The sequence below is a fragment of the Vibrio sp. 10N.237.312.B06 genome, assembly GCF_041464685.1.
Taxonomy (GTDB): Bacteria; Pseudomonadota; Gammaproteobacteria; order Enterobacterales; family Vibrionaceae; genus Vibrio; species Vibrio tasmaniensis_A.
On record NZ_JBFSPI010000026.1, the window covers coordinates 14,014 to 58,460 of the forward strand.

Sequence of the window (44,447 nt, forward strand, 5' to 3'; positions counted from 1 at the left end):
GCTAGAAGCTAGAAGCTAGAAGCTAGAAGCTAGAAGCTAGAAGCTAGAAGCTAGAAGCTAGAATGGAACGCTTAAGAGTTCGCTTTAATGGCGAAGAGACAAAGTGATGAAGTGAACTCTGTTGGTCGAATAGCTGCCAGAAGGCTGAAATAGTCCTGAGTCCGCACTGATTTCACCATGGCCTAAATCTTGGTATTGGTAGCTCAACCCTAGATGTAAGTCATTGGATATCTTCTTCTCAGCGCCGAATCCGATACGCCACTGTTTATCGAGCGGGAGTAACACATCTCTGTTTTGACTGCTTACAGGGCTCGTGTCACCGTTCAGCCCGCTGTACAGCAACCAATCCTCATATGCGTATTCCACACCAACCCCAAGAGAGTAGGTGGTTGAGTATTTGTCATCATAATCTTGCCAAGTCTCCATGTTGGAGCTGAGTAGAAGGTTTAAGTCTTCATTTAATGAATGCTTCAACCCTAAGTTTAAGCTTCGAACCCACGTCAGTTCAGAGCTAATTCCAAAAGCGTTGGCGTTATCAAGGGAAAGGTCGTGATCAAATTGGCCCTGATAACTAACACCCAATTGTGTGTTGTCACTGATGTGGTGATTGAGACTCAGACCGAACCCTAGATCAAGGCTATCTCCTTGTAGCTCTCGACCATTCAATGCTTGAGTTTCAAGCGCAGCGTGCTGCAATATCAAAGAACCACCAAGGGACAGTTGTTCATTGACCTGATACGACAATGACGACGTTAAGTTGAGCGCCGAAATGCTATTTTCTTTGATCAATAAAGTAGGGTGCGCGCCCACGCCGTGTGAGTATTCAACGCCAGTGCCGCCAGCTGCGTGCAATGCTGCGCCAACGACCCATTGGTCATTTAACCTTGATGCGTAAGACAGGTGAGGGAGAACATCCGCGCTGCTTCCTGTGGTCGAAGCCGAGTTATCGTCACGAACAAAAGTGGTTTCAACATCGAGGTATTGAACGCCGAGAATCCAAGCGCTTTCTTCAATAGCCGATAACCCCGCAGCATTGGTGATCACGGCGGATGCATCGTTCGCGGTTACGTTTCCCGTGCCGGCTGTGCCAACGCTTTTAGTGGTCGCAATCTGAGATAGATTTAACCCTCCCGCGTGAGCGAGAGAGCTGACTATCCCTGTTACTAACAGAGACAGTGTGATGAAAGGTGTTTTCAAGAATAGAACCTCATTTTCAGTGTATGAGCTATGTTGCTAGCAGTTTGAGCCATGTGTTTAGGGATGGAACGAATTGCCACGAGCGAACATTAAGAATGCTGTGGCAATCGACTTGATCGACTTAGTTGGATTAATCGAAGTAATTAACTTAATTGAGGCTAGAGCTTTTCAACTTGTGGCAGTGGGTATTCATTGTCGAGAACGGCTTGAGTTGGCTCATACAGGCGCATGTGAAGATAGAAGTCATCCTGAGGTGCTGGTAGCCAGTTACACGTTGGATCGGACGGTTTTACGTATTGAATGCATATTGGCAAGGTGCCGTCTTCTGCGTATTTCAGCTCATCTTTACGATTGGTTGAAATGGAGTAGCGTTGAATGAAGTTCTCAACCATGAACAGGTTTTTAGCGTCGTACATGGTCAAAGACAAAAAGGCGTCAGCGGGTGCATCGGCAGGCATGGTCATTCGATATTGATTGTCTCCCGACAGTTGCTCGCCATTCGAGTCCGTGTATCGATTTGGGTAGAGTGCTCGCTCTGGCACATTCAAACCAGCCGCACGCATATTGATGCTCGCTCGGCTCAGGTAATCATTCCCGTAACGGCCTCCCTCGTACATCATCGACCAGCCATTATTGACATCGCCGATGCTTCGACCAGCGTATTGAATGATCGGCTGTGAAGACTCAATCGCGCGCATTAGCCCTTTTTTCTGTGCTGAGGTTAGCGCTTCAGGGTTAAAGGGGGTCGATCCTCCAATACCAATTTGTTGGAATTGATCAACGATGGCAGCATCTTCTGGAATCGGGTTTTTACGTAGTTCACGGTCAATTAGCGAATACCACTCTAACCCTTCAGGCCTCGCCATGGGTGGGATACGACCTGTCGAAGCTTTGAGCTCTACGATGTCATGCTCTGCGCCGAGTTGATCGAGTGGGTAGCTGAGGAATTTATCGTGAATAACCAGTGCGTCATTGAGGTCTTGCTCGCCAAACACGCCCGTTCGTTGAATCAACCAAACCATAGGAGTGCGAGATTCTACGACACGATCAATTCCCTCTGGTACTTCACCAGCCCATCCTTTGTTGACCAAAAGCACTTTTGAACCTTGGTCGCCTACATTCTTCACGTGCAGATCTTCAATCGAATCTGAGTAAGCATCCAATAACTGAACAATGTAGTAACGGTTATCGGTGCGAGGAATATCAATCACCATTGGGCCCGATAAATCCAGATCGTAGTGAGCTTGTGAGTAGAGCGTGTCGTTGTTGACGGTCGGTACAATTCTATCCTGAGGTCCGGATAGAACGCGTGTTTTACCCATCTCATTCAATGGTGCCATAGCGTTGTCCATTGGCGCATCAACAGATGTGGTCGTTTGCCTAACCGCTGCCACGGTTAATGGGCCTGTACCATAGATAAATGCTTGAACACCGAGATTGTAAGCGAGCTCTTCTTCAGGATTAATAGATTGTTGGGCAAGGGATGGCATCGTGATAATACTGGACAAAGAACACACTAAACTGGTCAGTACACTTTTCTTATAGAGGAGCTTTCTCATGGAACACCTTAGATCGTAGGAACAGAATTAGGCATTTATCATATGAGCAAGTGAGATTAAGGAGTGTAATAGCCGATATTAAGGATGTTAATAGTCTCTTTTTGGAACTCAAGTGCTTGTTTTAATTGACATTGATTTAGGGTGGTGAAGCGACTCTACGACGTGTGCAGGTAGTGTGCTTGAGGCGCTATTGTTTGATTGATTTTCGGTTGATATGTTGGCAAAAAAGTACGGGAATCGATATGAACACATCTACTTATCCTTTTAGCTTATTCATTAAAGCAGAAGGAGCTCAATGTAATTTGGATTGTAGCTACTGCTATTATCTCAATAGACAAGATGGCGATAAAAGATCGTCAATGTCTTTGGACATGATGGAGAAAATTGTCGGTGCTCATATCGACGCGCAGCCAATGAAAGATCAGCAAGTGGACTTTATCTGGCATGGTGGCGAGCCTATGTTAAGAGGGCTCGATTTCTATGAAACGGCGATGAAAACGCAGGCAAGCAAAGCGACAATCAAGCTGGTCGTGAATACGATGCAGACCAATGGAACCATGATTAACGATCGCTGGGCGAGTTTCTTTGCTAAACACAATTTCATGATGGGCATCAGTATCGATGGACCCAATATTCTGAATGACATCGCTCGGATCGACAAAAATGGCGAGTCGTCTTTTGAACGCACAATGCGTGGGATGTCTTATCTAAAGAAGCACAATGTTGATTTTAATACGTTAACGGTCGTCAATAATAAAACCTACAAACACGGTAAAACGATCTATCAGTTTTTGGTTGAAAATGGCAGTGATTACATGCAGTTTCAGCCTTGTATCGATCATGAGTTGGACAGGCGAACAGGGCATGATTGGTCGTTAACGGGCGAGCAGTGGGGGCAATTTCTTTGTGACTTGTTTGATGCATGGAGCGCCAATGATGTCGGTAAAGTGTATATCCAGTTTTTTGAAAACTGTTTAATGGTGTTGATGGGTTACCAAAGCCAAATGTGCCATCACAGCGCGACTTGTGGACAGCAATTAATGGTTGAGCATGACGGCAATGTTTACAGTTGTGACCATTATGGGTATCAAGATCATCAATTGGGCACCATGAACAGTGATAAGCTTGCAACCATGGCGAGCTCACCAGAACAAATCGCGTTTGGCACCAACAAATATGATGAGTTAAACAGCACTTGTCGACGTTGTGATTTTGTTGAACTCTGCCAAGGTGGTTGTCCTAAAAACAGAATAGCAACAACCGAAGATGGCAGTCCGATGAATCATTTGTGCCAAGGGTATGAGATGTTTTTTCGTCACGCATTACCCAAATTACTGCCTATGGTAGAAGCGATGAAAAAAGGGTATTCGCCAGCGTACTTTCCACTTTTCTAAATCATTTGGAGTAGGGCATGACTAAAGACCTAAACTTACTGCGGCTCATTTTGGTGCTTAATGAAACTCGTCAAACGGTGAGTGCAGCAAAAGCTTTAAACGTAAGTCAGCCGACGATCAGTGTCATGCTTCGTAAACTCAGAGAACAATTTGATGACGAGTTGTTTGTTCGAGATAAAGCAAGGCTTGAACCCACCCCAAAATGCTTAAAGCTTATCGAAACCTTGCCTCTGCTATTAGAGCAACTAGATAACCTTTACATACCCAATGATGAGTGGGGCTTGGAAGATTTAAGAGGGGAGGTTCAAATCATGTTGCCTTCCCCGCTGTTGATCCCAGTGGGTGTGCCATTAATCAAAAAGCTGACCAAAGAAGCGCCGCAAGTGACGTTTCAATGTTCACCTTGGTTAGATAACGGCGTCCAGTCCCTAGAGACCAACCGAATGTGTTGGGGAGTGAGCTATCTTCCCATGGAGGTCAATAAAACCCTGACTGAGCGCCCAGTTGGCTTTGATAAGTTCATGTTGGTGTTAAGAGCTGACCACCCAATTCAAGGTAATTCCCTTGAGGACATTCTGAAATACCCACTCTGTATCAATATGATCCCTGGTTACATTCAGCCGTCCAAGGCGGAAATGTTGATCAAAAAATATGACTTAGATAAACACATCGCGCTCAGAAGCAACAATATGAACTTGATGCTGGAGATCGTTAAGGACAGTGACTTTATCTATATTACATCGTCGAAATGTCGCTATTTGCTTGATCACTCTTATCGTTGTATCGATTTACCGTCGGAAATGTTGAAAGACACCTATCGTCGAGAGTTGGCACTGTTTACTCATCAAGCAAACCGCAATAACCCGTTCACGGATTGGCTTCAAAAAGAAATTGCGTCGATTATTCAATCCTAGCATCACGCTACTATTCTCTTTAAATAACTTCCCTTTCTAACTGCCACTATTAAAAATCGTAATAGTGGCTATCAAGCCATTTTTGGCCTCTTTCTTATACCATTTATTTAAACAACGGTTCGCTTGAGACATACATCATTGTCGGTGTGGCTCTAGCGATTTACTCATAGTGAATGAGGGTTATAAATGTATAAGTCTTTTGTTAAATCCGCTCTGGCGCTCTCGGTATTGGCGAGCGTCAACGTACATGCAGCGAGCCAACCCAATGTGGTTGCTATCATGCTCGATGATGTGAGCCCAACGGATCTGCCTACCACCGTGGTTTAGGCGCGGTGGATACGCCGAACATTGATCGAATTGCCGAGCGCGGCATGATGGTCAGTGATTACTACGCACAAGGCAGCTCTACCGCGGGGCGATCTGCCTTTATCACAGGTCAATATCCTTTCCGAACAGGCTTAACGTCTGTCGGTCAGCCGGGCTCTTCGCTTGGCCTTCAAAAAGAAGATCCAACCCTAGCCGAAATGCTGAAAGACAAAGGCTATGCGACCGTGCATGTCGGTAAAAGTCACTTAGGCGATAACAATAGCCACCTCCCAACGGTGCACGGCTTTGATGAATTCTTCGGTTTCCTTTACCACCTCAACGTTATGGAGATGCCTGAACAGCCGGAATTCCCTACAGACCCTGACTTCAGAGGTCGCCCTCGCAATGTTATTCATACCGTTGCGACGGAAACTGCAGATATGACCGATGATCCTAGATTTGGTGTGGTTGGAAAACAAACGATTGAAGACAAAGGCCCGCTAGGTGCTAAGCGCATGCAGACAGTGGATGGCGAATTTTTGGAGTTTGCTACTAATTGGCTTGATAAACATGAAGCGGAGAAAGACGAGCAGCCATACTTCATGTGGTACAACCCGACTCGTATGCATCAAAAAACCCATGTGCGTCCTGAGTACAGAGGCGCGAGCCAAACCAACACGTATTACGATGGCTTGATCGAACTTGATGACCAGATCGGTGTATTACTCGATAAGCTTGAAGACTTGGGCGAAATCGACAACACCATCATTCTCTTCACCTCTGACAACGGCGTAAACCTAGATCACTGGCCTGATTCAGGCTCTGCCTCATTCAGAGGACAAAAAGGCACGACATGGGATGGCGGTTTCCGTGTGCCTATGCTGGTCAGCTGGCCAGATAAAATCCCTCAAGGTGAATACACCGATGGCTTCATGACATCTGAAGACTGGGTGCCAACCATTATGGCTGCAGTGGGTGAAGGCGACATTAAGCAAGAGCTGCTTGATGGAAAAGAGTTAAACGGCGAGCGTTACCAAGTCCACTTGGATGGTTATAACCAGCTGGATATGTTGACCAAAGGCGAGCCGAGTCAACGTCATGAGTTCTTCTTCTACAACGAGCAAGATTTGAATGCGTTCCGAGTGGATGATTGGAAAGTGCACCTAAAAACCAAAACGGAGTGGATTGCGCCTCCTGAAGAGTGGCCACTAGGGATGCTCATCAACATCAAGGCTGATCCTTATGAGCGTAGCCCTGATACTCGTGGTTGGTTCTTATGGATGAAAGAGAAGTCTTGGGTATTACCAAAGCTGCAAAAATCAGCAGCGGAATATCAGAAGTCACTCAAAGCGTTTCCACCAAGACAGAAAGCTGGTGGTATTGGTATGGCAGACAAATCAGTGGTTGCTGACTAACGCCAAATACGACTAATGCAAGGTGTGCTGTAACAAGCGCACCTTACTACCGGACAACAATATGAAGAAACCGTTACGTCTGCTCACGGGCACTTTTTCCACTTTTACACTCTCTATCTTTACGTTTATCCCCTTTGCATTTTCCGTTTCCGCTCAAGAAGAACCTGCCAGTGATATGGCTGACCCCATGGCCGTTTATACGGGAGGTGAACTTATTGCGGGCAATAAAGGGCTTGGCGCTACCTTCCAGTTTGGCGTGAATCGTGGCGATTGGGGTGTGTTGGGTAAGCTGGAAGGCAAAAACAACTTTGAAAACTATCGAGCACGATTCTTCACACCCAACAAGAAAACGGGCACTGGCTTGTTTGTTGATGCTGGACACGACTTCTCCAACGATGGCATAACCTCAAACTATGCGTCGGCGGGCATCATGCAGTCGTTCAAGCTGAGCGATAAGGTTAACCTGTACAGCGCCCTAACGTACGGACAAATGTGGGAGGAGAGTAATCAGTTTGAGGACACGCAAATCATCAGCAGTATTAACTACTTAAAGTACGATTTTGCTGACCAATTTTATCTTCTACTCGCTCCACAATACACCTACGGATTAGATGGTGAGAACACACGAGATTTCTCTGCTGAAATGCAACTGGGCTACAAGGTCGATAGTGACAACATCATCATCTTTAGTGGTGATACTGACAACAACACTTGGATCACCTTCCGTACTCGTTTTTAGTTAGGACATTAAATGATGAAAAAAAACATACTTGCGACAGCACTGGCTTGTGCTTTCATGGTTGCACTTCCGTCTCCGGTACTCGCGAGCCAATCCGTGGACGCGACGAGCGTAGCTGTGGCAACAAAAACAGCAATGGAGATAAAGACGGAAACTCTCCCCGTTGAGATGGCGAGTTTAGCGTCGCTCAAAAAGGATAATCAGCTATTGGCACAACTTGCCTATGAGTACGCGTACTCGATAGATGAAGCCTACAAATACTTTTACAAAACCGTCGTTGAGCAAGATTACCCTTTGAATCGATTCCAAAATATTCGAATACTTGCTGACGACACTTACACTGCGCACCCGACGATTAACAATGACACGTTACATTTGATGGGTTGGATGGATCTAGCAGCAGAGCCTGTCATCGTTACGATTCCAGACCATGATGACAATCGATACTGGTTGTTCCATACCATGAATATGCAGCACTTTACTGACTCGGCTTTTGGCTCTCCACAGCGAGGCACAAAAGGCGGCAGCTTCATGTATGCAGTTGAAGGGTGGAAAGGTGAAGTGCCTGCGAGTGTCGATCAAGTCATCTATGTCGAGCATCCGCTGGTCAAGATGATGGGGCGAATCATGGACCTTGGCGGTGACGATTCTGCAACTGCTCAAAAGTTAATGGATCAATGGAATATTAGGACGTTGTCGGAATATTTAGGTCAGAAAGGGCCAGATCCTGTTGAGCGCGAGTATCCAGACCCTGAAGATTCTAATTGGGTCGAACGAACCAATTTCATTCTGTCTGAAGGAACTATGAAGGCACATGACCAAAAGCTGGTTGAACTGTTCGAGTACATTGGCTTAGGAGATCTTGAATTAGGCAAAGCCAATCATCCATTTATGAAAGAGCAGCTTCGTATGATCGAGTCTGGTCAAAAAGACGGACTGGAACGAATCATTAATGCGGGCTTTGATGATTCACGTGACGTGTTAGGCACTCGTGATGAAATGACCAAGGTTCCAAGCTTTCAGCACGCCTACGGCACCTTAATGGGCCAATGGGGGCTGCCTGCAAAACACACTATGTACAGCGGTGACTTCTTCGATAGTGAAGGCGGTGCGCTCGATGGTAGTAAGTATGATTACACGGTGACCTTCGATTCGCCACCGCTAGAAGAGGGTGGTTTTTGGTCATACACGGCCTACAGTGGTGAAAGCCGATTGATGGAGAAAAATGACTTAAACCGTCATTCCCGTGGAGACAGAACGCTAACGCCTAATGTTGATGGCAGCTACACCATTTACATGAGTAGCGATGTAAAAGGGCATGAAGATGATCCTAACTTCTTACCTATCCCCGCTCACCAATGGTATTCAGTGTTACGCATGTACACGCCCGGTGAAGAGGTAAGAACCGATAAATGGAAATCGACACCGTTCACTAAGGTCAAGAAATCCACGATAAAGTGATGACTTAGATCGCCTGTTTAAGGTTTTGTTTATAATCAATTAATGCCAGCGGCTATGCCGCTGGCATTTTATTATTGAGTGAAATTTGCTTCGAAATAGGCACTAAATGCTCAGAACTGTCGAATAAAATAGGGCATACTGGACGCAATATATAGACCAAAGAAAGTAACCACGCGCATGAATCCAATCTGCCTCAACGACCCTTTTTCTCTTCCTAATGGCCAAGTGATCAAAAATCGCCTGTTCAAATCGGCAATGAGTGAACAGCTAGGTGATAAACATCATAACCCTAAGCAAGGTTTAGTCACGCTTTACCAGCGTTGGGCTCAAGGAGGAATTGGCCTATCCATGACGGGCAACGTGATGGTCGATAGAGGTGCGCTTGGTGAACCTAAAAACGTTGTGTTGGATGAGCAAAGTGACTTAAGCGTATTTCGTGAGTGGGCGAAGGCTGGAACACAAAATGGTTCGCAGATATGGATGCAATTGAACCACCCAGGAAAGCAAATTCCTAAATTCTTATGTGATAGCCCCGTTGCTCCTTCGGCGATCTCTTTAGAGCGCGGGTTAGAGAAAGGCTTCAATACGCCACGAGCTCTGATTGAGACGGAAATAATCGCAATCATTGATAAATTCGCGCTGAGTGCAAAGCTTTCAAAACAAGCAGGCTTTACTGGCGTGCAGATTCACGGTGCTCATGGTTATCTCGTGAGTCAGTTTTTGTCTTCGAGACACAATCAACGCCAAGACAAATGGGGTGGCTCACTCGAAAACAGACTTCGTTTTGTGCTTGAGGTTTATCGCGCGATTCGAAAAGAGGTCGGTGAAGATTTCCCTGTCGGAATTAAGCTCAACAGCGCCGACTTCATGAAAGGTGGCTTCACTGAAGAAGAGTCGATGCAGGTTGTGCAAACACTGAGTGATAACGGTATCGACCTGATTGAGATCTCTGGCGGCACCTATGAAAGTCCATCAATGATGGGTTCAAAGAGCAAAGCTGAATCAATCAAGTCCAGCACAGTAAAACGTGAAGCGTATTTTATGGATTACATGGTTAAGGCGAGAAAACTCGTGAGTACACCGCTGGTGGTCACGGGTGGTTTTCGAACCGCGCAAGCAATGAATGACGCATTAAACACCTCGGCGACCGATTTTATTGGCATTGCGCGCACAATGGCGGTTGATCCTGACTTCCCTAACAAGTTAATTGAAAACCCTAGTTACGGCATGCCGCTAACGGTGCCAACCACAGGAAAACCTGCATTGGACAAGGTGGCGATGGTCGGGCTGGTTTGGTATGAACATCAGATGTGGCGCATTGCCTCTGGCAAGAACGCCGACCCAAAACTAAGCGCACTCGGTGTGGTGTTAAAAACAATTTTCAGCGCTGGTTGGCACGCTTTCAAAAAGCGCAGAGCGTAAGCAGTCATGGATTGTTAAAGCAGAACTTTGAGGAATTGAAGTTCTGCTTTTTCTATGATGATTTATTGTTTAGTTTGTCTAGATAGTAAGAAAGAGTTAAAGATCGTTAAGCGAATCAATCGTCAAATGAGCCATAATGAGAGAGATATTCGCTAAGTTAGCGTTTATCGCCAGACGGCTAAATATCTCCCTGACCAAACTTTAATGACAGGTAACTATGAAACAATTGGATCTCAATTTAATCCGCGTTTTTCTGGTTTTGCTAGAAACCAAAAATACTCGCATTGCTGGCAATAAATTGGCGCTGAGTCAGCCCGCAGTGAGTAAAGCACTAGGGCGATTGAGAGAATACTTTGATGACGAATTGTTTACTCGTGTCCATTCCGGTTTGAAGCCAACCCCACGTGCGTTAGAGCTTGGTGAACGGCTGCCAATGATCATGGAAAGCTTGGACGACGTGATTCTTGAAACCCCAAGCTTTGACCCTGCCGAGTATCAAGGCAACATCACGATTGCAATTAACGGTTTTATCTCGAACTGGCTTGGGGCGCGTTTATGCCTTGGTCTCATTCAAGAAGCGCCGAATGCTCAAGTCAATATTGTTAATTGGGGCTCTCAAACGCTGAAAAAATTGTTGGATGGCGAGATACAAGCAGCTATCAACTTTTCTCCAATCGACACGAATAAGCAGTTTACTCATCAGATTATCGGTGAGGATGACTTTGTCGGGTTGGTTAAAACCGGCCACCCATTAGCTGGCAAAGTGATTTCACAGCAAGAGATAGATGAAGCGGAATACGCGAGTTTGGTGATACCGGGGTGGAATGATATTCAGCCTTATATCGCCAAGCATTTGTCGACAGAGCAGCTTAAAGTGAAAGCAAGAAGCTCGTATTTGCACACGCTATTAGAGGTCATCAAACAAAGTGACATGATTCTACCGTGTTCCAAGCAGCTTGCTCTTTATCTTTATGAAGAGTTCGATTATCTCTCTTTTCCTGATTATGCACCGGAAGAGCTCAAAAAGATCGTGTTGGTGGAATCTCATAACAAGAGAATGCACCCGATGAATCAATGGCTTAAGCGCAAAATTATCACTACCTCGCAAGCCATCATAAAAGAAAAGCAATAAGCCTCTCAAATGAGAGGCTAGGTTTTTGTTAGCAGCTGCTATTGCCAGTTAATTAACACTAATTACTCGCAACTCAGTCGTTATTCCCCGCTACTTAGCCGTGACCTGTGGGAAGTTGTGCATCTCACCGGATGCTACCGCTTCATCGCTAGGACGGTATGCACGAACCGCAAAGTTCCAGCCATCATCGTTTACTTCAATTACGTTATTTGCAGCGTCACAGGTTTGCCCTTTTGGCGCAAAGTGGATCGTGTAAGAACCGTCTTTATTGGGTGTTGATGTCGTTGAATCAGCACTGTTGTTGTTCGTCATCAACCAGCCTTGGCTTGAATAGGCCGTAATTGACCAATAACCGCCTTCGTCATAACGTAATGAGGGTGCTTCAAACGTGATGTTTGCACATTCTGTTTTACCTGTGCCCGCTCGTGATGTATACACAGCATGCTCTGCCGGCATACCAGCCCAACCCACCGCAGTACCAATCATAAACTGCTTGTTATTTGATGTTGCTGTGATGTTTGGTGTGAAGGCTTCTTCAGTCTTGATGTCATTAACTAGCTTCTCCCATTTTGCTCGGACGTTATCTCGAGAAGCATCATCCCAATCTGAAGCAGGTTCAAAAGGCTTAGCTGATTTCGCATTAATGACCGCCGCATCTTGCAGTCGATGCGCTTCATCTGCGCCAGCACTTGTTGCAGTTCGCATCAGTATGTAGATGTAGTCTGAACCTGCGATTTCTGAGTCGATGTAAATTTCTTCGCCACCATAAATGGCCATGTGGTTATCATGATTGTTATTGAAGATATGCATGATCTGGTACCCATCGCCTTTCGCCAGTTTGAATGTTGCGCCTTCAGAGACATCGACAACCGCGGTTGAATAGAGCAGGTCGGTGTTAGAGCGGATAATCATTTGGTTCTCTACCGTTACGTTCTCGCGATTATGCTCAAAAACATTAACCGGTTGATGCTCTAACTGTTGAGTGAAGTAAAGGTCGCTTTCTGCACGAGCGAAGTTTTCGTCGGTTACTTCAACTGCTGCCATTGTTTGCATTGATGTGATGGTAATCAGTGTTGCTAAAATGGTCTTTTTCATATCGTTTACCTTGAGGTCGTCATTAGGAGATGACACTAATGTATCGGCTTGGTGGTAATTCAAAAAATGAATTGATGTTATTTATATAATAACCAAAAGGAATCGGCAGGCTGGTTTTTGTGAAGCTTAGAGAGAGTTGTGACTGTTTTTTGTTCGTTTGGTGAAAGTTTTTTGCACGGAGACTGGTCGTTAATTAATGAAGCGATGCTTTGTTCATTAACTAAGGCTTTATCGGCAGGTAAGGCTTTAGTTAATGACTGAGGTATCCGCGCTTTTAAGCACTATGCTTTAGTCACGACTAAAAGAGGATTAATTATGAAATGGCTTATCTTATCTGTAACGCTATTGTTTGTGGCAGGATGCCAATCGACAGGCTCTGACACATCTTCACATGATCAAATGAATCGAGTTCATTCTGGTGGGTGTAGCAGCTAATCCTTTTTTGAAAATACTTTTTAGCTGCTGTTATTATCATTTCTGTCACTGTTCTTATAAAGAACTCACCTCTACAAAGCCTTGCGATTACGTGAGGCTTTCTTCTATGTAAAACAACGCATCTCTACCGATTTATGTTGTAAATTTGTGAATCTGAACTGTCTATATTCTAGGCTGTGTACTGGATCTCATTTGTTATTTGAGTCCCTTGCTAAGGTAAATAATGAATGTGTACTACCAATCACTTTACTCAACTTAAGAGGTTTCTATGCTAGGTGAAAATCACTCTCTTGTTCACGAATTTCCTGAAATGAAAGACAAAATTGCTGAGCTTGCTAAAACTGACGATGGCTTTGCAGAAGATATGAAGACATACGACAACCTTGATAAAGAGATTCGTAAACTAGAGCTGAAAGATTCACCCATTGATGACGGCTCGATGCACTAATTGAAACATGATCGTTCTGAGCTTAAAGATTCACTGCATGCTCGTTTAACGGGCTAGTGAGTTGGCAATTTTTCTGACTAACTAAATGGCGAATTACAGACTTAGACAAAAACTCCTTCGGGAGTTTTTTTTCGTTTTGGCTCAATCACTTCTTCATAATTCAACTGAGTTAATACGTTGTATTGTTATGTTAATAACGCATAATAAGGGGTACTGGCACACGATTTTTAAGATTTTATTGGTAATCTCATGAATGTTGAACACCTCAAATTGTTTGTTCGTTTAGCTTCCACACATAACATCAGCATGGCTGGGCAAGAGCTTGGTTTATCTCCTGCTGTTGCAAGTTCGCACATCAGTAAACTGGAAGACAATTTAGGCGTTCGCTTGGTCCACAGAACCACTCGTAAGGTCTCTTTAACCGAAGAGGGGGAAGCATTCTTACCTCATGCTGAAGAAGTGTTATCGAGCGTGGATGCTGCCAAATCGGCGGTCGGTGTGGGCTGTGATTCTCCAACCGGAACGCTGAGAGTTACCGCATCTGCGTCTTTTGGGCGTTTGCATCTTGTTCCTGCTTTACCTGGATTCTTAGAACGCTACCCTGGGTTAAAAGTCGATCTCAGGCTATCAGATTCGATGGTGGATGTTGTTGAGGGTGGCTTTGATATCGCGATTCGTATCTCAGAGCTGAAAGACTCGACACTGATTGCCCGAAAACTTGCGACAGACAAGCGTATTGTGTGTGCATCGCCTGATTACTTAATCAAATATGGTAAGCCAGCCACACCTCGAGATCTTAACGATCATCAGTGTATTAGCTTGATTGGTTTAGAAAACTGGACCTTCAGTACTGAAAGCGGGCCTAAGACGATTAAGGCATCGGGATCGTTCAGGGCAGATAACGGAGAAGCACTGCGTGACGCAGCGTCAGGTGGTATGGGTATCACGGTGACGTCGAATTGGTGCGCATATGAGCAACTGAAAAGCGGTCAACTGATTCAAATATTAGAAGATTACCCATTAACCTCTGAACCTGCGATTTGGGCTGTGTACCCAAGCACAAGGTTACTGGCACCAAAGGTGAGAGCCTTCATTGACTACTTCTCTGAATATTATGGTAATCCGCCGTATTGGGAGCAAACGTAGAGACAAACGTTGTACGAAAGCCCTGTGTTTCTAAGTTAATTTATTAGAAACACAGGGCTTTTTTATTGAGATTTGCAAATCAACTCATCATGAGTCGTCGCAATTAAGAAAGCGTTGCTTTGATGATCTCTTCAATTTTAGCGACAACTTACTGTGATTTATCACCGTATATCGCATCTGGGTGCGGGTTCGCAAACGTGTTGTTGTCGTTATCAAAGTATTGACCGCCTGCTTGTGCGAACTCATCAGACAATGATGCGCGAACCAGAATATCAGAACCGATGCTTAGGTCGCCGCCTGCAATGCCGTAAGCGTCTTTCACCATCTTACTGCCTAGTAACGAAGCTGGGTTGACCGCAACCACCATTGGCCCTGTAGAGCCTAACTCTTTTGCCATCTCGCGAGTCCACATGGTGATCGCAAGCTTGCTTTGTGCGTAAGCGTCACCATCAGAAAGCGGTTTTTTACCTTTTAGCGCTTCGATGTTCACTGCTGCTTGCGCCGCTGAAGATAGGTTCACTACTCGGCTAGATGCATCGAGCACAGGTAGCAGACGTTTAGTCAGGTGGTATGGTGAAATAGTATTCACAACAAAACGAACATCTAAACCGTCTTTAGTGATTGGGTTCGGAGTGTTGAACACACCTGCGTTATTAATCAGTACATCAATCTTATCGTGCTCAGCAATTACTTTGTCAGCCAACGCATCCACATCGGCCAGAACAGACAAGTCTGCCACGTAACTTTGAATTTTCGCTTCAGCAGAGATAGCCACAAGTTGCTTCTCTACGTCTTTGAGCTTGCTTGGGTTACGTCCATGCAATAAAACGTGGTGACCTTGTTGAACAAGTACTTTTGCCGTTTCGAAGCCGATACCATCGGTAGAGCCTGTGATCAGAATAACTTTTTGCATGGAATAGATTCCTTATTAAAGCGCTGACATAGTGAGCGTTTCTAAATGTGTCGTTTCGTTGAGGTAAAGAATAGCAATCTTTTGTAAAGTTGATAATCAAGCTGATTAATAAAACACTATTTAGTTTTTGTTGAAAATGGGGGAGTGAACAAAGCCTCAGCCCGTGCGAAGGAGACGATCAATCGAGAGATTTATCTGATCGAGTTCTTAGGCCGGAATAGCAGGCAATAAAAAAGCTTAGCGCGGGGGACGCTAAGCTTCGTTGTTAAGTATGTTCTTGAACCATGTTTAGGCTGGTGGGGTTAGCCTACTTGAGAAAAGCTCACTACCTTGCTTTGTAGTTTCTCTTTCAGGTAATCCGTTACTGCTTGCTGCTCTGATTCACTCATGTACAGGCCAAGCTTGGTTCTGCGCCACAAGATGTCTTCGTCAGTCATCGCCATCTCTTCATTGATCAAGTAATCGATCTCAACTTGATAAACGCCATGCGCTTCGTTTGAAAATTGGCTGCCAAGGTCTGCTTCACTATTCGCGCCTTCCAGTAGCTTCCACGTGTAAGTACCAAATTGAGTCACGTAGCGAAGTAACAACGCTTCAGATGCCCAAGGGTATTTAGTGTGGATCATCTTCGCAAGCTGTTCTCTACTGCAACTAAAGTTACCACCTGGAAGCGTGTCGTTCGCTGTCCAAGGCGCACCCATATTGGTTAGGTGTGGTTCTAACTTCTTAAGTGCTGCTTCGCCTAGCTTACGGTAAGTGGTTAATTTGCCACCGAAGATCGAAAGCAGTGGTGCTTGATCCAGTTCTGCGTCCAATTCCAACGTGTAGTCACGAGTGATCGCTTGTGGTGAATCAGATTCGTCGTCACAAAGTGGTCTTACGCCACTGTATGTCCAAACCACGTCTTCACGGCCAAGCTGTTTAACAAAGTGCTGGTTAACGATATCAATCAAGTAATCTACTTCGACATCATCAATTGCGACGTTACGTGGGTCGCCTTTGTATTCAAGGTCGGTGGTGCCGATGATCGAGAACTTATCTAGGTAAGGGATCATGAACACAATGCGATTGTCTTTGTTTTGCAGAATGTACGCTTGTGGTTCGTCATGAATGCGTGGCACAACAATGTGTGAGCCTTTGATAAGACGAATGTTACGAGGCGAAGCCTGCTCTAATCCATCATCAAAGAACTGTTTAACCCAAGGACCTGCAGCGTTAACAAGCGCTTTTGCTTTGCGTTCAAAGCGTTGGTTTGTCATCACATCAAGGATCGTTACATGCCAAATACCACCTTCGCGGTGCGCTTTTTCAACACGGCAGTAGTTACGTACTTCTGCGTTGTTTTCTTTTGCTGCCAACACGTTGAGCAATACCATACGAGCATCATCAACCCAGCAATCTGAGTATTCGAAGCCTGTCTTCATTTCTGGTTTCAGTAGGCCCGATTTCGCTAGGTTGACTGTCTTACTTCCAGGAAGAGTGGTGCGCTTACCCAAGTTATCGTAAAGGAATAGGCCACAGCGAATCATCCAGGCTGGGCGTAAAAATGGTCGATGAGGTAAACGGAAACGCATTGGTTGAGCAACATGAGGCGCTTTTCTTAACAAAACTTCACGTTCCGCGAGTGCTTCCGAAACCAAACGAAACTCGTAATGTTCAAGGTAGCGTAGGCCACCGTGGATAAGCTTTGAGCTGGCAGAAGACGTTGCAGATGCGAAATCATTTGCTTCGTATAAGCCAACGTTTAGAGCACGACCTGATGCGTCTGCCGCGATGCCTGCACCGTTGATGCCGCCGCCAATCACGATCAAGTCTAAAGTGGAAGGTGTACTGTTGTTTGAATTATTTTGTTGAGCACTCATGGTTTTGACCTCTTTCTGAGCGAACGAGCATTTTAGAACATAATTGAATCCTATATGAACCTTCGTTTGCGGTCATTGATTATTTTCGTTTATGCGCGTTTTATGTGATTTGGGCATAAAAAAACCTCTGCTTATGAAGGCAGAGGTTCAAATAAGTCTAATTCGAGCATAGAAGCGACAGTGACAGCGAGCAAGTTTTACTTTATTAACTTTTCTATAAAGAATCGTGAATCATTTAAGAAAGTGGCGTCACTGAGCTCTTATGTTTAGTTATTCGCTCATAGGACGAGCGGTATCGATCACTTCTAATGGTATTGCTGAATCTTTAAGGATGTTGAGAATCTCTTCCGGTGGCTGCTTGTTGGTAAAGACCATGTGCGCTTGAGAGATATTACCGAGCTTAACCATCGCATTTCGGCCAAACTTAGTGTGGTCGACGGCTAAGAAGATGCTGCGACTGTTTTCGATGATAGCTTGTTTCACACGAACTTCGTGGTAATCAAAGTCGAGCAGTGAGCCATCAAAGTCGATGCCGCTGATGCCCAAAATACCGAAATCAAGGCGGAACTGCTTCACGAAATCGAGTGTCGCTTCACCAACAATGCCACCATCACGGTTTCGTACTTCGCCACCGGCCAAGATAACCTTTATCTCAGGGTTTGGAAGAAGGATGCTGGCAACGTTAATGTTGTTGGTGACGACTCTTAGTTGTTTGTGGTTTTTGTTGAGTGCGCGTGCCACCGATTCTGGCGTGGTACCGATATCAACGAATAGGGTTGCACCATCTGGGATGTGCTTAACCAGTTCGTCGGCGATCAAGTCTTTTTCGTTGAAGTTAAGCGCTTTACGCGTGTTATACGAGGTGTTTTCTGAACTTAGAGGAATGGTTGCACCACCATGATAGCGACGGATTTTGTTGCTATCGGCCAGTTCATTGAGGTCTCGTCTGATGGTTTGTGGGCTGACATCGAACTTTTCAACGAGCTCTTCGGTACTCACATATCCTTGTGTTTTTACCAGATCTACAATCTGCTGGTGTCTTGGTATCTGTTTCACTTAACTTACCACTCCCTGCGCGCAAAGGGCTCTAGCGCGTCAAAATCGAAAATATAAACTCACGCTATTGTGCTCGAATTGATGAAAAGAGAGAAGTAATGATGGTAAGGAATCATGTCTAAACCGCAAAAACGCTGCTCAAAACATGGGATTTGAGCCTGAAACGCAAAAAAGAGCACAAAATAGTGCTCTTTTTAGTTTCGTTTGCTGAGGTTCGAACAATCTAGTCGATTAGATTACTCGAGTTCCTAGGTCAGCGGCTAATGATTAACGATTAGCTGAATAATCAGTATTACTCTTCGTCGTCATCGTGCAGTTCAGACCAAACCTGTGCACACTTGATAGCACGCTTCCAACCTTTGTAACGGCGGTTACGCTTCTCTTCGTCGTGGTGTGGCATGAAGGTGCGGTTAAGAACGGCTTTGTCTTGAAGCTCGTCAATGCTGTCCCAGAAACCAACCGCTAGGCCAGCAAGGTAAGCGGCACCAAGAGCCGTTACTTCTGTTACTTCCGGGCGGTGAACTTCAGTATCCAGCACGTCTGATTGGAATTGCATTAGGAAGTTGTTCGCTACTGCGCCGCCATCAACACGTAGTTTCGCTAGCTTGATGCCTGAGTCAGCTTGCATCGCGTCTAGTACGTCACGCGTTTGGTAAGCAATGCCTTCCAGCGTTGCACGGATGATGTGGTTAGAGTTAACACCACGAGTTAGGCCGACAATCGTACCGCGAGCATAAGCATCCCAGTATGGCGCGCCTAGGCCAGTAAATGCAGGAACCACGTAAACGCCGTTTGAAGAGTCTACTTTGGTTGCGAAGTACTCAGAGTCTTCTGCACCAGCCAGTAGCTTCATTTCATCACGTAGCCATTGGATAGATGCGCCACCCATGAAGACCGCACCTTCAAGCGCGTATGCAGGCTCGCCTTTAGGGCCACATGCTAGCGTTGTGAGTAGACCATTCTTCGATGTTACTTTCTCTTGGCCTGTGTTCATTAGAAGGAAACAACCCGTGCCGTAAGTGTTCTTAGCCTGGCCTGCTTCTACACACATTTGACCGTAAAGTGCAGCTTGTTGGTCACCCGCAATACCCGCGATAGGGATACGCGTACCGCCTTTACCACCAAGGTTCGTTTGACCGTAAACCTCTGAAGAGCGTTTCACTTCAGGCATCATGACTGCTGGAATGCCCATTTCATCAAGTAGCTTCTGGTCCCAGCATAGGTCGTTGATGTTGAACAACATAGTACGTGACGCGTTGGTGTAATCCGTAACGTGTACACGTCCTTGAGTCATTTTCCAAACCAACCAAGTATCAACTGTACCGAACAGTAATTTGCCAGCTTCAGCGTCTTCGCGAGCGCCTTCAACGTTGTCTAGAATCCATTTTACTTTGGTACCTGAGAAATACGGGTCAAGGACTAAGCCAGTATTGTCACGTACGTAGTCTTCTAGGCCACGCGCTTTTAGGTCTTCACAGATGTCTGCAGTACGGCGACACTGCCATACGATTGCGTTATAAACAGGCTTGCCTGTCTCTTTGTTCCAAACAATGGTGGTTTCACGTTGGTTCGTGATACCAATGCCCGCTAGCTCATCGCTGCGAATGCCTGCTTTAGCAAGAGCTTCAACCAATGTAGAGCTTTGAGTCGCCCAGATCTCCATTGGATCATGCTCAACCCAACCCGCTTTCGGGTAAATCTGAGTGAATTCTCGTTGAGAAGAACTAACGATGTTTGCATCGTGATCGAGGATTACAGCGCGAGAACTTGTGGTGCCTTGGTCTAGGGCAACAATGTATTTTTGCTCGGTCATGGTAAGAATCCTTTTTCTTTCGTTATTTATATTTTAGTAAATGTAAGGTCGCTTAGGGATTAAGCTTGAGCTTGTTCAGCTTCTTCTTCTGTTTCACATTGGTTTGGAATTGTGCAGCCTTGGCCTTCTACTGGCAGGTAAGCACCGATAACACGTGGGTACAACCAACCACCAAAACACGCACCAGCAATTGGAGCAAGAATTGGAACGATGAAGTAAGGAATATCACGAGCACCGCTTAGTGCGGAATCCCAACCTGCAAAGTAAGCAAAAAGTTTTGGCCCGAAGTCACGAGCAGGGTTCATTGCAAAGCCAGTCAGTGGACCTAAAGAACCACCAATTACTGCGATAAGAATACCGATCAGTAGAGGGTTCATTGCACCGCGAGATGCGCCGTTGTTCTCATCACCTAACGCTAAAATGGCAAACATCAACACTGCAGTAATCACGAATTCCACAGCAAAAGCGCCGAAGAAAGAAAGTGAAGCATGTGGGTAAGTCGAGAAGATACCAGCAGTTGATAGTGCGTCTTGGCTGCTACGAACGAAGTTATGTGCGATTTCGTAGTCAGTAAATAGGTTGCTGTACAGGCTGTAAACCAATGCTGCAGAGCAGAAAGCGCCAAGCAGTTGCGAAATGATGTAAGGCACCACTTTCGCTTTATCGAAGCCATGGAACATTGCTAGTGCAATCGTTACGGCTGGGTTGATGTGCGCGCCTGAAACGCCGGCAGTACAGTAAATTGCAATCGCAACACCGAAGCCCCAGATGATGCTGATTTCCCATTGTCCGAATGTTGCACCGGTTAGTACCAGTGCAGCCACACAGCCAACGCCGAAGAATATGAGTAATCCTGTACCGATAAATTCAGCCAAGCATTGCCCAAATAAAGAAGGGTGTTTGTTTGTTGTCATGTTCGAGTCCTTTTTAGTTTTGCTTATCTAGCACGCGTATTGTGCATAAATTTGCGAAATCGAAAATAAACGAACATCAAAAGTGAGCATTTGAGCATGAAATTGTTAATTAAAGTCACTTGAAATGTTAATTCGAACACTTTTGCTCGAAAAAGATGCTCGCATGAACGTCATTGCTCGAATTGATAGGTTGCGAAGTCGCTCAAACTACCTATATGTAAATGAATGCGCAACTGGTACGAGGAGTTTATGTTTGGATTTGTGATGCTACTTCGTGAGTGGCGGATTATTAGACTTAATTAGGGAGGGCTGTGTGATGTTTTTGCTATGTAACAAGGGCGTTAACAAATGAGCTTATATGCATAAATGAATAAACTGCCAACTATGTTGTAGTTTGGCAGTTTTCATTTGGGTGTATGTTCTTGTTATACGAGATGAACTTACCGCTCTAAACCAGAGCTGCCACTTTTCCTTTCGAAACCAATTGAGCTCGGATTGAGTCATACGCCCAGTTGAATGCTATCGCGTAAAGTACGAAGAAAATAACTAGGCCGATGTCCATGATCAGTACGGTTAGGAAATCGAGTTGTAGAACCCACATCAAGACAGGCAAAGTCACTGTCATTAAGCCAAGCTCAAAACCTAATCCGTGCAGAACACGTGTTTTCTTGGTTCTTTTGCTTCGGTCTGCTCCGTAAATTTTGTCGTAGCCATAGTTGTAAACGTAGTTCCACGCCATCGCTATCAATGATATTGCGAGCGCTAAGCCTGCCATTTCGCCTGCGCCGTTTCCTGTAATATAGGTTGCAAGCCCTGCCATCAAAACCAAAGCAACCAATTCAAATAGCACCATGTGCAACATGCGTTCTTTATGTGACATTTTTCTAACTCTCTTTACGATTAAATAGCCGCCGATGGGCTAATGACTTGGCTAGATAATATCTACTTAAATGATAATATAAAGATGGTTAGTATCACATTTAGTGATAGTAAGTGTTGGGAGAAACCGAATGTACAACATTGAACAACTGAAAATGTTTGTGTATGCCGTTGAATTAGGTTCATTTTCTGCCAGTGCTCGTCATTTGGGTAAGGTACAGTCGGCGGTGAGCCAAGGCATCAGTAATCTTGAAATAGATTTTAATGTTGAGCTTTTTGATCGTTCGACTCGAAAGCCTTCACTAACCAAAGCCGGCGAGCAGTTATTTAAACAGGTGAAAGCAATCGTGCTTCAGGTTGAAGATCTGAATGTGACGGTTAGTGCGATGGGTAGCGGTGAAGAGGGGCTCATCAAAATTGCATTAGATGATTCATTACTGGTTCCGAATTTATCTAAGATCCTTAGTCAGTTCAGTCAACAATTCCCTGCTACTGAAGTTGAACTGGTTGCGTGTACCACAACAGAGGTTAATCCGTTAATTATCGAAGAGAGAGCCGACATTGGACTGATGTTTACCAATTTGGCTTTTGATGTAGGCTCTGAGCCTTGCTTTATCGGTCACTTACCGTTTATTGCTGTGTGTCATCCAAGTCATTCGCTCGCAAAAACAGGTGTGGCGAAACTCTCTGATTTACTCCCGCATCGTCAGTTAATGTTGAGGGGAGACAAAGGCAAGGTGATGGACCAGTTTCCGCTGATTGCCGGAAAGGTATGGTGGTCGAACAGCTTTATTGTGATCAAAGAGATGGTACTTGGCAGCGATATTGGCTGGGCATACTTACCCAAGCACCTTGTCGAAGAGGAGCTGAATAAGCAGCGTTTAGTGGAGATTAATGTCTCATTCGATCACAAAACGTGGTCGCCGCCCGTTGATCTTGTTCTGTCTAAAACACGCTCTAAAGGTCCTGCATTACTTTGGCTTGAACAAGCATTGAAAGGCTTATTAGACGAAACTGAATAAAGAAAAGGCTCACCGCTTAGCGTGTGAGCCTTTCTGTTTAAAGTGATACTGCTTGCTAGATGTAGATGTAGATGTAGACGCTAGACGCTAGGTTTAACCGTCTGACCGTTGTAGTACTTGTCTTTCATCTTAAGCGCCACGTTCACTAGGTAAATCAACACAGGTACTTCAATCAGTGGACCGATAACACCGGCAAACGCTTGGTCTGAGTTGATACCGAATACTGAGATAGCAACGGCAATCGCTAGCTCGAAGTTGTTACCTGTCGCTGTGAATGCAATTGAAGCGTTCTTGTCGTATTCAATACCCATCTTCTTACCAATGAAGAAGCTGATGAAGAACATCGCTGTGAAGTAGATAGTCAGTGGAACCGCAATCAACAATACGTCCATTGGCAGCTCTACAATCATCTCGCCTTTTAGGCTGAACATCAGAACGATAGTCGCCAATAGCGCAATCAGTGTGATTGGCGAGATGCGTGGAATAAACACATCGTTGTACCACTGCTCGCCTTTCATCGACACCAGGATCTTACGGCTTAGGAAGCCCGCTAGGAATGGGATTCCTAGGTAGATAAGAACACTGTGTGCAATATCGATCATCGAGATATCAACCATCATGCCTTCGTAACCAAATACTGGTGGAAGAACGCTGATGAATAGCCACGCCATAAAGCTGTAGCTCACCACTTGGAATGCACTGTTTAGAGCAACCAATGCCGCGCCATACTCTTTGTTACCGCCGCCGATGTCGTTCCAAACCAGAACCATCGCCACACAACGAGCAAGACCAATCAGAATCACGCCGACCATGTAACCTGGGTGGTCACCCAAGAAAGTCAGTGCCAACACAAACATCAGAATTGGGCCAACAAGCCAGTTCATGATCAAAGATAGTTTGATGGCTTTCTTATCTTTGACCACAGTGCCTAATAGGTTGTAGTTAACCTTAGCCAGAGGCGGGTACATCATTAAGATAAGGCCAATTGCAAGTGGAATGTTGGTGGTACCAACCGACATAGATTCATTCCACTGTTCGATCTGTGGGAACAGGATGCCAAGCAATACACCAAGGCCCATGGCAATAAAGATCCACAGCGTTAAGTAGCGATCTAGAAAACCTAATTTTGGTTTCATGATATTATCTCTTTGGTTGGTATCGTTAATCGTCGAAAAACGATGTTTAAAAGCAAAAAATACGCTTAGTTTATTCCGTATTCGACAAACTAAGCGCGATAAATCTATTTCAAAATAGTGTCGATTAGCGTCTCAAATTGCTGAATATTATCTCGATTAATGCGGTAGCACATCTTCGGTGGTATCGATTCAGCAGTGATGAAGCCTGAGGTTTTCAAGATTCTTAGGTGCTCTGATACTGTTGATTGAGCCAAACCTAATTCACTCACCAAGTCACTGTTCAAACAGCCGCCCGATTTTTCTAACGTTGAAAGGATACTCAATATACGAACTCTTGCCGGGTGAGCGAGCGCTTTGGCTAGAGCTGCCATTTGCGTTTCAGCTTCGGTATCACCATGTCCGATTGGTAGAGCACAGCCACCAGTTGTAGGGCAAGTTTCGTTCATATTGATGTTTCGCTTCCTATAATCGTTAAAAGACGATTAATAGTAAGCCCATTTTATACAAGGGTCAATGTGATCTTTCAATTTGCTCTTAAGTTGGATACGAAAACCGTTACTTACTATTGAAATTCAACGGACTAAGACTTAGATGAACCAAACCAGTATAACGGCCATTTTTGTTGTGAATCGCTGTTATTCAATAACGCACCAATACCGACCAAAGCGATGCTGCCGATTAATACTGGAGTAAATAAGAACGTCCAATCCACATGCGCAGTACCTGCTAAAGCTATCACAATAGGATTAGCGCCAGCAGGTGGGTGAACCGCTCGACAGTATTGCATTAGCATGATGGATGAGCCGACTGCGATTGCCATGGTTAAATAGGCATCCCCAAAACCATATAACGCGATTAGGCCAACAGCAGCCGAAATAAAGTGGCCCGCAATGACGTTTCTAGGTTGAGCTAACGGCGATGTAGGCACAGCAAATAGAAGCACACAAGTGGCGCCAAATGGAGCCATTAGCCACGCAACCCCAGAACTTTCTGCTAATAAGCACAAGATTAAGATACCTAGCGTACCGCCAATAAAACCTTTAATCAGTTGGCTTATGCTTGCTTTCGGAGGAAGAGCTCCACCACCAGATAGTTTACCGATCATAATCATTTCCTCTTGTTATCTCTTTTTATTGCAAGTGTACAGATCTGTACTGTTTGATTTGAATAATACAGATCTGTACACTTCTTGCAACGAGAAATTGAGCTCTACGATTTCAGAGCGATTTTAAGGTTGATTAACGATGAGTAAAAAAGATTTGATTCTGGATGTAGCGGAATCGCTATTTAATCAGTATGGCTATACCGCTGTTGGGGTAGATATGATTCGTGATGAGGCGGCGGTATCTAAAACCTCCATGTACCGCCATTTTGGTTCAAAAACTAAGCTGATTGAAGCAGTGTTAGAAAGGCGTCATCAGCGTTTCGAGTCGAGTTTAGAAGCAGAACTGTCATCAACCTCAGGATTGCAAAACCAACTCGATGCGCTGTTAGATTGGCATCTTGCGTGGTTTGAACAACCTGACTTCAAAGGCTGCATGTTCATGCACGCACTAGCCGAATTTAAAGAGTCGGAAGATGACATTGCGATGCTCTCGCGACAGCACAAGGCTTGGCTCAAGAGTACTATTTACAAAGTAGTCAGTGGTGGCGAAGAGGTAGACGTTGCAACATTAGAATTACGCAGTGAATCAGTCATGACCTTCATTGAAGGACTTATCGTGAGAAGTGAGTTTGGTGAGTTAGACGCGAGCTTAGATTCAAACTCAGATTTAGGCGCTGACTCAAAGAAAAAAGCCTATCGAAAAGCATTGCATTCACTGGCTACTCTAGCGATATAATCGAACGCAGAACCGTTACACAAGATAACGAAAAATCATAATTTGCACTTTAATTTTTACTAATAGGTAAGCCCTGAAATGCCACAACAGAACATCAAATTTATCGCTGCTGATATGGACGGCACTCTGCTTAATGAACACGGAAAGTTAGACCCAGAATTTTTCAACCTTTACGGGCGACTAGAAGCCCAAGACATTATTTTTGCTGCGGCATCGGGTCGGCAGTACTACAGCTTGATGGAAACCTTTGCTCCACTTAAAGATCGCATGATGTTCGTTGCTGAAAACGGCACATTGGTGATGCATAAAGGCCAAGAGCTTTACAGCTGCTTGATTGATACTGATGCCATCAAAGACATCATTAAAGAAGCTCGCGCGATTGAAGGTGCTCATGTGGTGCTATGTGGTAAGAAGTCTGCATACATCGAAACCAAAGATGAGCGTGCTCTAGCGGAGATCTCTAAGTACTACCATCGCCGTGAGAAAGTAGAAGATTTACTGGCGGTAGAAGACGATTTCATCAAGGTGGCTATCTGTCACTTCGACGGTTCACAAGAGAAAGTGAATCCAACTATTGATGCCAAGTTTGGTGAGAACTACCAAGTGGTTGTCAGTGCGAAAATTTGGTTGGATGTGATGAACGCTGAAGCGTCAAAAGGCGCGGCGATTAAACATCTACAGAACACATTAGGTTTCACTTACGAGCAGACCATGAGTTTTGGTGACTACCTGAATGACTTGGAAATGCTTAAAGAGAGCTACCACTCTTACGCGATGGAAAATGCACATCCAAAGCTGAAAGAGATTGCTCGTTTTGGCGCGCCAAGTAACGTTGATGCAGGTGTATTCCAAGTGCTTAAGAAGCTGCTAGCGTAACGCTCTTAAGCTCCAACAGATTTTTATGAAAGCCAACTCGTGAACATGAGTTGGCTTTTTTGTTGGCGACAGATCCAGTTAGTCAAATTTGAACGATTGTTCAGGTTGTTGTAGTCTGAAGATAAATTGGATGCCTGCTTATACAGCGGACATGCCTTATCAATGATCATTTGGAATGACGATGAGCAAGAAACTTCAACTCGATATTATTTCTGACGTAATGTGCCCGTGGTGCGTGGTCGGTTACAAAAACTTAGAGCAAGCTATTGCTGAGCTTGGCTTAGCAGAGCAAATTGAACTTGAATGGCAGCCGTTTGAGCTGAATCCCGATATGCCGCAAGAAGGTGAAAACCTGCGTGACCATATCATGAGAAAATACGGCTCTAGCGCAGAAGATAGTCAAAGTTCACGCGAACAGCTTGCGGTGCGTGGCCAAGCGGTTGGTTTCGATTTCAATTTCTATGACAACATGAGAATGGTCAATTCACGTCATCTGCATGTACTTCTCGATTTTGCACTAGCGCACGGTAAACAGACTGAGTTAAAGCTACGCTTCTTTACGGCTCATTTTTCAGAGCAGAAAGATCTGTCCGACCTTGAGGTTATCGCACAAGAACTTGAAGCAGTTGGCTTAGACTCAACGAAAGCGCTGAAACGCCTAAAGAACATCGATTACTTGAAGCAAATTGAAGCGCCAGAGTTTGAATGGCAACGCATGGGGATCTCAGCTGTCCCTACTGTGGTGTTCAATCGTAAGAGTGCAGTCACTGGTGCGCAGACGGTAGAAACATACAAGCAAATTCTTCAAGAGCTTATTGCTGAATCATAAGCCGATTATTGGTATCAATTAGAGTCTGAATTACATGGAATCACTGTCACTCGCTCAAGCGAAAAAACTGGTATTGCTTTCGCAAAAGCTGCCGCCTAAGAAGTTACCACCTAAAAAGCAACGCAATGGGGGCACTTTGGCGAACACGCTGTCTGCGATTGAAAACCTTGGATATGTGCAAATTGATACCATCTCTGTGATTCAGCGAGCTCACCATCATACGCTGTGGAATCGTAATCAAGACTACAAGCTTGATCATCTGGATAAGCTGTTAGAGCGTCGAGAAGTGTTTGAGTATTGGTCGCACGCTGCCGCTTATCTACCTATGCGTGATTACTGTTTCAGCTTGCATCGAAAGAACGGGTTTGCGAGCGGTAAGCTTAAGCATTGGTATAAAAAGGATGATGCACTGATGGCGCATGTTCTCAAACGCATTGAGAGCGAAGGGCCATTAATGGCGAAAGACTTTGAAGGGGATAGACCAAACCCTGGCGGATGGGGTGGCAAACCTGCCAAGCAGGCGCTAGAGATTTTGTTTATGCAAGGTGACTTAATGGTGCCGAGCCGAGTGAACTTCCATAAGGTGTATGACCTAACCGAGCGAGTTTTGCCGAGTGGCATTGATACCTCAGAACCAACGGAACAAGAGTACATCGAGCATCTAATTACGCGTTATTTAGAAGCTAATGGTGTGGGAATAGCGTCGGAAATGAGCTATCTACTCAAGAACACAAAACCTCTGATTCAGACAACACTCCAGCAGATGCTTGAAGATAAGCAGTTGATGAAAGTAGATATTCAAGGCTCTGATTACTATGTTCTGCCAGGTGCTTTTGATCTGCTGAATCAACCTCTTTCCAGAACCAAGCTTAAGATACTGTCTCCGTTTGATAACCTGTTGATTCAACGAAAGCGAATGCAATCATTGTTCAACTTTGACTACCTTCTTGAGTGCTATGTTCCAGAAGCCAAGCGCCAGTTTGGTTACTTTAGTTTGCCGATTTTGTGGCAAGGTGAGCTGGTGGCACGAATGGATTGTAAAGTTGATAGGAAGAGTGGTTTGCTCAATATCCGTAACTTGGTTGTGGAAGAGCGAATTAAAAACCATGAGTCGCTGGTTCATGCTTTATGCGATGAGCTAAAACACTTCATGGTGTTCAACCAATGTGATGAGATGATCGTCCATAACACCACACCTTCTGATCTTGGCAAGCGCTTGATGAGCCATTGGCAAACAGTCTAGCGGTTTTGTTGTTAAAAAAACTCTTCGTTACTTAGAAGTCTCTTTGCTAATTCGTCAGCGCTTAGTTACTCAGAAAGAGTAGCTAACAAGAATTCGACAAAGGTTCGGTTCTTCAACGACAGTTGCTTGGTCTTGTACAGCAAGTGAATCGGCTTAGGGAAAGGTGCCATGCCGGGCAAGATCTCCAATAGCATTCCACGCTCAATTTCTTCGGCAACTAAGATAGTCGGCTGTAACAACACGCCTACGCCTTGAAGGGCAGCATATCGCAACACATCCCCATTGTTCGACATCAAACGTACTTGTCCTTTGTTCCCCGCAGTGTGAGTTGCTTGGTGACTCTGAGGATCTCGGGATTGAGGTTCACTATTTTGGATATGACGGATGTGAGTATCACGTCCAATAATATCACGACGACTGCTATAGCTGAATCCAAGCGATGGGTGTTGTGCAAGGTCTTCCAACACACGAATCTCAGCATGTTGGTTAAGGTACTCAGGAGCCGCGCAATAACACATCTCATAATCCCCTAAGTATCTGGCGACTAAACTGGAGTCAGACAGGTCATCGATTCGCACAATCAAATCAATATCGGATGAATAAGGATCGACAAGGTCGTTGTTCAGCACGAGTTCGACATTAATCGTTGGGTGATGCGCGAGGAACTTAGCCACAATCGGGGCAAGTATCTTGTTTCCGTAGGTGACGGGGCAGTTTATCTTTACCGTCCCCTGTGGCTGATTTTCCAAGGTTTGAATCAGGTTTTCAGCATTGCTGATGTCTTCGAGAATTCGTTTACATTCTCGATAATAAAGTTGACCTGAATCGGTTAAAGACTGCTTACGCGTGGTGCGATGAATCAGTTGAGAGTTGAGGCTCGTTTCGAGATGGTGGACATGTTTACTGATCATGGTTGCCGACAGGTTAAAGTGGTTGGCGGCACTGCGAAAACTGCCTTGCTCGACCACGTAAACGAAGACCTTCATGCTGGTTAACTTATCCATTGAACACTCCTGGTTGATAAACAATAAACAAAAGGTGAGTTTATCAATTATTAGGGGTTAATTATATTAATGGCAAACCGATAATTAACTAAAATAAGAGCGTGAAATGCCTCAAACGAATGAAACCATCTTTGTTACTGCCGAACTTAAGATCAAAACTAACATAGAGCGAGCTGCTGCGATCGAAGCCATCGAACAGTTTTGTTTAGACATGCAAAGCGAGCCGGGCTGCCTGCAAGCGATTGCAACCTATGATCAAAGTCAAAGCGATCGCGTGATCTTGCTTGAGCAATACGCAAACCGCGAGGCGATCAATCAGCACTTTGTGATGCCTCATACGCAAGAGTTTATTGAGCGTGATATAACGGAATTAGTACAAGCATTTGAAACGCAACGTGGACCTATCAAAACACAAGAGCAGGAGATCTAAGCCATGAAATGGGGAATCCTAGGAACCAGCTTTATCTCAGGTGTGATGGCGGATGCGATCAAAGGCGATGCTCAAAGCGAGCTGTATGCCGTCGCTGGTCGTACTGAAAAAACACTTAACGAGTTTGCAGCCCAATATCAACCAACACTAACCTTCAACAGCTATGAAGCCCTGATTGAAGATGAGTCAGTCGACATTATCTACATCGCTCTACCAAATCACGTTCACCACGAATACGTGATTAAAGCGGCTCAAAAAGGCAAAGCGATCCTGTGTGAAAAATCGTTATCGGTTGATATGGAAAAAACCGAGCAAGCTCTGCAAGCGGTGAAAGCATCTAGCGTGTTCTTCGCAGAAGGTTTGATGTACTTACACCATCCATTGATTGCCAAGCTTCATCAAGAACTGGCAACTGGTGAGATTGGTGAAGTGCGCTCAATTCAAGGTTCCTACGTTGCTGCAATTGACCAGTTCGTGAATCCTGCGAGCAAGGGCGCGCTATACAACTTAGGTTGCTACCCAATGTCGCTGATTCATTCTGTTGCGCAGCAGCAATTTGGCGAGAGCGTGTTCGATGATGTGCAGATCTCAGCAATCGGTCGACGAGGCCAAGATGGCAACATCTGTGAATCATCGGCGATGATGCGTTTCAATGACCACTTCACTGCGCAAATCCATACTGCAGAAGACCACGGCTTAAAGCATGGTTTCACGATTCTAGGCAGTAAAGGCTGCATCATTCTCGATACCAATCCATGGCTACCGACTGCAGAAAACACGTTTACCGTAGAGATCTATGAAACGTCGAAACGTGAAGTGAAAGTCGAAGCGCAAGGCGATGGCTTCCATTATCAAGTGCGTAATATTCGCCAAGCGGTTGAGCGAGGTGAAACACAACTTACTGCACCAATGGCGACTCACCAAGACTCTCGCGTAATCATGAAGTTACTGACTGATTGGGAACAAGTGGCGAGCTAAGATCTTCGTAAATTCTATATTCGGCTCATGTTTGATTGCCTCGTCAGTGATCAAGCATGAGGCGTTTCCTCTATATCTTCGAGTCGATTCTTCCCAATAAATACTTTGCATTTGAAACGGCCACAGTGTCCAATGTCGGTTAAGACAACATTGACCAAAAAACCTTATTTTTTAAGGTGTTAAATAGGAGCTTTGCTTCATGCGCAAATCAGATAAGAAGATCGAAAATCAAATCAGAGACGTGTTAACGGACGTGTGTGAAGATACGTTGAAAAGCTACGATGGTTTTCTTTGGGTGACTCATACGGTCAATTTCTCTTCATTCCCGCAAAGTTTGAAAATCGTCTGCGTATTCGACACCAATCGAGATAGAGCTAACTTCTTAGAGGGAGGAGGGCAGCAGGAGGCCTCTGTTGCTATCCAAAAGGCGTTTAGTCAGGTTGGGATTACATTGAAGAATATCGATAAGCACGTCAGTTTCGATACACAAGAAAATTGCGACCGCGACCATCAAGGGAAGTGGAACCATAGACTTTAAGAAGCTTTCGTAAGAGTCCTTATTGGTTCGTTAACTAAAGAACGAAAGCCTACGCGAGGTAGGCTTTGTTACTGAATTTTGTTTTGTTATTTAATTGCGGTGCAGAAGCTAACGTCTGAATACTGAGTTTGTTGATCGTAGCTGTGGTAAAGCTCAAAGCAAGGGCGATCTTCGGTTTCGATACCGGACTCTATCACTTTACTCATCAGGTCGTCCCAAGCTTTAGCGTATTGGCTTGGCTCGGTGATGGTTTGGCGCATCACTGCATATTGTCCGCCGGGAAAATCTTTCAATTCGATTCCATTTGGTACTTCAGTGTCGTCTGAGACCATCAAGCAGATGTCAGTACGGCATTTATCGTTCGGCGTGATTTCTGGATTGTCATGATAGATAAAGATGCAGCTGTTACCTGCTAATCCTTTCATTTCTGCCCATTGATAAAGACGACCGCTTGGTTCTTCATAACCCTGTCCATAGGGGCCTGTCACTCGTACATACGCTAGTTTTGACGGTTCGAATTGTTGCGTTTTCATTGTCCTACTCCATGTTGTTGGTTCGGAGTCAGTATATGAATTGCTTGCGGTTGCCGCGTTTCCATTCTTGCGCAACGTGTGTCCAATCTTGCTATTTCGCGTCAACTCAGAAAACGCTTGGTAATCTTCACAATCACGAAATGCCGTAGGAGTTACTCCAAAGTGTTGTTTGAATGCTTTGGCCAAGCTTTGCGAGGACGAGAAACCATATTCCAGTGCGATATTCAGGACTGGTTGCTTGGATTTGAAAAGATCATCAGCTGCGGATTCAAGCCTCAGTCGCCTGATGAAATCAGCAAGCGTCTCGCCTTGAATGGCCTTAAAAGTGCGATGAAAATGGTAAGGTGAAAAGTTGGCTAACGCCGCGACTTCGATTAGGTTGAGTTGCTCGTTAAAGTGTTTCTCTAAATAGCGGACAACGGGAATCAGCCGTTTATGATAGTCAACGTACATTGCTTTATTTACCACTCTCTGTTGTCATCGTTCTTGTTTAGATCACCGAGACTAGCTTATCTAAGTTGAGTTTCAATAGAGGAGTCTTGAAACTGAGATTAGATGCGTTAATCCAATCATCTCGTTATGTTTCTCTATCTACTAACGCGATTATTTAACCTCAAAATTAGGTCGTATTTGTATTGAAGCCGTCATTTCCCCCTTAAGCTGGCGGTAGTTTCAGATTGTCTTCGTTCGGGTATTTGATGGCACACTTAAATGCTCGTTGAACCGGGGGGCTTAACGCTTGAACTATGAACTTTTCTAGACGATACTTTTTTCTTACATTGTTCCCTAATTTGACGCGTAATATGTTGATTTTGAATGAGGTATTTTGATTGGTAATGGTATCGATTAGGAAGTTTGAATCATGAAAACTTACATTTCTGGGCTGCTCACACTCATTCTTTCATATTTAATTACCGGCTATTCTTTTGCTGTTGGTACAGCGATTGTACTGCCAGGGCAACATGAATCCGGCGCTGATCTTTCGGGCTCCCCAATGTCTGCGAATGCTGTCATTGATTGGGAAATTGCGAACAGTGACCTCGTATTTGGCTCTTATGCAGATAAAACCGACAATAAGCGAGCTACGACAATTGGGTATATGTATAACCAAAAAATGGAGCTCAATTCGGGTTGGTTGGAGAATGACCTTCGTAATAACGCAGAATTACATGGCGTTGATTTTGAAGACTTCTTTCTCCATTTTTCTGAAGATACAGTGCTCGCAGAAGTTGATAACACCCACGGTGAAAATACTCTCTTATGTGGAAAGTCTATGACCTTGGGCTATACAGCCAGTGAAGATCATGCGGGCTTTTGGCTGTATCAAGAGCCTCCTTGGGATGCTGATGTGTTTGAGAATTTCGAACAGGGCGGGGCTTTGTATGTCTATCATGCTGAACAGTTCGAAAGGCTGACCTTTAAGTTCTCACAGTTTGCTGTCAGCGGCGAATTCTGGATTGAATACCCAACAGCTATTGACTCTCACGGAAGGGTTTCACAGTGGGAAAGGCTCGATGTAAAGAAAGACAAAACGCTCAATATGACCAGAAACCAATCGGTGATTTGGAACCTTCCGGGTAACTGGGTAAGAGCCACAACTCATGATGGCAGTGGGGTGAGTTATGGTGGCGGCCAGTATTTTGGTTCAACCTTTTTGAGAGAGGGTGGCCGTTTATACGTTGTGAGAGTTCGTTGGCAAAGTGAGAACGCAGACGACAGGCCGCGGTTAAAAGAAGTAAAACTCAAAAACAGCTTTCCAACCGTTAAGTTAACCGACGCTCCGACCACAACTCCGGATGGCAATGCTATCAGCCAATGGCGAAAAATTCGTGGCTTTGACGTGTCTGCAGACCTGAATGGCGATAACTACTTGTCGCCAAGCGAGTATCGAAATCGAACCAATAAGAATGCGACAGCGCGTTTTCGTTGGGAATCAAGAGTGGTGCCATTTGGTCGAATGTGGAGCACGAATTCATCTTGGTCGTTAACGAACGTCGCAAACGCGGATTATTTATTGGCCATTCATCGCTACTACAAGCAAAGCTGGGCAAGCCAAGGTTTGAATGGTGCATACAACGACGACACAAATAAACTCATTGGCTCGAACCAGTTCTATGTCCATTCTGGCGGACATGTTCAAGAGTTAGGATCTGTTGCGGGTTCAAATCAAGCGGATGATCTCTACAAGCAACAATTTTCAGCGTTTCTCCAAAATCTATCTGTTTTAGAAAGTGATGCGTCTATTGGGTTGAACATTGGTACGGCGAACTTGCTGGGTCGAAATGGGCAGTCTCATCTTAGCGAAGCCGGGTCTTTGTATCTGAGAGAGCATTACATTTTTCCGTCTACTGGATTTAGTGGTTACTCGGGGATCTCTAAGTTCTGGGATAATTCTGCGCTCGCCTACAATGGACAAAGAGTTATTTTTCAGGCGACAACGCGTTACGGGCGAGTCCAATATCTAGGAAATAGTGAAGAGAATTGGAAGAAAGACCAATACTCGACCCTAGCGATTTACCACCTCAATCGACATGCTCAACACAGCAATTTTAATCAGTGGAACAATAGTTACGTCTATGGGAGTGATAACACGACTGCAGACACTTTCTGGCAAAGTGGTGTCCCTAAAAATATCGCTTATCAACCAAGTTCGTTATTAGCCGTTGATTTGGGAGAGGCGAGTCATCAGGCCCTACAGGGATTTGAGCCAATTCCTTTGATGTTGTCGACAACGACACCTCAACCCGCAGATTACACCATCGTTGGTGATTCATCGATGAGTGAAGTGGTGCATGCTGATCTGCCTAATGGTATGACTCACGTTCTACCTACGTTCACGTACTTTATGTATCAATCTAAAAATCAGGTGGCCGCGGGTGGCCCTGAAGATATGGTGTTAGCGAGAGAGTTCAGCAATGGTCGTGTGTTGTACCGCACGGATTTCCACGGTAAGAATTCGAGCTTTTATGAGGCAGAGAAGCTGATGATTGTATTGGACGTGCCGATGAAGCCTGTCGATGAAAACGGCAACATCGGAGAGTATGTGACTGAAATTCATATTGGCGGTTATGAAGGGCTGTTCTTGCTTTATTAGAATTATTTAGATAGACGAAGGGGAGCATTTGATAGAGCAGGAGGCAGAAGGCTCTAGAAATTTTGCATATCGACTGATTGATGACTGAAGCCAATTGATTTTGCCGCATTTAGTAGAGCTTGTTGGGTCTTGAATACCCTTGGTTTCAGCTTTCGGTCGGACTCTAAGAAACTATTTATTCCCCACTTGCTGCTTAGAACCATCAAGTAATAGCCATCATTGTTTGGAGAGTTTACGGCAATTGCTGATTCTAAATCGCCACGTTTGAAATGCTCCTTAAATTCGCGTAATACCATATCAATATCCTTATTCGATGATTAAAAAAGGGAGCGAATCGCTCCCTAGTTAATGTTGGTACTAATGATTACAAGAATGCGCGGTATGGCAGTTCTGGGTCATTTTTAAAGATATCTGCAAAACCACGGAAGTGTTGGTAGTGCATGCGACCTTTATCTGTAGGGTAAGTGTATCGGCCACCGACTTGCCAGAAGAAAGGTGCGAAGCCGTATTGCAGGCGTTCTTTCTTCATGTTCCACAGCATTTCAATTTCACGTGGGTCATTTTGGAAGTTAGCCCAGATATCGTGGTGGAAAGGAACAACGACTTCACAATCCAAAGATTCAGCGGCACGTAAAATGTCTGAAGACGTCATTTTGTCAGTTACGCCACGTGGGTTTTCACCGTAAGAAAGCAGTGCAACGTCGATCTTGTGGTCATTACCGTGCTTAGCGTAGTAGTTTGAGTAGTGAGAATCACCAGAGTGGTAAACTGAACCGCCTGTCGTTTCTACTAGGTAGTTCACTGCACGATCGTCCATGCCACCTAAGATATCAGTGTCTAAAGAAGAAGTGCCTTCAGGAAGTGTCACGAGAGCAGTACGGTCGAATGCATCAAGAACCTTAATATTGACGTCTTTGATCTTAATCTCGTCGCCAACTTTCGCGATAACACAACGATCTTCTGGCACCCCCCATTTCATCCATAAATCAACACACGCTTTAGGACCAATGAATTTAACGTGCTCGCCACAGTTTTGTAGAACGGCTGCAGCAACGTTGATGTCAATGTGGTCGCCGTGATCATGAGATGCCATAACCGCATCGATCTCTTTAATAGCGAAAGGGTCCAATGGGAAGATTGCAGTACGTAGGTTTGGCTGAAGTGCTTCAACACCGCCCATACGCATCATTTGGTGCTGGTTTTTCATTTTTTGAACAGCTTGTGTTTTTTTACCAGTACCACACCAGAAGTCCATTGATAGGTTTGCACCACCTTCTGATTTTAGCCAAATACCTGTACAGCCAAGCCACCACATAGAAAATGTATTCGGTTGCACGACGGTTTGCTCGATCTCTTCATTTAACCATGTGCCCCACTCAGGGAATGTATTTAGGATCCAAGACTCGCGAGTGATTTCGTTTACGTTGCTCATGATAATACCTTTTATTTCAATAATTTGATTAATTTTGGATGTAGGGAGCCGAGCGCCTTAATTTTGATTAAGGCACTGAGCTAAATTTATTATTATTGGTGGGCTAGTTAGCCCTTCGATTTAAACTAGGATGACTTGCGTCCCTTGAGCTTCAATCCGCTTGACGACTTCGGGGTTGGCATCTTTACCAGTGATGACGATGTCTATTTGCTTGGTGCTGCAAAAGAGCATTCCGGTACGTTGTCCAACCTTTGAACTGTCGACAACAACAACGAGTTTATCGACCTGTTCAAGCATTTGCTGCTCTGCTACAGCAGTTAACATGTCGGCTTTGTAGAGGCCAGCATCGGTTAAGCCTTTACCAGAGGTAAACATCCAGTTTCCAGCATAGCCTCCCAGTGAATTGGGCGCGGGATTTAAAAAGATGTTCTGCGCTTTGTTGTATTGACCGCCAATGATGATGACATCGTCATGATCTTCGTTGATCAAGTAGCTTGCGAGTGGGAAGTAGTTCGTTACGATCTGTACATCTTCCCCACATAACTGTTGTCCAAGTAGGAACGCAGTAGAACCACAGTTGATCACAACTGTATCTCCAGCCTCGCAAAGTCCTGCTGCTGCTTGCGCAATCTCTGCTTTCTCTTCATAGAACTCAGTGCTGTTGATATTGAGTGGTGACCACTTTCTCTTCTGATTCTCTACTCGCTCAGCGCCATTTCGAACTTTTCTAAGTCGGCCAACTTCATCTAATTTAGCGATGTCACGTCTTGCAGTAGCAGGTGAAACACTAAATTTATCAATAATATGTGAGACGTTTATTGTCTGCATATCTTCTAATAGCGACACGATGCCGTTATGTCTTTGTACTTCATTCATATTTATCACTCTTTATGTCGTTGTGACAATTTGATGATTACTTTTGATTTGTTTTGATTCTAATAATCACCATCATGATTGTCAAACTACATTGCTATAAAAACTAGATCTTAATCACAATGATTTATAAGTTATTGATTTTATTTGATTTGTTGTTTTTTGGTGTGATCCGAAGCTCAATTAGGCACATTCTGGGTGTGGTTAATTGACATAAATCAAAGTAATCACAAGTGAGCATTGAATGATTACTTTTGATTGGTAAAGTCTAATTCGTGAGCAAAAATAGACATCATCACATCCTACATACCATTAAAATTAAAATTAATCAGGGGTAAAGATATGGAATTCTTATACGATATTTTCTATATTTTTTACAGTCAGGTAATGACCAAAACACCTTTGCTACTCGGTCTTGTTACTTGTCTGGGTTACATTCTACTCAAGCGTGACGCAACAACTATTATCTCCGGCTCTATCAAAACCATCGTTGGTTTCATGATAGTGCAGGTAGGTGCAGGAACATTGGTAGCGGGTTTCAAACCAGTGATTCTGAAAATGAGTGAGATTCATGGATTGACGGGGTCAGTGATAGATCCGTACACAACCATGATGTCTACCATGGAGACCATGGGAGACAATTATTCTTGGGTTGGATATGCCGTATTACTGGCACTTGGTCTCAATATTCTTCTTGTTGCCTTCCGCCGCATCACGGGCATCAGAACCATCATGCTTACGGGACATATCATGTTCCAACAAGCTGGCCTCATTGCTGTTTTCTACTTCGTGCTTGGTGCAGGTATGTGGGAAACCATCATCTATTCAGCAATATTGATGGCGTTGTACTGGGGTATCTCGTCTAACATCATGTTCAAGCCTACCCAAGAGGTTACTGGCGGGGCGGGTTTCTCTATTGGTCACCAACAACAGTTTGCGTCATGGGTAGCGACAAAGGTTGCTCCTAAGCTTGGCGACAAAAATGACAGCGTTGACCACATCAAACTGCCTAAATGGTTACACATTTTCCACGACAGTATCGCAGCGACAACGCTAGTCATGACTGCTTTCTTCGGCATTATTCTTCTTTCATTTGGTCTTGATAACCTTCAAGACATGGCAGGAAAAACACACTGGTTTATCTATATTTTCGAAACTGGGTTGAAATTCGCAGTGGCTATTCAAGTTATCGTCACCGGCGTCCGTATGTTCGTAGCGGAATTGTCTGAGGCATTTAATGGTATTTCTCAACGCCTTATTCCTAACGCTGTGTTAGCAATCGATTGTGCGGCTATCTACGCATACTCTCCAAATGCAATGGTGTTCGGTTTCATGTGGGGCGCTGTTGGTCAATTCACAGCCGTTCTTGCAATGTTAGCCTTTGATTCTCCTATCATGATCATTCCTGGCTTTATCCCAATGTTCTTCTCGAACGCGACGATTGGTGTGTTTGCGAACCACTTCGGTGGTTGGAAAGCGGTAATGAAGATCTGTTTCGTGATGGGCATCATCGAGGTGGTTGGTTCTGCTTGGGCAATTCATATCTTTGCTCAATCGGGAGCAGAGTTTAATGGCTGGATGGGTATGGCTGACTGGGCTCTCGTCTTCCCACCTATCATGCAAGGTATTTCGAGCTCTAACATGTTCTTCTTCGGGATTTTGGCTTTAGCTGGTGTCTACATGTACTTCGCTTCTAAACAACTACGAGCTGAAGAAGACGCAGAAGATGCCGCTGAAACAATGACCGCAGTAACACCTGAGGGCATTGAGGTTGAAGTCGCAGTACCACAACAATCAACAGCAACTGCTCAATCTCTATCAGCTCCTACAACGTCAGAAATTCGCGTCTCACCAGCAGCTGAACAGAAACCGGTTCGTGTCTTAGTGTGCTGTGGTTCAGGGCAAGGTTCTTCAATGATGTGCTCTAAGAAAATCAAAGAGTACTTGGACAAGAAAGGCATTCCTAGTTCGACCTTTAACAGCGCTATCACTGATTACAAATCGCACCTTGGTTCATTCGACATCATCGTTACTTCGGTTGCTCTGGCAGCGAAGATCACGGGTCTGCCGGAAGGTAAGCAACAGTTAGCGGTTAAGAACATGATTATGGTGAAAACTTTCGGCGACGAGCTTGTTTCCATCATCGAGAACAACTTCCACAAATAATGATAAACGGCTCAGTGGTATCGCACTGCTGAGCCAATAAAAACAATTATATAAGTGAGCAATAACATGAACTTAAAAGAATCTCTTATCAAGAATAACTCTATCCTACTGAACGCAAAAGCAACTGACTGGAAAGCGGCGATCAAGCTAGGTACTGACGCATTGGTTAAAGCCGGTGTTGCTGAAGAGCGTTACTACGACGCGATTACCAAAGCGATTGGTGAAGAAGGCCCTTATATCTGTATTCACGATGCGTTCGCTCTGCCTCATTGCCGGCCTGAAGATGGTGTGATTCGTACCGGGTTTGCGTTAACCGTGCTTGAAACGCCCATTACGTTTGAAGGTGTTGATGAGCCAGTTGATGTACTGATCACGCTAGCGGGTAAAGATTCAGAAGAACACATCGACGGTACCATGCAAGTGGCGAACTTGATTGAGTTCGATGAAGATTTCTCAAAACTTCGCGCATGCAAAAGCCCAGAAGAAGTGGCGCGTTTAATTGATGCTGCGTTACTGCAAGCGGAAGCAGCGTAAGGAGACAACTATGTCTATATATAGCCAACTGAAACAACGCGTCTTAGAAGCCAATTTGCAGCTTCCGAAGTATGGTTTGGTGACATTCACTTGGGGCAATGTCTCTGAGTTTGACCGTACTAATGGCGTGATAGCGATTAAGCCATCAGGTGTCGAATACTGCGATATGACAGCTGAAGATATGGTGGTCGTCGATCTAGAAGGCAACATTGTTGAAGGGAAACTTAATCCTTCAAGTGATACCGCAACTCATTTAGAGCTTTATAAAGCTTTCCCGGAAGTGAGTGGCATTGTTCACACTCATTCACGCAGTGCCACAATTTGGGCACAAGCTGGTATCGATATTCCGGCCTTGGGTACTACTCATGCTGACTATTTCTACGGTGACATCCCATGTACTCGTCGATTGTCTCACTCTGAAATTGCTAAAGAGTACGAGAAAAATACCGGCTTGGTGATCATTGAAGAGTTCAAGCAGCGTCGAATCGATCCAATGGCCGTTCCCAGCGTGATTGTTGCAGGACATGCACCTTTCTCTTGGGGCAAAGATGCCAACGATGCGGTTCACAACGCGGTGGTATTAGAAGAAGTTTCTGCAATGGCGTTGGCAACGCGCACCTTGAACAGCGGCATCAAAATTCAGCCAGAACTATCCGACAAACACTACTTACGTAAGCACGGTGAAAATGCTTATTACGGCCAACAGTAAATCGGATGTTCGTTTAAGTAGGCTGTTTAAGTAAGCCGTTTAACGAGCTTCGACTCTAAGTAGTTTCAATATTGATTAGGCCCGACTTCAGGGAATAAGTGAGAGGACTCTATGTATAAAGTGCTGGCGTTAGATCTCGATGGAACCGTGTTAAAGGATGATCACACGATTCATCCAGAACTGAAAAAGGCGATCCAAGAAGCCAAACAAAGTTGTCATGTCGTGATTGTGACTGGTCGACACCACACAGCAGCACGACCTTATTACTACGAATTGGGGTTAGATACGCCAGTCATCTGCTGTAACGGCACTTATGTTTACGACTATCAGACTGAAACGGTACTGACTCAAAACGCGATAGATAAAGACAAAGCGCTGACCTTCATCGATATGGCAGAAGAGTTTCAGCTCAAAATGGTCATGTACATCACGCATGCCATGACGTACTCACACTACAACCCATTTGCGTACATGTTGGCATTGGAAAGCTGGGCAGAAACGGCACCAGAGCAACATCGCCCTCAAATTTACCAAGTGGAATCATTCATTGAAACGGCTCAGCAAGCCGAACACGTTTGGAAGTTTGTGGTGGAAGGTAGCCAAGACTCAGTAGACCGTTTAATGCAACACCCATGGATAGAAGAGAACTTCAACGGTGAGCGTTCTTGGTCAAACCGAATCGACTTTGCTGCAAAAGGTAACAGTAAGGGCCTACGCCTTGCTGAATACATCGCAGAACTCGGTTATCACGCCGATGACGTCATTGCCGTCGGTGATAACCACAATGACATTTCCATGCTCAAGTACGCCGGATTAGGTGTAGCGATGCTCAATGCTGATGACATCGTCAAGTCACACGTTCAGTGCGTGTGCTCAACAGATAACAACCATGATGGCTTAGCCCGTCTAATACGTGAACAAATTAAAGGATAACAACATGACTAAACCAATGATTCAGATCGCCCTAGACCAAACAAATCTTCCTGCAGCAATTGAAGTGGCAAACAACGTTGAAAGCTTCGTTGATGTGATTGAAGTGGGCACTATTTTGGCTTTCGCAGAAGGCATGACGGCGGTTTCTACGCTTCGTAAAAACCACCCAGACCATATCCTTGTATGCGATATGAAAACCACCGATGGCGGTGCTATTTTGGCTCGTATGGCATTCGAAGCGGGCGCTGATTGGATTACCGTTTCTGCTGCTGCACATATCGCAACCATTGGTGCATGTAAGAAAGTCGCTGATGAATTTAACGGTGAAATCCAAATCGAAATTTATGGTAACTGGACAATGGACGACGCTCAATCTTGGGTAGACCTAGGTATTTCACAAGCGATTTATCACCGTTCTCGTGACGCTGAATTAGCTGGTGTGGGCTGGACTGAAGAAGATCTCGTGAAGATGCGTGCATTGTCTGAAATGGGTATCGAGCTTTCTATCACAGGTGGCATCGTGCCTGAAGACCTATACCTATTTGAAGGCATTAAGGCGAAAACCTTTATCGCGGGTCGCGCACTTGCGGGTGACAAAGGTAAAGAAACAGCAGAAGCACTAAAAGCTCAGATCGATCGCTACTGGAACTAGGAGGCGTTATGTATCAAAACCTGTTACGCCACCGTGTAGGGCTTTATGAGAAGGCTCTACCTAACGAACTCAGCTGGGAAGATAAACTTAAGCAAACCAAAGAGCTCGGCTTTGATTTTCTTGAGATATCGGTAGACGAATCAGACGAGCGTCGCAGCCGACTAGATTGGAATGACGAAGAAGTGTATGCCTTGCGTCGTCTTTGTGAAAAGCACGGCGTACCGCTGCAATCCATGTGTTTAAGCGCGCATCGTAAGTTCCCATTTGGATCTGCTGACCCTGCGATTCGAGAACAAGCGGTTATCCATATGGAGAAAGCGATCTCGTTGGCTTATAAGTTGGGTATTCGTACCATCCAACTGGCTGGGTATGACGTTTACTACGAGCCTGCGGATAAGGTGACCCATCAGAGGTTCATTGAAGGAATGAAGCTTTCGGCGCGGTTGGCGGAAAGGTCGGGCGTAATGCTTGCTGTGGAGATCATGGATACCGATTACTTGAACTCTTTAAGCAAGTTCGAAGTGCTGGGTCGCGAAGTCAATTCACCGTATTTCACGGCGTATCCGGATGTGGGTAATATTTCTGGTTGGAATTACGACATAGTGACTGAGCTAAAACTGAGTAAGCCTCATATCACTCAGATCCACCTCAAAGACACTTATAAAGTGACTGACGAGTACAAAGGGCAGTTTCGAGACTTAGTGATTGGTGATGGCGAAGTTGACTTCAATGCTATTTTTGAAACGTTGAAGGAGACTGAGTGCGTCGTACCACTGGTGATCGAGATGTGGGCTCAAGATGAACGCTGGAAAGAGAATATACTGACGGCACAAAAACGTTTGAATGAAGTTTGTGTTCAAACGGGTGTTCCGAGATTGTTTGACCACTAACTCTACCTAGAATAATTAACCAGTTTCTCTTTGCGTTCTCGATGCTCATAACGAAAAGAGAAAATGCAGCATATTGCCCCCAATATGCTGCATTTTTATATCAACATGTCGCTCTAAACTGTTGAAGCTGAGGTTATGTCAATTTCGAAATAGTGGCGGTTCTTAAACAGCGATCGTCACATGATCACGGCCCACTTCAGCCATCTGAATCAGGTAGTCCGTGTGGTATTTCTTCTTGATGACGATTTGGCTACCGATTTCAGCAACAATCTTTACCACTTCCAACGCATCAGAAGGATGTAATGAAGAGTCTTTTGAAATTTCGATATTAACGCCTAAATTTGCCAATTTGATGATGTCGCTAGAATGCATGGTCGTGTCCAAGGTATTTGATTTTCGTGGACTATATCATCTTCAATTTATGCAACTCTACTTGGTTTAAGTAAAAATGGGTGAGATGTGTTCAAAATATGATTTCAATAGTAAAACAACGGCTTTTATTGCATCAATTCGTTTAATTGTCGGATTGTTGAATAAGATCATATTAAGACGATCATGAATAGGTTTTATGTATGGTGATTAGGGCGTGTTGATCTTTGCTGTACATTTCGCGTTCAACAATACATCGGTAGCC

General features: G+C 44.7%; 41 protein-coding genes and 1 pseudogene. 24 read left to right on the top strand and 18 right to left on the bottom strand.

All coding sequences use genetic code 11. The features are described 5' to 3' along the window. Nucleotides 1-84 precede the first annotated feature (84 nt). Nucleotides 85-1,197, bottom strand: a complete 1,113-nt coding sequence (locus tag AB6C75_RS09330) for an OmpP1/FadL family transporter (protein WP_372107614.1) — start codon at nt 1,195-1,197, stop codon at nt 85-87. Nucleotides 1,198-1,355: 158 nt separating this feature from the next. After that, the gene (locus tag AB6C75_RS09335) at nt 1,356-2,756 is read right to left on the bottom strand and encodes a DUF1254 domain-containing protein (protein WP_372107615.1); all 1,401 of its coding nucleotides are present in this window, start codon (nt 2,754-2,756) and stop codon (nt 1,356-1,358) included. Nucleotides 2,757-2,998: 242 nt separating this feature from the next. On the opposite strand from AB6C75_RS09335, the gene AB6C75_RS09340 reads away from it, so the two are divergent. From AB6C75_RS09340 to AB6C75_RS09370, 7 genes and pseudogenes are all read left to right on the top strand, one after another. Further along, complete coding sequence (locus AB6C75_RS09340) at nt 2,999-4,150, top strand: anaerobic sulfatase maturase (protein WP_372107616.1); 1,152 nt, start codon at nt 2,999-3,001, stop codon at nt 4,148-4,150. A gap of 17 nt (nt 4,151-4,167) precedes the next feature. Beyond that, nucleotides 4,168-5,064, top strand: a complete 897-nt coding sequence (locus tag AB6C75_RS09345; RefSeq protein ID WP_269335202.1) for a LysR family transcriptional regulator — start codon at nt 4,168-4,170, stop codon at nt 5,062-5,064. Between the two features lie 186 nt (nt 5,065-5,250). Next, nucleotides 5,251-6,785: pseudogene (locus AB6C75_RS09350) on the top strand (sulfatase-like hydrolase/transferase). A 61-nt stretch (nt 6,786-6,846) separates the two neighbouring features. Next, the gene (locus AB6C75_RS09355) at nt 6,847-7,524 is read left to right on the top strand and encodes a hypothetical protein (RefSeq protein WP_059017660.1); all 678 of its coding nucleotides are present in this window, start codon (nt 6,847-6,849) and stop codon (nt 7,522-7,524) included. A 12-nt stretch (nt 7,525-7,536) separates the two neighbouring features. Further along, the gene (locus AB6C75_RS09360; protein WP_017096310.1) at nt 7,537-8,985 is read left to right on the top strand and encodes a DUF1254 domain-containing protein; all 1,449 of its coding nucleotides are present in this window, start codon (nt 7,537-7,539) and stop codon (nt 8,983-8,985) included. A gap of 177 nt (nt 8,986-9,162) precedes the next feature. Next, nucleotides 9,163-10,407, top strand: coding sequence for an NADH:flavin oxidoreductase/NADH oxidase family protein (locus AB6C75_RS09365; RefSeq protein WP_372107617.1), 1,245 nt, complete (start codon nt 9,163-9,165; stop codon nt 10,405-10,407). A gap of 217 nt (nt 10,408-10,624) precedes the next feature. Further along, nucleotides 10,625-11,539 carry a LysR family transcriptional regulator gene (locus AB6C75_RS09370; protein WP_372107618.1) on the top strand — a complete coding sequence of 305 codons (915 nt, stop codon included), beginning with the start codon at nt 10,625-10,627 and terminating at the stop codon, nt 11,537-11,539. 90 nt (nt 11,540-11,629) lie between these two features. Here AB6C75_RS09370 and AB6C75_RS09375 read toward each other — a convergent pair whose 3' ends face one another. Further along, nucleotides 11,630-12,670, bottom strand: coding sequence for a DUF1214 domain-containing protein (locus tag AB6C75_RS09375; RefSeq protein WP_372107619.1), 1,041 nt, complete (start codon nt 12,668-12,670; stop codon nt 11,630-11,632). Between the two features lie 667 nt (nt 12,671-13,337). On the opposite strand from AB6C75_RS09375, the gene AB6C75_RS09380 reads away from it, so the two are divergent. Both AB6C75_RS09380 and AB6C75_RS09385 read left to right on the top strand, forming a co-directional pair. Continuing rightward, nucleotides 13,338-13,517: a YdcH family protein gene (locus AB6C75_RS09380; protein ID WP_372107620.1), complete on the top strand. Its 180-nt coding sequence runs from the start codon at nt 13,338-13,340 to the stop codon at nt 13,515-13,517. 249 nt (nt 13,518-13,766) lie between these two features. Continuing rightward, nucleotides 13,767-14,663: a LysR family transcriptional regulator gene (locus tag AB6C75_RS09385; RefSeq protein ID WP_372107621.1), complete on the top strand. Its 897-nt coding sequence runs from the start codon at nt 13,767-13,769 to the stop codon at nt 14,661-14,663. 148 nt (nt 14,664-14,811) lie between these two features. Here AB6C75_RS09385 and AB6C75_RS09390 read toward each other — a convergent pair whose 3' ends face one another. The 6 genes from AB6C75_RS09390 to AB6C75_RS09415 all read right to left on the bottom strand — a co-directional run bounded on the left by AB6C75_RS09390 (nt 14,812) and on the right by AB6C75_RS09415 (nt 22,101). Further along, nucleotides 14,812-15,576, bottom strand: a complete 765-nt coding sequence (locus AB6C75_RS09390; RefSeq protein ID WP_372107622.1) for an SDR family NAD(P)-dependent oxidoreductase — start codon at nt 15,574-15,576, stop codon at nt 14,812-14,814. A 302-nt stretch (nt 15,577-15,878) separates the two neighbouring features. Continuing rightward, on the bottom strand, nt 15,879-17,438 hold the full coding sequence (glpD, locus tag AB6C75_RS09395; RefSeq protein WP_372107623.1) for a glycerol-3-phosphate dehydrogenase: 1,560 nt from the start codon (nt 17,436-17,438) through the stop codon (nt 15,879-15,881). A 270-nt stretch (nt 17,439-17,708) separates the two neighbouring features. Continuing rightward, nucleotides 17,709-18,494 carry a DeoR/GlpR family transcriptional regulator gene (locus tag AB6C75_RS09400; protein WP_372107624.1) on the bottom strand — a complete coding sequence of 262 codons (786 nt, stop codon included), beginning with the start codon at nt 18,492-18,494 and terminating at the stop codon, nt 17,709-17,711. Between the two features lie 292 nt (nt 18,495-18,786). Next, nucleotides 18,787-20,307, bottom strand: a complete 1,521-nt coding sequence (glpK, locus tag AB6C75_RS09405) for a glycerol kinase GlpK (protein ID WP_017108454.1) — start codon at nt 20,305-20,307, stop codon at nt 18,787-18,789. Nucleotides 20,308-20,366: 59 nt separating this feature from the next. Further along, entirely contained in the window at nt 20,367-21,221 is an 855-nt protein-coding gene (locus AB6C75_RS09410) for an MIP/aquaporin family protein (protein WP_372107625.1), read from the bottom strand. Nucleotides 21,222-21,669: 448 nt separating this feature from the next. Then, entirely contained in the window at nt 21,670-22,101 is a 432-nt protein-coding gene (locus AB6C75_RS09415) for a PACE efflux transporter (protein ID WP_012600123.1), read from the bottom strand. Nucleotides 22,102-22,231: 130 nt separating this feature from the next. Between AB6C75_RS09415 and AB6C75_RS09420 the strand changes: the two genes are divergently transcribed. Next, nucleotides 22,232-23,122: a LysR family transcriptional regulator gene (locus AB6C75_RS09420; protein WP_041473020.1), complete on the top strand. Its 891-nt coding sequence runs from the start codon at nt 22,232-22,234 to the stop codon at nt 23,120-23,122. Between the two features lie 80 nt (nt 23,123-23,202). Here the strand turns inward: AB6C75_RS09420 and arsB are convergent, their stop codons facing one another. The 3 genes from arsB to AB6C75_RS09435 form a co-directional block, all read right to left on the bottom strand. Next, nucleotides 23,203-24,258 carry an ACR3 family arsenite efflux transporter gene (arsB, locus tag AB6C75_RS09425; protein WP_017102293.1) on the bottom strand — a complete coding sequence of 352 codons (1,056 nt, stop codon included), beginning with the start codon at nt 24,256-24,258 and terminating at the stop codon, nt 23,203-23,205. A 104-nt stretch (nt 24,259-24,362) separates the two neighbouring features. Continuing rightward, the gene (locus AB6C75_RS09430) at nt 24,363-24,704 is read right to left on the bottom strand and encodes a helix-turn-helix transcriptional regulator (protein WP_017102294.1); all 342 of its coding nucleotides are present in this window, start codon (nt 24,702-24,704) and stop codon (nt 24,363-24,365) included. Between the two features lie 134 nt (nt 24,705-24,838). After that, the gene (locus AB6C75_RS09435; protein WP_102568594.1) at nt 24,839-25,363 is read right to left on the bottom strand and encodes an HPP family protein; all 525 of its coding nucleotides are present in this window, start codon (nt 25,361-25,363) and stop codon (nt 24,839-24,841) included. A 139-nt stretch (nt 25,364-25,502) separates the two neighbouring features. On the opposite strand from AB6C75_RS09435, the gene AB6C75_RS09440 reads away from it, so the two are divergent. The 4 genes from AB6C75_RS09440 (at nt 25,503) to AB6C75_RS09455 (ending at nt 29,047) form a co-directional block, all read left to right on the top strand. Then, nucleotides 25,503-26,099: a TetR/AcrR family transcriptional regulator gene (locus tag AB6C75_RS09440; RefSeq protein ID WP_102442325.1), complete on the top strand. Its 597-nt coding sequence runs from the start codon at nt 25,503-25,505 to the stop codon at nt 26,097-26,099. 78 nt (nt 26,100-26,177) lie between these two features. Then, the gene (locus AB6C75_RS09445; protein ID WP_372107626.1) at nt 26,178-26,975 is read left to right on the top strand and encodes a Cof-type HAD-IIB family hydrolase; all 798 of its coding nucleotides are present in this window, start codon (nt 26,178-26,180) and stop codon (nt 26,973-26,975) included. A gap of 181 nt (nt 26,976-27,156) precedes the next feature. Then, nucleotides 27,157-27,804: a DsbA family oxidoreductase gene (locus AB6C75_RS09450; RefSeq protein WP_372107627.1), complete on the top strand. Its 648-nt coding sequence runs from the start codon at nt 27,157-27,159 to the stop codon at nt 27,802-27,804. 34 nt (nt 27,805-27,838) lie between these two features. Next, complete coding sequence (locus tag AB6C75_RS09455) at nt 27,839-29,047, top strand: winged helix-turn-helix domain-containing protein (RefSeq protein WP_372107628.1); 1,209 nt, start codon at nt 27,839-27,841, stop codon at nt 29,045-29,047. A gap of 65 nt (nt 29,048-29,112) precedes the next feature. Here the strand turns inward: AB6C75_RS09455 and AB6C75_RS09460 are convergent, their stop codons facing one another. Continuing rightward, nucleotides 29,113-30,051 (bottom strand): LysR substrate-binding domain-containing protein, encoded by a 939-nt coding sequence (locus AB6C75_RS09460; RefSeq protein WP_372107629.1) that lies wholly within the window; start codon nt 30,049-30,051, stop codon nt 29,113-29,115. A 106-nt stretch (nt 30,052-30,157) separates the two neighbouring features. Between AB6C75_RS09460 and AB6C75_RS09465 the strand changes: the two genes are divergently transcribed. From AB6C75_RS09465 to AB6C75_RS09475, 3 genes are all read left to right on the top strand, one after another. Next, nucleotides 30,158-30,481 (top strand): putative quinol monooxygenase, encoded by a 324-nt coding sequence (locus tag AB6C75_RS09465; RefSeq protein WP_372107630.1) that lies wholly within the window; start codon nt 30,158-30,160, stop codon nt 30,479-30,481. A gap of 3 nt (nt 30,482-30,484) precedes the next feature. Further along, nucleotides 30,485-31,459, top strand: coding sequence for a Gfo/Idh/MocA family protein (locus AB6C75_RS09470; RefSeq protein ID WP_372107631.1), 975 nt, complete (start codon nt 30,485-30,487; stop codon nt 31,457-31,459). A 199-nt stretch (nt 31,460-31,658) separates the two neighbouring features. After that, the gene (locus tag AB6C75_RS09475) at nt 31,659-31,997 is read left to right on the top strand and encodes a Fis family transcriptional regulator (RefSeq protein ID WP_372107632.1); all 339 of its coding nucleotides are present in this window, start codon (nt 31,659-31,661) and stop codon (nt 31,995-31,997) included. A gap of 86 nt (nt 31,998-32,083) precedes the next feature. On the opposite strand, the gene AB6C75_RS09480 is transcribed toward AB6C75_RS09475, so the two are convergent. Continuing rightward, nucleotides 32,084-32,983, bottom strand: coding sequence for a GyrI-like domain-containing protein (locus AB6C75_RS09480; protein WP_372107633.1), 900 nt, complete (start codon nt 32,981-32,983; stop codon nt 32,084-32,086). 409 nt (nt 32,984-33,392) lie between these two features. Here AB6C75_RS09480 and AB6C75_RS09485 point away from each other — a divergent pair, with 409 nt between their 5' ends. Further along, the gene (locus tag AB6C75_RS09485; protein ID WP_372107634.1) at nt 33,393-35,624 is read left to right on the top strand and encodes a hypothetical protein; all 2,232 of its coding nucleotides are present in this window, start codon (nt 33,393-33,395) and stop codon (nt 35,622-35,624) included. 53 nt (nt 35,625-35,677) lie between these two features. Here AB6C75_RS09485 and AB6C75_RS09490 read toward each other — a convergent pair whose 3' ends face one another. The 3 genes from AB6C75_RS09490 to ulaR all read right to left on the bottom strand — a co-directional run bounded on the left by AB6C75_RS09490 (nt 35,678) and on the right by ulaR (nt 37,932). Next, the gene (locus AB6C75_RS09490; RefSeq protein WP_009845904.1) at nt 35,678-35,920 is read right to left on the bottom strand and encodes a hypothetical protein; all 243 of its coding nucleotides are present in this window, start codon (nt 35,918-35,920) and stop codon (nt 35,678-35,680) included. A 68-nt stretch (nt 35,921-35,988) separates the two neighbouring features. After that, a complete protein-coding gene (gene ulaG / locus AB6C75_RS09495; RefSeq protein ID WP_017089479.1) occupies nt 35,989-37,056 on the bottom strand; it encodes an L-ascorbate 6-phosphate lactonase in 1,068 nt (355 codons plus the stop codon). 120 nt (nt 37,057-37,176) lie between these two features. Next, entirely contained in the window at nt 37,177-37,932 is a 756-nt protein-coding gene (gene ulaR / locus AB6C75_RS09500) for an HTH-type transcriptional regulator UlaR (protein WP_009845902.1), read from the bottom strand. Nucleotides 37,933-38,271: 339 nt separating this feature from the next. Between ulaR and AB6C75_RS09505 the strand changes: the two genes are divergently transcribed. The 6 genes from AB6C75_RS09505 (at nt 38,272) to AB6C75_RS09530 (ending at nt 43,813) form a co-directional block, all read left to right on the top strand. Beyond that, nucleotides 38,272-40,095 (top strand): PTS ascorbate-specific subunit IIBC, encoded by a 1,824-nt coding sequence (locus AB6C75_RS09505; RefSeq protein WP_372107635.1) that lies wholly within the window; start codon nt 38,272-38,274, stop codon nt 40,093-40,095. Between the two features lie 66 nt (nt 40,096-40,161). Continuing rightward, complete coding sequence (locus tag AB6C75_RS09510; RefSeq protein WP_009845900.1) at nt 40,162-40,629, top strand: PTS sugar transporter subunit IIA; 468 nt, start codon at nt 40,162-40,164, stop codon at nt 40,627-40,629. Between the two features lie 16 nt (nt 40,630-40,645). Then, the gene (locus tag AB6C75_RS09515; protein WP_372107639.1) at nt 40,646-41,338 is read left to right on the top strand and encodes an L-ribulose-5-phosphate 4-epimerase; all 693 of its coding nucleotides are present in this window, start codon (nt 40,646-40,648) and stop codon (nt 41,336-41,338) included. Nucleotides 41,339-41,449: 111 nt separating this feature from the next. Further along, on the top strand, nt 41,450-42,271 hold the full coding sequence (locus AB6C75_RS09520) for a pyridoxal phosphatase (RefSeq protein ID WP_372107636.1): 822 nt from the start codon (nt 41,450-41,452) through the stop codon (nt 42,269-42,271). A gap of 4 nt (nt 42,272-42,275) precedes the next feature. Continuing rightward, entirely contained in the window at nt 42,276-42,923 is a 648-nt protein-coding gene (locus AB6C75_RS09525; protein WP_009845897.1) for a 3-keto-L-gulonate-6-phosphate decarboxylase UlaD, read from the top strand. An 8-nt stretch (nt 42,924-42,931) separates the two neighbouring features. Then, entirely contained in the window at nt 42,932-43,813 is an 882-nt protein-coding gene (locus tag AB6C75_RS09530) for an L-ribulose-5-phosphate 3-epimerase (RefSeq protein WP_372107637.1), read from the top strand. Nucleotides 43,814-43,975: 162 nt separating this feature from the next. Here AB6C75_RS09530 and AB6C75_RS09535 read toward each other — a convergent pair whose 3' ends face one another. Beyond that, nucleotides 43,976-44,185 carry a hypothetical protein gene (locus AB6C75_RS09535; protein ID WP_009845895.1) on the bottom strand — a complete coding sequence of 70 codons (210 nt, stop codon included), beginning with the start codon at nt 44,183-44,185 and terminating at the stop codon, nt 43,976-43,978. Between the last annotated feature and the right edge of the window lie 262 nt (nt 44,186-44,447).

Coding starts and splice junctions, on each gene's coding strand:
- AB6C75_RS09445 (WP_372107626.1), top strand. CDS start 26,178: ATGCCACAACAGAACATCAAATTTATCGCTGCTGATATGGACGGCACT.
- AB6C75_RS09345 (WP_269335202.1), top strand. CDS start 4,168: ATGACTAAAGACCTAAACTTACTGCGGCTCATTTTGGTGCTTAATGAA.
- glpK (WP_017108454.1), bottom strand. CDS start 20,307: ATGACCGAGCAAAAATACATTGTTGCCCTAGACCAAGGCACCACAAGT.
- AB6C75_RS09355 (WP_059017660.1), top strand. CDS start 6,847: ATGAAGAAACCGTTACGTCTGCTCACGGGCACTTTTTCCACTTTTACA.
- AB6C75_RS09475 (WP_372107632.1), top strand. CDS start 31,659: ATGCGCAAATCAGATAAGAAGATCGAAAATCAAATCAGAGACGTGTTA.
- AB6C75_RS09435 (WP_102568594.1), bottom strand. CDS start 25,363: ATGATCGGTAAACTATCTGGTGGTGGAGCTCTTCCTCCGAAAGCAAGC.
- AB6C75_RS09460 (WP_372107629.1), bottom strand. CDS start 30,051: ATGGATAAGTTAACCAGCATGAAGGTCTTCGTTTACGTGGTCGAGCAA.
- AB6C75_RS09535 (WP_009845895.1), bottom strand. CDS start 44,185: ATGCATTCTAGCGACATCATCAAATTGGCAAATTTAGGCGTTAATATC.
- AB6C75_RS09465 (WP_372107630.1), top strand. CDS start 30,158: ATGCCTCAAACGAATGAAACCATCTTTGTTACTGCCGAACTTAAGATC.
- arsB (WP_017102293.1), bottom strand. CDS start 24,258: ATGAAACCAAAATTAGGTTTTCTAGATCGCTACTTAACGCTGTGGATC.
- AB6C75_RS09370 (WP_372107618.1), top strand. CDS start 10,625: ATGAAACAATTGGATCTCAATTTAATCCGCGTTTTTCTGGTTTTGCTA.
- AB6C75_RS09530 (WP_372107637.1), top strand. CDS start 42,932: ATGTATCAAAACCTGTTACGCCACCGTGTAGGGCTTTATGAGAAGGCT.
- AB6C75_RS09505 (WP_372107635.1), top strand. CDS start 38,272: ATGGAATTCTTATACGATATTTTCTATATTTTTTACAGTCAGGTAATG.
- AB6C75_RS09525 (WP_009845897.1), top strand. CDS start 42,276: ATGACTAAACCAATGATTCAGATCGCCCTAGACCAAACAAATCTTCCT.
- AB6C75_RS09485 (WP_372107634.1), top strand. CDS start 33,393: ATGAAAACTTACATTTCTGGGCTGCTCACACTCATTCTTTCATATTTA.
- AB6C75_RS09335 (WP_372107615.1), bottom strand. CDS start 2,756: ATGAGAAAGCTCCTCTATAAGAAAAGTGTACTGACCAGTTTAGTGTGT.
- AB6C75_RS09430 (WP_017102294.1), bottom strand. CDS start 24,704: ATGAACGAAACTTGCCCTACAACTGGTGGCTGTGCTCTACCAATCGGA.
- AB6C75_RS09450 (WP_372107627.1), top strand. CDS start 27,157: ATGAGCAAGAAACTTCAACTCGATATTATTTCTGACGTAATGTGCCCG.
- AB6C75_RS09410 (WP_372107625.1), bottom strand. CDS start 21,221: ATGACAACAAACAAACACCCTTCTTTATTTGGGCAATGCTTGGCTGAA.
- AB6C75_RS09365 (WP_372107617.1), top strand. CDS start 9,163: ATGAATCCAATCTGCCTCAACGACCCTTTTTCTCTTCCTAATGGCCAA.
- AB6C75_RS09510 (WP_009845900.1), top strand. CDS start 40,162: ATGAACTTAAAAGAATCTCTTATCAAGAATAACTCTATCCTACTGAAC.
- AB6C75_RS09420 (WP_041473020.1), top strand. CDS start 22,232: ATGTACAACATTGAACAACTGAAAATGTTTGTGTATGCCGTTGAATTA.
- ulaR (WP_009845902.1), bottom strand. CDS start 37,932: ATGAATGAAGTACAAAGACATAACGGCATCGTGTCGCTATTAGAAGAT.
- AB6C75_RS09490 (WP_009845904.1), bottom strand. CDS start 35,920: ATGGTATTACGCGAATTTAAGGAGCATTTCAAACGTGGCGATTTAGAA.
- AB6C75_RS09380 (WP_372107620.1), top strand. CDS start 13,338: ATGCTAGGTGAAAATCACTCTCTTGTTCACGAATTTCCTGAAATGAAA.
- AB6C75_RS09340 (WP_372107616.1), top strand. CDS start 2,999: ATGAACACATCTACTTATCCTTTTAGCTTATTCATTAAAGCAGAAGGA.
- AB6C75_RS09470 (WP_372107631.1), top strand. CDS start 30,485: ATGAAATGGGGAATCCTAGGAACCAGCTTTATCTCAGGTGTGATGGCG.
- AB6C75_RS09415 (WP_012600123.1), bottom strand. CDS start 22,101: ATGTCACATAAAGAACGCATGTTGCACATGGTGCTATTTGAATTGGTT.
- glpD (WP_372107623.1), bottom strand. CDS start 17,438: ATGAGTGCTCAACAAAATAATTCAAACAACAGTACACCTTCCACTTTA.
- AB6C75_RS09455 (WP_372107628.1), top strand. CDS start 27,839: ATGGAATCACTGTCACTCGCTCAAGCGAAAAAACTGGTATTGCTTTCG.
- ulaG (WP_017089479.1), bottom strand. CDS start 37,056: ATGAGCAACGTAAACGAAATCACTCGCGAGTCTTGGATCCTAAATACA.
- AB6C75_RS09390 (WP_372107622.1), bottom strand. CDS start 15,576: ATGCAAAAAGTTATTCTGATCACAGGCTCTACCGATGGTATCGGCTTC.
- AB6C75_RS09440 (WP_102442325.1), top strand. CDS start 25,503: ATGAGTAAAAAAGATTTGATTCTGGATGTAGCGGAATCGCTATTTAAT.
- AB6C75_RS09480 (WP_372107633.1), bottom strand. CDS start 32,983: ATGTACGTTGACTATCATAAACGGCTGATTCCCGTTGTCCGCTATTTA.
- AB6C75_RS09385 (WP_372107621.1), top strand. CDS start 13,767: ATGAATGTTGAACACCTCAAATTGTTTGTTCGTTTAGCTTCCACACAT.
- AB6C75_RS09360 (WP_017096310.1), top strand. CDS start 7,537: ATGATGAAAAAAAACATACTTGCGACAGCACTGGCTTGTGCTTTCATG.
- AB6C75_RS09520 (WP_372107636.1), top strand. CDS start 41,450: ATGTATAAAGTGCTGGCGTTAGATCTCGATGGAACCGTGTTAAAGGAT.